General features: G+C 63.7%; 57 protein-coding genes (1 of these 57 running past the window's edge). 17 read left to right on the top strand and 40 right to left on the bottom strand.

Annotated elements, in window-relative coordinates; genetic code table 11:
- On the bottom strand, positions 1–189 hold the 5' portion of the coding sequence (locus ACIQUI_RS22025) for an efflux RND transporter periplasmic adaptor subunit (protein ID WP_403202697.1). The gene continues 912 nt to the left of window position 1, outside the view; 189 of the gene's 1,101 nt are visible here — the first part of the coding sequence; the start codon lies at positions 187–189; the stop codon falls past the left edge of the window.
- Between the two features lie 156 nt (positions 190–345).
- On the opposite strand from ACIQUI_RS22025, the gene ACIQUI_RS22020 reads away from it, so the two are divergent.
- Entirely contained in the window at positions 346–987 is a 642-nt protein-coding gene (locus ACIQUI_RS22020; RefSeq protein ID WP_403202695.1) for a TetR/AcrR family transcriptional regulator, read from the top strand.
- Positions 988–1,119: 132 nt separating this feature from the next.
- Here the strand turns inward: ACIQUI_RS22020 and ACIQUI_RS22015 are convergent, their stop codons facing one another.
- Positions 1,120–1,896: a class I SAM-dependent methyltransferase gene (locus ACIQUI_RS22015; RefSeq protein WP_403202693.1), complete on the bottom strand. Its 777-nt coding sequence runs from the start codon at positions 1,894–1,896 to the stop codon at positions 1,120–1,122.
- Positions 1,897–1,999: 103 nt separating this feature from the next.
- Here ACIQUI_RS22015 and ACIQUI_RS22010 point away from each other — a divergent pair, with 103 nt between their 5' ends.
- Positions 2,000–2,620, top strand: a complete 621-nt coding sequence (locus ACIQUI_RS22010) for an energy transducer TonB (RefSeq protein ID WP_403202691.1) — start codon at positions 2,000–2,002, stop codon at positions 2,618–2,620.
- A gap of 2 nt (positions 2,621–2,622) precedes the next feature.
- On the opposite strand, the gene ACIQUI_RS22005 is transcribed toward ACIQUI_RS22010, so the two are convergent.
- The 8 genes from ACIQUI_RS22005 to ppc all read right to left on the bottom strand — a co-directional run bounded on the left by ACIQUI_RS22005 (position 2,623) and on the right by ppc (position 9,962).
- Entirely contained in the window at positions 2,623–3,312 is a 690-nt protein-coding gene (locus tag ACIQUI_RS22005) for an extensin family protein (RefSeq protein ID WP_403202689.1), read from the bottom strand.
- Positions 3,312–4,142 (bottom strand): oxaloacetate decarboxylase, encoded by an 831-nt coding sequence (locus ACIQUI_RS22000; RefSeq protein WP_403202687.1) that lies wholly within the window; start codon positions 4,140–4,142, stop codon positions 3,312–3,314. The genes ACIQUI_RS22005 and ACIQUI_RS22000 overlap by 1 nt, the downstream gene beginning before the upstream one ends.
- Before the next feature lie 28 nt (positions 4,143–4,170).
- Positions 4,171–5,040, bottom strand: coding sequence for a DUF72 domain-containing protein (locus ACIQUI_RS21995; protein ID WP_403202685.1), 870 nt, complete (start codon positions 5,038–5,040; stop codon positions 4,171–4,173).
- Between the two features lie 3 nt (positions 5,041–5,043).
- The gene (locus tag ACIQUI_RS21990; RefSeq protein ID WP_403202683.1) at positions 5,044–5,334 is read right to left on the bottom strand and encodes a hypothetical protein; all 291 of its coding nucleotides are present in this window, start codon (positions 5,332–5,334) and stop codon (positions 5,044–5,046) included.
- A 131-nt stretch (positions 5,335–5,465) separates the two neighbouring features.
- Positions 5,466–6,140 (bottom strand): tRNA (adenosine(37)-N6)-threonylcarbamoyltransferase complex dimerization subunit type 1 TsaB, encoded by a 675-nt coding sequence (tsaB, locus tag ACIQUI_RS21985; RefSeq protein ID WP_403202681.1) that lies wholly within the window; start codon positions 6,138–6,140, stop codon positions 5,466–5,468.
- A gap of 286 nt (positions 6,141–6,426) precedes the next feature.
- On the bottom strand, positions 6,427–7,077 hold the full coding sequence (adk, locus tag ACIQUI_RS21980; RefSeq protein ID WP_012270800.1) for an adenylate kinase: 651 nt from the start codon (positions 7,075–7,077) through the stop codon (positions 6,427–6,429).
- A 10-nt stretch (positions 7,078–7,087) separates the two neighbouring features.
- On the bottom strand, positions 7,088–7,312 hold the full coding sequence (locus tag ACIQUI_RS21975; protein WP_391130270.1) for a hypothetical protein: 225 nt from the start codon (positions 7,310–7,312) through the stop codon (positions 7,088–7,090).
- A 22-nt stretch (positions 7,313–7,334) separates the two neighbouring features.
- Complete coding sequence (gene ppc, locus ACIQUI_RS21970) at positions 7,335–9,962, bottom strand: phosphoenolpyruvate carboxylase (RefSeq protein WP_403202678.1); 2,628 nt, start codon at positions 9,960–9,962, stop codon at positions 7,335–7,337.
- Positions 9,963–10,226: 264 nt separating this feature from the next.
- Here ppc and ACIQUI_RS21965 point away from each other — a divergent pair, with 264 nt between their 5' ends.
- From ACIQUI_RS21965 to ACIQUI_RS21945, 5 genes are all read left to right on the top strand, one after another.
- Positions 10,227–10,571 carry a pilin assembly protein gene (locus ACIQUI_RS21965; protein WP_403202676.1) on the top strand — a complete coding sequence of 115 codons (345 nt, stop codon included), beginning with the start codon at positions 10,227–10,229 and terminating at the stop codon, positions 10,569–10,571.
- A 276-nt stretch (positions 10,572–10,847) separates the two neighbouring features.
- On the top strand, positions 10,848–11,261 hold the full coding sequence (locus tag ACIQUI_RS21960; protein WP_016712966.1) for a DUF4398 domain-containing protein: 414 nt from the start codon (positions 10,848–10,850) through the stop codon (positions 11,259–11,261).
- Positions 11,262–11,311: 50 nt separating this feature from the next.
- Positions 11,312–12,103, top strand: a complete 792-nt coding sequence (locus ACIQUI_RS21955) for an OmpA family protein (protein WP_403202674.1) — start codon at positions 11,312–11,314, stop codon at positions 12,101–12,103.
- Positions 12,104–12,241: 138 nt separating this feature from the next.
- Positions 12,242–12,526 (top strand): type II toxin-antitoxin system Phd/YefM family antitoxin, encoded by a 285-nt coding sequence (locus ACIQUI_RS21950; RefSeq protein WP_403202672.1) that lies wholly within the window; start codon positions 12,242–12,244, stop codon positions 12,524–12,526.
- Positions 12,480–12,797, top strand: a complete 318-nt coding sequence (locus ACIQUI_RS21945) for a type II toxin-antitoxin system RelE/ParE family toxin (RefSeq protein ID WP_403202670.1) — start codon at positions 12,480–12,482, stop codon at positions 12,795–12,797. The genes ACIQUI_RS21950 and ACIQUI_RS21945 overlap by 47 nt, the downstream gene beginning before the upstream one ends.
- 144 nt (positions 12,798–12,941) lie before the next feature.
- Here the strand turns inward: ACIQUI_RS21945 and ACIQUI_RS21940 are convergent, their stop codons facing one another.
- The 15 genes from ACIQUI_RS21940 to ACIQUI_RS21870 form a co-directional block, all read right to left on the bottom strand.
- A complete protein-coding gene (locus ACIQUI_RS21940) occupies positions 12,942–13,268 on the bottom strand; it encodes a hypothetical protein (protein WP_125857655.1) in 327 nt (108 codons plus the stop codon).
- On the bottom strand, positions 13,265–14,188 hold the full coding sequence (locus ACIQUI_RS21935) for an alpha/beta hydrolase (protein WP_403202668.1): 924 nt from the start codon (positions 14,186–14,188) through the stop codon (positions 13,265–13,267). Before ACIQUI_RS21935 ends, ACIQUI_RS21940 begins: the two co-directional genes overlap by 4 nt.
- The gene (locus tag ACIQUI_RS21930; protein WP_403202666.1) at positions 14,160–15,437 is read right to left on the bottom strand and encodes a flavohemoglobin expression-modulating QEGLA motif protein; all 1,278 of its coding nucleotides are present in this window, start codon (positions 15,435–15,437) and stop codon (positions 14,160–14,162) included. The genes ACIQUI_RS21935 and ACIQUI_RS21930 overlap by 29 nt, the downstream gene beginning before the upstream one ends.
- Before the next feature lie 139 nt (positions 15,438–15,576).
- Positions 15,577–16,125, bottom strand: a complete 549-nt coding sequence (locus ACIQUI_RS21925; RefSeq protein ID WP_403202664.1) for a hypothetical protein — start codon at positions 16,123–16,125, stop codon at positions 15,577–15,579.
- A gap of 29 nt (positions 16,126–16,154) precedes the next feature.
- Positions 16,155–16,859: a TetR/AcrR family transcriptional regulator gene (locus ACIQUI_RS21920; protein ID WP_016712971.1), complete on the bottom strand. Its 705-nt coding sequence runs from the start codon at positions 16,857–16,859 to the stop codon at positions 16,155–16,157.
- A gap of 207 nt (positions 16,860–17,066) precedes the next feature.
- Complete coding sequence (gene lysS / locus ACIQUI_RS21915) at positions 17,067–18,569, bottom strand: lysine--tRNA ligase (protein ID WP_391130290.1); 1,503 nt, start codon at positions 18,567–18,569, stop codon at positions 17,067–17,069.
- A 93-nt stretch (positions 18,570–18,662) separates the two neighbouring features.
- A protein-coding gene (gene prfB / locus ACIQUI_RS21910) for a peptide chain release factor 2 (RefSeq protein WP_403202662.1) occupies positions 18,663–19,758 on the bottom strand; the annotation gives its coding sequence in 2 pieces (ribosomal slippage) (positions 18,663–19,685 and positions 19,687–19,758; 1,095 coding nt in all).
- A gap of 228 nt (positions 19,759–19,986) precedes the next feature.
- Positions 19,987–20,991, bottom strand: a complete 1,005-nt coding sequence (gene wspR, locus ACIQUI_RS21905) for a Wsp signal transduction system regulator diguanylate cyclase WspR (protein WP_403202660.1) — start codon at positions 20,989–20,991, stop codon at positions 19,987–19,989.
- Positions 20,992–21,042: 51 nt separating this feature from the next.
- A complete protein-coding gene (gene wspF, locus ACIQUI_RS21900) occupies positions 21,043–22,056 on the bottom strand; it encodes a Wsp signal transduction system protein-glutamate methylesterase WspF (RefSeq protein WP_403202659.1) in 1,014 nt (337 codons plus the stop codon).
- Positions 22,053–24,356, bottom strand: coding sequence for a hybrid sensor histidine kinase/response regulator (locus ACIQUI_RS21895; RefSeq protein ID WP_403202657.1), 2,304 nt, complete (start codon positions 24,354–24,356; stop codon positions 22,053–22,055). Before ACIQUI_RS21895 ends, wspF begins: the two co-directional genes overlap by 4 nt.
- The gene (locus tag ACIQUI_RS21890; RefSeq protein ID WP_403202655.1) at positions 24,353–25,018 is read right to left on the bottom strand and encodes a chemotaxis protein CheW; all 666 of its coding nucleotides are present in this window, start codon (positions 25,016–25,018) and stop codon (positions 24,353–24,355) included. The genes ACIQUI_RS21895 and ACIQUI_RS21890 overlap by 4 nt, the downstream gene beginning before the upstream one ends.
- Positions 25,015–26,289 (bottom strand): CheR family methyltransferase, encoded by a 1,275-nt coding sequence (locus ACIQUI_RS21885; RefSeq protein WP_403202653.1) that lies wholly within the window; start codon positions 26,287–26,289, stop codon positions 25,015–25,017. The genes ACIQUI_RS21890 and ACIQUI_RS21885 overlap by 4 nt, the downstream gene beginning before the upstream one ends.
- Positions 26,286–26,792 carry a chemotaxis protein CheW gene (locus tag ACIQUI_RS21880; RefSeq protein ID WP_403202652.1) on the bottom strand — a complete coding sequence of 169 codons (507 nt, stop codon included), beginning with the start codon at positions 26,790–26,792 and terminating at the stop codon, positions 26,286–26,288. The genes ACIQUI_RS21885 and ACIQUI_RS21880 overlap by 4 nt, the downstream gene beginning before the upstream one ends.
- A 5-nt stretch (positions 26,793–26,797) precedes the next feature.
- A complete protein-coding gene (locus ACIQUI_RS21875; protein WP_403202650.1) occupies positions 26,798–28,420 on the bottom strand; it encodes a methyl-accepting chemotaxis protein in 1,623 nt (540 codons plus the stop codon).
- 256 nt (positions 28,421–28,676) lie between these two features.
- Positions 28,677–29,360 (bottom strand): tellurite resistance TerB family protein, encoded by a 684-nt coding sequence (locus ACIQUI_RS21870; RefSeq protein ID WP_403202647.1) that lies wholly within the window; start codon positions 29,358–29,360, stop codon positions 28,677–28,679.
- A gap of 156 nt (positions 29,361–29,516) precedes the next feature.
- On the opposite strand from ACIQUI_RS21870, the gene ydcS reads away from it, so the two are divergent.
- The 5 genes from ydcS (at position 29,517) to ACIQUI_RS21845 (ending at position 34,999) form a co-directional block, all read left to right on the top strand.
- A complete protein-coding gene (gene ydcS / locus ACIQUI_RS21865; protein WP_403202645.1) occupies positions 29,517–30,668 on the top strand; it encodes a putative ABC transporter substrate-binding protein YdcS in 1,152 nt (383 codons plus the stop codon).
- Positions 30,669–30,816: 148 nt separating this feature from the next.
- A complete protein-coding gene (locus ACIQUI_RS21860) occupies positions 30,817–31,848 on the top strand; it encodes an ABC transporter ATP-binding protein (protein WP_403202643.1) in 1,032 nt (343 codons plus the stop codon).
- Between the two features lies 1 nt (position 31,849).
- Positions 31,850–32,761, top strand: coding sequence for an ABC transporter permease (locus ACIQUI_RS21855; protein ID WP_403202641.1), 912 nt, complete (start codon positions 31,850–31,852; stop codon positions 32,759–32,761).
- Positions 32,751–33,557, top strand: a complete 807-nt coding sequence (locus ACIQUI_RS21850; RefSeq protein ID WP_264361975.1) for an ABC transporter permease — start codon at positions 32,751–32,753, stop codon at positions 33,555–33,557. Before ACIQUI_RS21855 ends, ACIQUI_RS21850 begins: the two co-directional genes overlap by 11 nt.
- 17 nt (positions 33,558–33,574) lie before the next feature.
- Positions 33,575–34,999, top strand: coding sequence for a gamma-aminobutyraldehyde dehydrogenase (locus ACIQUI_RS21845; protein WP_403202638.1), 1,425 nt, complete (start codon positions 33,575–33,577; stop codon positions 34,997–34,999).
- Positions 35,000–35,125: 126 nt separating this feature from the next.
- Here ACIQUI_RS21845 and ACIQUI_RS21840 read toward each other — a convergent pair whose 3' ends face one another.
- The 3 genes from ACIQUI_RS21840 to ACIQUI_RS21830 form a co-directional block, all read right to left on the bottom strand.
- Complete coding sequence (locus tag ACIQUI_RS21840; protein WP_403202636.1) at positions 35,126–36,232, bottom strand: NADH:flavin oxidoreductase/NADH oxidase; 1,107 nt, start codon at positions 36,230–36,232, stop codon at positions 35,126–35,128.
- A gap of 464 nt (positions 36,233–36,696) precedes the next feature.
- Positions 36,697–38,406: a single-stranded-DNA-specific exonuclease RecJ gene (recJ, locus tag ACIQUI_RS21835; RefSeq protein WP_403202634.1), complete on the bottom strand. Its 1,710-nt coding sequence runs from the start codon at positions 38,404–38,406 to the stop codon at positions 36,697–36,699.
- An 8-nt stretch (positions 38,407–38,414) separates the two neighbouring features.
- The gene (locus ACIQUI_RS21830; RefSeq protein WP_144171436.1) at positions 38,415–38,957 is read right to left on the bottom strand and encodes a YaeQ family protein; all 543 of its coding nucleotides are present in this window, start codon (positions 38,955–38,957) and stop codon (positions 38,415–38,417) included.
- 131 nt (positions 38,958–39,088) lie between these two features.
- Between ACIQUI_RS21830 and ACIQUI_RS21825 the strand changes: the two genes are divergently transcribed.
- Together ACIQUI_RS21825 and ACIQUI_RS21820 are read left to right on the top strand one after the other, a co-directional pair.
- Positions 39,089–40,288, top strand: coding sequence for a CaiB/BaiF CoA transferase family protein (locus ACIQUI_RS21825; protein WP_403202632.1), 1,200 nt, complete (start codon positions 39,089–39,091; stop codon positions 40,286–40,288).
- A gap of 20 nt (positions 40,289–40,308) precedes the next feature.
- The gene (locus tag ACIQUI_RS21820) at positions 40,309–41,184 is read left to right on the top strand and encodes a TIGR02285 family protein (protein WP_403202630.1); all 876 of its coding nucleotides are present in this window, start codon (positions 40,309–40,311) and stop codon (positions 41,182–41,184) included.
- A 285-nt stretch (positions 41,185–41,469) separates the two neighbouring features.
- On the opposite strand, the gene ACIQUI_RS21815 is transcribed toward ACIQUI_RS21820, so the two are convergent.
- The 12 genes from ACIQUI_RS21815 to ffh all read right to left on the bottom strand — a co-directional run bounded on the left by ACIQUI_RS21815 (position 41,470) and on the right by ffh (position 51,370).
- On the bottom strand, positions 41,470–41,751 hold the full coding sequence (locus ACIQUI_RS21815) for a DUF3509 domain-containing protein (RefSeq protein ID WP_051096702.1): 282 nt from the start codon (positions 41,749–41,751) through the stop codon (positions 41,470–41,472).
- 79 nt (positions 41,752–41,830) lie between these two features.
- Positions 41,831–42,250 (bottom strand): histidine kinase, encoded by a 420-nt coding sequence (locus ACIQUI_RS21810; protein ID WP_403202628.1) that lies wholly within the window; start codon positions 42,248–42,250, stop codon positions 41,831–41,833.
- Positions 42,251–42,483: 233 nt separating this feature from the next.
- Complete coding sequence (gene thrC, locus ACIQUI_RS21805; protein ID WP_403202626.1) at positions 42,484–43,893, bottom strand: threonine synthase; 1,410 nt, start codon at positions 43,891–43,893, stop codon at positions 42,484–42,486.
- A 55-nt stretch (positions 43,894–43,948) separates the two neighbouring features.
- Entirely contained in the window at positions 43,949–45,253 is a 1,305-nt protein-coding gene (locus tag ACIQUI_RS21800; protein ID WP_060485691.1) for a homoserine dehydrogenase, read from the bottom strand.
- Positions 45,254–45,336: 83 nt separating this feature from the next.
- Positions 45,337–46,080 (bottom strand): thioredoxin fold domain-containing protein, encoded by a 744-nt coding sequence (locus ACIQUI_RS21795; protein ID WP_201207839.1) that lies wholly within the window; start codon positions 46,078–46,080, stop codon positions 45,337–45,339.
- 153 nt (positions 46,081–46,233) lie between these two features.
- Positions 46,234–47,130: a site-specific tyrosine recombinase XerD gene (gene xerD / locus ACIQUI_RS21790; protein WP_403202623.1), complete on the bottom strand. Its 897-nt coding sequence runs from the start codon at positions 47,128–47,130 to the stop codon at positions 46,234–46,236.
- Between the two features lie 172 nt (positions 47,131–47,302).
- Complete coding sequence (locus tag ACIQUI_RS21785) at positions 47,303–47,710, bottom strand: acyl-CoA thioesterase (protein WP_201207781.1); 408 nt, start codon at positions 47,708–47,710, stop codon at positions 47,303–47,305.
- Between the two features lie 93 nt (positions 47,711–47,803).
- The gene (rplS, locus tag ACIQUI_RS21780) at positions 47,804–48,154 is read right to left on the bottom strand and encodes a 50S ribosomal protein L19 (protein ID WP_003252148.1); all 351 of its coding nucleotides are present in this window, start codon (positions 48,152–48,154) and stop codon (positions 47,804–47,806) included.
- Between the two features lie 42 nt (positions 48,155–48,196).
- Complete coding sequence (trmD, locus tag ACIQUI_RS21775; protein WP_003252146.1) at positions 48,197–48,949, bottom strand: tRNA (guanosine(37)-N1)-methyltransferase TrmD; 753 nt, start codon at positions 48,947–48,949, stop codon at positions 48,197–48,199.
- Between the two features lie 3 nt (positions 48,950–48,952).
- Complete coding sequence (gene rimM / locus ACIQUI_RS21770) at positions 48,953–49,489, bottom strand: ribosome maturation factor RimM (protein WP_063543304.1); 537 nt, start codon at positions 49,487–49,489, stop codon at positions 48,953–48,955.
- Positions 49,490–49,494: 5 nt separating this feature from the next.
- Positions 49,495–49,746, bottom strand: a complete 252-nt coding sequence (gene rpsP, locus ACIQUI_RS21765; RefSeq protein WP_008094480.1) for a 30S ribosomal protein S16 — start codon at positions 49,744–49,746, stop codon at positions 49,495–49,497.
- Positions 49,747–49,993: 247 nt separating this feature from the next.
- Positions 49,994–51,370 carry a signal recognition particle protein gene (ffh, locus tag ACIQUI_RS21760; RefSeq protein WP_012270758.1) on the bottom strand — a complete coding sequence of 459 codons (1,377 nt, stop codon included), beginning with the start codon at positions 51,368–51,370 and terminating at the stop codon, positions 49,994–49,996.
- A gap of 300 nt (positions 51,371–51,670) precedes the next feature.
- Here ffh and ACIQUI_RS21755 point away from each other — a divergent pair, with 300 nt between their 5' ends.
- The 3 genes from ACIQUI_RS21755 (at position 51,671) to ACIQUI_RS21745 (ending at position 55,271) form a co-directional block, all read left to right on the top strand.
- On the top strand, positions 51,671–52,480 hold the full coding sequence (locus ACIQUI_RS21755) for an inner membrane protein YpjD (protein ID WP_403202620.1): 810 nt from the start codon (positions 51,671–51,673) through the stop codon (positions 52,478–52,480).
- 9 nt (positions 52,481–52,489) lie between these two features.
- Positions 52,490–53,695, top strand: a complete 1,206-nt coding sequence (locus ACIQUI_RS21750; RefSeq protein ID WP_403202618.1) for a transporter associated domain-containing protein — start codon at positions 52,490–52,492, stop codon at positions 53,693–53,695.
- A gap of 274 nt (positions 53,696–53,969) precedes the next feature.
- Positions 53,970–55,271: an MFS transporter gene (locus ACIQUI_RS21745; RefSeq protein WP_403202616.1), complete on the top strand. Its 1,302-nt coding sequence runs from the start codon at positions 53,970–53,972 to the stop codon at positions 55,269–55,271.
- The last annotated feature ends 174 nt before the right edge of the window (positions 55,272–55,445 follow it).

The following is a 55,445-nucleotide window of genomic DNA, read 5'->3' as shown; positions in this document are numbered from 1 at the left end:
GAAGGCAAGCTCCGGCTCGAAGCGCGCACGCACTTCGCCGGGGTAACTGTCGGCAGCGGCTGCGGCTGGCTGCGGCTGCACCACCAACGCCGGGCGCGGCGCTGCAGGCGGTGTGGTTTCCTGGCCGCATGCCGCCAACAACAACGCGGCAACGGCGGGCAGAGCGATGGACAAGGCATGGCGCAACATGATGAATCCTTTCGCGGAGGGCACTTCGAATATTTGTACTGGCGGGTATATTAAGTCAGCCGAGCAATGCCGGGAAGGGTGTGGCGGGTGGTTTTTGCAGGGGCATGGGTTGGGGCTGTGGTGCCCGACCCGTTAAGATGGTGATTCTTCAACCAGATGCAGACCACAATGTCCAACGACGCACCCATCGGCCCAGGCCGGCCAAAGGACCTGGCCAAGCGCGAGGCTATTCTTGAAGCGGCCAAGGCGCTGTTCCTCAGCCTTGGCTACGCCAACACCAGCATGGATGCGGTCGCTGCGGCGGCAGGTGTTTCAAAACTTACCGTGTACAGCCACTTCACCGACAAACAGACCCTGTTCTGTTCGGCGGTAATGGCCACCTGCCAGATCCAGCTGCCTGATTTGCTGTTCGAATACCCGGAAGGTGCACCGGTAGAAGAGGTGCTACTGACCATTGCCCGAGGTTTCCAGGCGCTGATCAGCAGTGACGAAGCGGTCAAGCTCAGCCGCCTGATCATGGCCCAGGGTAGCCTGGACCCGAGCTTTGGCGAGTACTTCTACGAGGCCGGGCCCAAGCGTGTGCTGGCGGGGATGGAAGCGCTGCTGCGCGGGGCGCACGAGCGCGGGCTGCTGCACATCGATAATCCGCTACGGGCGGCGGAGCACTTTTTCTGCCTGGTCAAGGGGGCGCCGGATTACCGCTTGTTGCTGGGGTGCGCAGGGCCGCTGGAGGGGGATGAGGCCGAGGCGCATGTGCGCGAGGTGGTGGGGGTGTTTGTCCGCGCGTTTCAACCCTGAGGCCTATGCGGGGCACTGTGGGAGCGGGCGTGCCCGCGAACACGGGCGCAGCCCGTGCCAGCCACCGCGTCGCCTGCTTCGCGGGCACGCCCGCTCCCACAATGACGGCATTGACCGACAGGTATAGGGAAATCAGGCCTTCAGCGCTTTCTTCGGGTAAATGTCATACCGGCTCGATTTGCCCTCTAAGCTGTGGCTCGGTTTGGGCCCATCAATGATCGGCGCCTTACGCGGCCGCTTCACCACCACCCGGTGGCTGGCCAGCGCCAGGGCAGCTTCGAGCAGTGCCGGCGCGTCGAGGTCATCACCCACTAAAGGCCGGAACACGCGCATTTCCTTTTTCACCAACGCGCTCTTGTCGCGGTGCGGGAACATCGGGTCGAGGTAGATTACCTGCGGCGCCTCGCCTTCCCAACTGCGCATGCGCTCGATGGCATTGCCGGTCAGCAGGCGCATACGCCCGACGATCGGCCCGACCTCGTCATCCGCCCGCGCCCGCGCCAGGCCATCCTCCAGCAACGCTGCAATCAACGGCTGGCGCTCGATCAGGGTCATCTGGCAGCCCAGGCTGGCCAACACGAACGCATCCTTGCCCAGCCCCGCCGTGGCATCCAGCATCTGTGGTCGCACGCCTTGGGCAATGCCTACGGCCTTGGCGATCATCTGCCCGTTGCCACCGCCAAACTGGCGCCGGTGCGCGGCCTGGCCTTCGACAAAGTCCACCCGCACCGGCCCCGGTGCCTGCGGGCCCAATTGCTGGATCTGCAAACCATCAACGCCCACCTGCACGGCAAACCCGGCGGCCTCGTCCTGCAACGGCAGCGCCAGGCGCTCGGCCCACGCAGCGGCCTGCGCCTCGAATTCCGCCGACAGCGCCTCGACCCGGATACCTGTGCCCTGCTCTTCCATCATCAACACCTAGAAATTGAACCCAGCCATTAAGGTATCGGCCATCACGGCCGATACAGGCAATATCCCGCTATTCTGCCAGAGCACAACGCGCGCGACTGCCATGTCAGATACTCTTCCCATCGGCTTGACCTACTTGTCGCCTGTCGGCAACTACAGTCAGCACAACACCCAGGCACTCGGGGGCGTCAGCCACCTGTGGCAGGATTTCTTTGCCCGGGCCATGGCCGAGCAGCAGGAAGAGCCCGTAGACAGCGTCAGCCAGTCGTTCGTGCAGTACGACCAGGACAGCGGCGAACCCATCGGCGGCGCCCGTGCGCTGGCCCTGATCGACGCCCAGCGCGCCTGCCCGGTGCAGGATAAAGTGGTAGCACCGCCCGAGCCATTGTTCCTGCCCAAGGCCGAGCTTGAAGCCAAGCTGCTGCCACCCGCCCCCGAGCCATTCAGCGCCCTCGAACTGATCGAGCAACAGCGGCAGCTCGATATCAGCAACAGCTGGATGCGCCCGGTGGTGATGAGCCAGGGTCAACCCATTGCCGAACCCGGCCCAGGTCCTACCCCTCGCTCGCTGTTCCTGCCTATCGCCGAGCTGGAGAGCAACCTGCTTGACCCAGCGCCTGAGCCATTCGACGCCACCACCTTGGCCAAGCAGCAGAACGACCTGGAATTCGATATCCACTGGGCACGCCCGGTAGTGCTGAACAACGTACGCGTTCACGCCTGAGGCTAACGGCAGACCTGCCAACGCCCCATGTCCAGGTGGAAGTGGTTGTGGTGCGCAGCGTTGTAGTCCGGCCCCAGTACCGTGCTGAAGCTCTCGCAGGCCGCCTGCTGCACTTGCCGCAGGAATTCCGCCTTCTGCCCACCTGCCTGCCAGTCACGCGCCAACACGATGCGCTGGCCGTCCTGCAGGCGAAAACCGCTGATATCCAACGCGTTGGCCGTGGCGTGCTGGCTCAGGCGGCCCTGCTTGCGGTGGTAGACATTGCGGCAGGCAAAGCTGCCCAAATGGTCGACCTGCGTCACCGGCTGCCCCAGTATCCGCTGCGCCACCGGCTGCAAGCCATGGGTCTCGAACAACGCGTAGGCCACCGCCAGCGGGCAACTGGCTAAAAAGCTGCTGCTGAGCCGCGCCTGACCGCCCTCGATACGCCATACGTTTTGCAGCGGGCAGTTGGCCGAAGCCGGGCTGTCGGCTTGCGCCCGGAAACGCAGTTGGCTGGTTTCCAGCGCCTGGCGGCACAGCGCCGGATCATCACGCAGGCGTGCAAGCTTGTACGGGCTCAGCAAGTTGGGCGGCTGCCGCACATCCAGCGGCGCCCAAGGGTTCCATGCGGCAGGTACGCGCCAGCCATAATGCCAGGCCAGGCCAGCCAACAGCAGCAGGCCGGCCAGCAATACCAGCAAAAGCCTCATCAGCGGCGGAACAGGTCGTTGAGCTGGGCGAACGGCAGGGCCTGTTCACCGTAGCCGAACGTGCCCTCATCGCGAATTTCCAGCGCGGCCCGGTGCAAGGCCCCCAACGCAGCACGGGCCAGCGACGAGCCGACGCTGATGCGGCGCACGCCCAGGTCCTGCAACTGGTTAACGCTCAGCGGCACCCCCGCCATGCCCATCAGCACATTGACCGGATGCGGCGCCACCGCCTGCACCACCGCACGCACTTCCTCGGCGGTACGCAGGCCCGGGGCGTAAAGCACATCGGCACCCGCTTCGGCGTAGGCCTGCAAGCGCTTGATGGTGTCGTCCAGGTCCATGCGCCCATGCAACAGGTTTTCCGCCCGGGCGCACAAGGTGAACGGGAAAGGCAGGCTACGGGCAGCCTGCACGGCGGCTCGAACACGCTCCACGGCCAGCCCCGAATCATAGATGGGCGACTCACTACGGCCACTGGCATCCTCGATGGAGCCCCCCACCAGGCCTGCTTCAGCGGCACGCAAAATGGTATTGGCACACGCCTCGGGCAGGTCACCAAAGCCGTTCTCAAGGTCCGCAGCCACCGGCAAGGCGGTGGCATCGACAATCTCCCCGGCATTGTCCAGGGTATCTTCCAGGGTCAAGGCACCTTCGGCATCCGGGCGGCCCAGGCTGAAGGCAAGGCCCGCACTGGTCGTGGCCAGCGCCTCGAAACCCAGGCTGGCCAGCAGCTTGGCAGAGCCCGCATCCCACGGGTTGGGGATGACGAACGCGCCATTACGTTCGTGCAATGCCTTGAAGGCTTGGGCTCGCAGGGTTTGCACATCCATGGTTCAACCTCCGGCAGTCAGGGAAAGGTCAGAGTAGCCCCAGTTGTTCGACCTCGGGCGCGCGTGGCAATTCCGGCAGCGCTGCCAGGCCCGGCAGACGTGCCATCAGCCGTTGATGAAAACGTTGCGCCAGCGCTGCGGCCAGGCGGTTGTCCGAGGTGTGCAGGAAGATGTATGGGCTACGGCCTTCTTCAATCCAGGCGGCAACCTTTTCGACCCAGGGGGTGAGGAAGGCCTCATTGGCCTCCAGCTCCGGGTGGCCGATGAAGCGCACCTGCGGGTGTTGGCTGAAGGCTGCGGGGCGTGGTGGCACCTTGGGCTTCTTGGATTGCGCGTGCAACACGGCAGGGTCGCGCGAGGTGCAACTGAACAGCGCACGCGGGTCAAGGCAGATGCGCTCCACTTCGCGCTCGTGCAACAGGCGGTTGAGCAGGCGCTCGTCTTCACCCTTGGCGAAAAAGGCCTGGTTGCGAACTTCCACGGCCACCGGCGCACCGATTTCATCAAGGAAATGGCACAACTCGCCTAACCGTGATGGGTCGAACTGGGGCGGCAGCTGCAACCAGTATGGCGATACCCGCTGGCCCAGCGGGGCCATCAGCCGGGTGAAATCGAAGGCAGCCTCAAGCTGGTCACGCAGATCGCCCTCGTGGCTGATGTCCCGGGGAAACTTGGCAGTGAAGCGGAAGTGCCCGGGCATCACCTGCGCCCATCGCGCAATGGTGCCAGGGGCGGGGCGTGCATAGAAGGTGGTGTTGCCCTCGACAGCGTTGAACACCTGGCTGTAGAGGCCAAGCATTGCATTGGTGTTGGCGTCAGCGGGGTACAGGTAGTCGCGCCAGGCGTTTTCGCTCCAGGACGGGCAACCGATGAAATAAGGCAGTGGTGATGGACTCATCCATCAAATGTACAGGTCGAGCCCCAGTACTTCCATGTCCCAATCGGTAAAGCCGGCAGTGCTCAGGTAGCTGGCCAGAGCGGTAGCCGTGCGGCGGTCTCGGGCGCGGGGGAAGATCATGTCCTGCTGGCGGGCTGGCAAGCCACCGCTACGACGGCGGGCGGTGGCTTCCACGGGTGCGGGCTGGCTGTCTTCGATCACTTCGGCGTCGTCGATGGCCTCGTCACGCGCCGCTGCCTTGCACGGTGTGCGCTTGACCGGGTAGGACTGTGATGAGAAACCGTCGATACGCATGGCATGAACACTCAGGACCAATGATGGCAATTTAGCAGCATCAGGGTTCCGTCGCTAATGCTTAAGTGATAACTGGACCACAGATCGCACAGAAGGTTTAAGCGTTACCGGCACTAACCGACGAACAGCATTCACTGCTTCTTGGGCGTAGCAACATTATCGCGCAGGTATACCGGTTGCGCCTGGTCGGCGACGATTGCCTCGCCACGCTTCCAGGCAAAGCTGGCCAGGCTGAGGATGTCCTGCGCATCGGGCAAGGCACCGGCATTGCTGGCTGCCACTTGCACGGCCAGGCGCTCGGCGCAGCCCCAACCAGTACCGGCGCCAAACCACTCGCCACTGCCGCCAACGGGCAGCGCCACCTGCTCGGGCGGCAGCACCGCCTCGTGCCCGACCAGGCGCATTTCGCCCGCCGTGGCCTGGTAGCAACCCCAATACACTTCATCCATGCGCGCATCGATGGCCGCAGCCACCTGCTGCACGCCCTGCGCGCGCAGCGCACCCTGGGCCAGCGCGGCCAGGTTGGATACCGGCAATACCGGGCGCTCCAGCGCAAAAGCCAGGCCCTGGACCACACCGATGGCGATGCGCACGCCGGTGAAGGCGCCTGGGCCACGGCCAAAGGCAATGGCATCCAGTTGGTTCAGCGCAACGCCCGACTCGGCAAGCAGCTGCTTGATCATCGGCAGCAGCTTCTGGGCGTGCTGGCGTGGGATCACCTCGTAATGGCTGGTTACCTTGCCGTCATGCAGCAGTGCGACGGAACAGGCTTCGGTGGCGGTATCCAGGGCCAGCAGGGTGGTCATCGAACGGGTATCCAGGTGCGAATGAAAAGAGCGGCAGTATAGAGCAGCAGCGGCGTTGTGTCCCGAAGGGGCGCTGTGTGGGCATGGATCATGTCCTGGCGGGCTGACGACTTCCTTGTGGGAGCGGGCGCGCCCGCGAACACCGGCGCAGCCGGTGCCAGCCACCGCGTTGGGTTCTTCGCGGGCACGCCCGCTCCCACAGGGAACGTGTCAAGGCAGCCAAGGTGCGTTTCAGAAACAACAACGGCCCGCAAGCGGGCCGTTGTCGAAGTGCGCCAGGTGCGGATCAGCTCAGGGCTGCCAGGACCTTGGCAGTGATGGCGTCGACCGAACCGACACCTTCGATGTGGCTGTACTTTGGCTTGCCGGCATTGGCGGCCGACAGCTTCTGGTAGAAGTCCACCAGCGGCTTGGTCTGGGTGTGGTAGACCGACAGGCGATGACGAACGGTTTCTTCCTTGTCGTCGTCGCGCTGGATCAGGTCTTCGCCAGTGACGTCGTCCTTGCCTTCCACTTTCGGCGGGTTGTACTGAATGTGGTAAGTACGGCCCGAGGCCAGGTGCACGCGGCGGCCAGCCATGCGGCCAACGATTTCTTCGTCATCCACGGCAATTTCGACCACGGCGTCGATGTCGACACCGGCAGCGACCATGGCCTCGGCTTGCGGGATGGTGCGTGGGAAACCGTCGAACAGGCAGCCGTTGGCGCAATCCGGCTGGGCGATGCGCTCCTTGACCAGGCTGATGATCAGCTCGTCGGAGACCAGCTGGCCGGCATCCATGACTTTCTTCAGTTCCAGGCCCAGCGGGGTACCGGCCTTGACGGCGGCACGCAGCATGTCACCGGTGGAGATCTGTGGAATACCGAACTTTTCGGTGATGAACTTTGCCTGAGTACCTTTACCGGCCCCGGGAGCTCCCAGCAGAATTACGCGCATCTCGTGCTCCTCAAATTTTTTTATGAAATTCAATGGATTCGGCAGCCAGGGCCAAGTCCGGAAAATCGGGTATGACCATAAATCGGTCAGAAGGCTGCTCAAGATACACAGCGCCCGGCAGCCAGACAAGCGTCCCAAAGTTGCAGGAATGCGCCACTTGAGGCTGACCGGGCAGGCGGTTGCGCCCGGCGCAACCACCCTCCCCTTGCCCCGGCATGGCCTGCACGGCACTCATCCAGGGCAACCTGTGTGCGCACTCAGCCGGTGTTGCGCAACCCGGCGGCAATACCCGCCACGGTCACCAGCAAGGCCTGCTCCAACGGGCTGTCCAGAGCGGCTTCGCGGCTGCGCGAGCGGGCCAGCAGCTCGGCCTGCAAGCGGTGCAGCGGGTCCAGGTAGGTGTTACGCAGGCTGATGAATTCCAGCGTCTCGGGGCTGTGCGCCAGTAGCACCGGCTGCCCGGTCAGGCGCAGCACCACCTGGCAGGACTGCGACAATAGGTCGCGCAGGTAGGCACCTAAAGGAAGCAAGTGCGGTTGCACCAGACGTTCGTCGTAGGCCTCGGCAATTTGCGCATCAGCTTTTGCCAGTACCATTTCCAGCATGTCGATCCGGGTGCGGAAGAACGGCCACTGCTCGCGCATCTGTGCCAGCAGTTCGCCTTGGCCACGGGCCAGGGCATTGTCAAGGGCCGTTTCCCAGCCTAGCCACGCCGGTAGCATCAGGCGCGTCTGGGTCCAGCCGAAGATCCACGGGATGGCCCGCAGGCTTTCGATCCCCCCCGCGCGGCGCTTGGCCGGGCGACTGCCCAAAGGCAGGCGCCCCAGCTCCTGTTCCGGCGTCGATTGGCGGAAGTATTCGACAAAGTCGGAATTTTCCCGCACCACGCCGCGGTAGGCCTTGACGCCATCGGCCGCCAGCTGGTCCATCACCTCGCGCCAGGCTGGCTGCGGGGGCGGTGGTGGCAGCAGCGTGGCCTCGAGGACGGCGGCCAGGTACAGGTTGAGGTTTTGCTCGGCGATGCCCGGCAAACCGAACTTGAAGCGAATCATCTCGCCCTGCTCGGTGGTGCGAAAACGCCCCGCCACCGATCCCGGCGGTTGCGACAGGATCGCCGCGTGGGCCGGACCGCCGCCGCGCCCTACGGTACCGCCACGGCCGTGGAACAACAGCAGTTCAACCTGGTGTTCGGCGCAGATGCGCACCAGGTTTTCCTGGGCGCGGTATTGTGCCCAGGCCGCCGCCGTGGTGCCGGCGTCCTTGGCCGAGTCGGAGTAGCCGATCATCACTTCCTGCGGGCCACGCAGGCCGGCGCGGTAGCCCGGCAGGCCGAGCAGGCGCTGCATCACCGGGCCCGCGTTGTCCAGGTCGGCCAGGGTTTCGAACAGCGGCACCACGCGCATGGGCCGGGTCAGGCCGGCCTCCTTGAGCAGCAGTTGCACGGCCAGCACGTCTGAAGCGGCACCGGCCATGGAAATGACATAGGAGCCCAGCGAGGCAGCCGGCGCGGCGGCAACTTCCCGGCAGGTGGCCAGCACCTCGGCGGTGTCCGCCTGCGGTTTGAAATGCGCGGGCAACAGCGGCCGGCGGTTCTTCAGCTCGGCCTGAAGGAACTCGATGCGGCGTTCTTCGTCCCAGTCGGCATAACGCCCCAACCCCAGGTAGTCGGTGATTTCGGTCAGTGCATCGCGGTGGCGGGCAGCGTCCTGACGCACGTCCAGCCGGCCCAGGAACAGGCCGAAGGTGACGGCGCGGCGCAGGCAGTCGAGCAGCGGGCCTTCGGCGATCACGCCCATGCCGCATTCATGCAGCGACTGGTAGCACAGCTCCAGCGGCGCGATCAGGTCGCGGTTATCTACCAGCACTTCAGCGCTGGCCGGTTGGCTGCTGGTCAGTGCCGAATGCGCCCAGGCGCGCGTCGCCCGCAGGCGGTCGCGTAGCTGCTTGAGCACGGCGCGGTAGGGTTCGACACTGTCGCCGACCCGTTCGCGCAGGGCATCGCTGGCCTGCTGCATGGACAGTTCCGCAGCCAGCGCATCGATGTCGCGCAGGAACAGGTCGGCGGCCATCCAGCGGGCCAGCAACAGGACTTCACGGGTGACGGCGGCAGTCACGTTGGGGTTGCCGTCGCGGTCACCGCCCATCCACGAGGCAAAGCGGATTGGCGCGGCTTCCAGCGGCAGGCGCAGCCCGGTGGCCTCCAGCAGGGCCTTGTCGACCTTGCGCAGGTGGCTGGGAATGGCATGCCACAGCGAATGCTCGATTACCGCAAAGCCCCACTTGGCTTCGTCTACCGGCGTGGGCCGGGTGCGGCGGATTTCTTCGGTGTGCCAGGCCTCGGCAATCAGCCGGCGCAGGCGATCGCGTACCTGCTGGCGCTCGGCTGGGGTCAGGTCACGATGGTCCTGCGCGGCCAGCTGCCCGGCGATGGCGTCGTACTTCTGGATCAGGGTGCGGCGGGCCACTTCGGTGGGGTGCGCGGTGAGTACCAGCTGGATGTCCAGCTTGGCCAGCTGCCGGGCCAGCGCATCGTTGCTGTGCCCCGCCTGCTTCAGGCGTGCCAGCAACTCGGGCAGTACACGGGCCTCGAAGGGTTCGGGCTGCCCCGTGTCGCGGCGGCGAATCAGCTGGTACTGCTCGGCCATGTTGGCCAGGTTGAGAAACTGGTTGAAGGCCCTGGCTACCGGGAGCAGGTCTTCTTCGGCCAGGTCCCCCAGGGTCGAACTCAGTTGCTCACCGGGGCCACGACGGTCGGCCTTGGCACTGTGGCGGATGTCTTCGATCTTCTGCAAGAACGCATCGCCATACTGCTCGCGAATGGTTTCCCCAAGCAGCTCACCCAGCACATGGACATCTTCACGCAAACGCACATCGATATCGGTCATTGGCCCTCTCCGTTGCATCCCTTTCCGGCTTACCGCGATCCCTGTGGGAGCGGGCACGCCCGCGAACACCGGCGCAGCCGGTGCCATTCACCGCGCTGGATTCTTCGCGGGCACGCCCGCTCCCACAGAGAGTGCGCGATACATGGCCCAAGAGTGCCCACAGCGGGGCAACGATGGCAAGCCGTGATCAGCCAAAGCAAACTAAAGTGAAAGCACAGCACTCCGATGCTATGCATGCCCTACGAGGCGTTTACAGAGGTCATCATGAAAATCCGTGAACTCGCCCAGCACTGGGAACAGAATGCCGCCGGTACCCTCAGCCGCACGGGCCATGTGTTGCACCTTGACCTGGAGTCCGAGGCACGCCTGGCCGCGCTGATCGACATGTACCCCAAGCGCACCGCCGAGGAGTTGCTCGGCGAGCTGGTAGCCGCCGCCCTTGAAGAGGTTGAGGCCAGCTTCCCCTATGTGCAGGGCCGCCAGGTCATCGCCACCGATGAAGAAGGCGACCCGCTGTACGAAGATGTAGGGCCTACTCCCCGCTTTCTGTCGCTCTCGCGCCAACATTTGCACAGCCTGAGCAACACCCCTGCCGACAGCGACAAGTAACCCCCGTGCCACCGTTCCGGGTCTGCTCAAGGCCCGGAATACCCCGCCCGCACGCAAAAGTTCCAGCCAATCCTCACTGACCGATTAGTCAGAAATAATTGCCCGTCTGGAGCATTTTTTTCTGAACCATTGGAAAAACGTTCGAGTCGGAGCCAATAGCCATCACGCTAAAACCCTGCACACCTATCCTCGTGCACCGTTCCACTGAAGCGCGCGGTTTTGTCAGGGAATATGCGATGGACTGCTACGGACATCGTCGTTATCAGGAGTGATCCAATGGAACTGACCACCATGAAAACCCGCACTAGCAAACTGTCATCCACTCATGTGCGCGGGTTCAAGCTGGCCGCGCTGGCGCTGGGCAGTAGCCTGGTCCTGGCCGGCTGTGCGGGCAACCCGCCCACCGAGCAGTATGCGGTGACCCAATCCGCCGTGAACGCCGCCGTTAGCGCTGGCGGCACCGAGTTTGCCGCCGTGGAAATGAAAGCGGCTCAGGACAAGTTCAAGCAGGCTGAAATCGCCATGCATGACAAAAAGTATGACGAAGCAAAACTGCTGGCCCAACAAGCCGAATGGGACGCACGCCTCGCCGAGCGCAAAGCCCAGGCGGCCAAGGCCCAGAAGGCCGTGCAGGATGCCCGCCAGGGCGTTCAGGACGTACGTGAGGAAGGCCTGCGCAGCGCTCAATGAGCCCTGCCCCGCCACCCTCGGCTTTTGCACACGATCAAAGGATGAACACTATGCGCAATTTCGTCATGATTCCCGCCCTGCTGGCCCTCAGCGTTGGCCTTGCTGCCTGCTCGCACGACCCTAACGCCAACCTGGAAGCGGCCCGCACCAACTTCTCCTCGCTGCAGAGCGACCCGCAATCGAGCAAGGTGGCGGCGCTGGAGACCAAGGACGCCCAGGACTGGCTGAACAAGGCTGACAAGGCCTACATGGACCGTGAAGACCAGAAGAAGGTCGACCAACTGGCCTACCTGACCAACCAGCGTGTCGAGGTGGCCAAGCAGACCATCGCCCTGCGCACCGCCGAAGGCGAGCTGAAAAATGCCGCCGCCCAGCGCGCCCAAGCCAAGCTGGACGCACGCGACGCCCAGATCGCCAAGCTGCAGGACAGCCTCAACGCCAAGCAGACCGACCGCGGTACGCTGGTCACCTTCGGTGACGTGCTGTTCGACTTCAACAAGGCCGAACTCAAGAGCAACGCCTACCCGAACATCACCAAGCTGGCTCAGTTCCTTCAGGAAAACCCTGAGCGCAAGGTGATTGTCGAGGGCTACACCGACAGCGTCGGCTCGGCCAACTACAACCAGAGCCTGTCCGAGCGCCGCGCGGGCTCGGTACGCATGGCGCTGGTGCGTGCCGGCGTAGACCCTGCACGCATCGTCGCCCAGGGTTATGGCAAGGAGTACCCGGTAGCAGACAACAGCAGCAATTCGGGCCGGGCGCAAAACCGCCGGGTGGAGGTGACCATCTCCAACGACAACCAGCCGGTGGCACCGCGCACGATGAGCCAGGTCAGCCAGTAAGACTGTTTGGCTGAACCCGGAACCCCGCCTTCATGGCGGGGTTTTTCTTGGGTTCAGATCGATAAAAGCACCTTTAAAAGCACTTTATGAAGTACTAGAATCTCACCAACTCCAGCCAAACTCATGGGTGATACAACTATGACCTACCCTGTTCTTGCCGATCTGGCAGCATCTATCACAGACCTGAAGAAAGACCCCATGGGCACCATCCGCGAAGCTGCCGGTGAAACCGTGGTCATCCTCAATCGCAACGAACCGGCTTTCTACGCGGTTCCACCCGAGCGCTACGAAGCGATGATGGAGCTGATCGACGACATGCAACTGGCTGAGCTTGTCCGCCAGCGGCGTGGTGGGCCCACTGTGAGCGTGGATATCGATGAACTCATCGCCGAAGCCGAAGGTAGCAAGCAGCTACGACCTTGAATTCGATGTGCGGGCAAGGAAAGAATTTAAAAAGCTCGATGGTGAGCTGCAGATTCAGTTTGCGAGAAAGCTCAAAGACCGATTGGCTCAGCCCAGGGTGGAGAAAGACAAACTTTCCGGAATGGCTGACTGTTACAAGATCAAGTTGAGGTCTGCTGGCTATCGACTGGTTTATCGCGTGGTAGATCAGCGCGTGGTAGTGATCGTCATAGCCGTGGGCAAGCGAGAGCGAAGCGTTGTTTATGACTCTGCCCGTTCGCGACTGGAATAGCCTGTCAGGTTTCCAGGGCCTGTGCCGGCCACTTCGCGGGCACGCCCGCTCCCACAGGGACGGGGCCAGTTTCGAACCAAGCGCTACTCCTGTGGGAGCGGGCGAGCCCGCGAAGAGGCCGGAGCAGGTTATGAAGATGCCGGCTCACTGCACCTGCTGCGGGGTTTCCTCACCCATGCAGCGCACCGCGCGCTTGCGGTTGTCCACCAGCACCCCGGTCAGGCCTTTTTGCTGGGTGTCGAACAGCACCAGCACACCATCCAGGCATTGCGCCACCTGCGGCGCCGGGTCCAGCGAAACCTTGTAGTCCTCGCCGGGTATGGTCTTGAGCATGGTGAAGTCCTGCAACAACAGGGCATCCTCGGGTTTGGCGAAATGCAGGTAACCGTAGTACCACAAAGCCCCCACCGTCACGATGATGCTGCCGACGCCGGTCAGGATCAGCGGGATGGCGTTGCGTTCTTCACTCATTGCTTGTTCTTCTCGTCAGGGAAATTGGGCACTTCGGCCAGGCGCCGAAGGCCGTTGAAATGGCTGGGGTCGTCAAGGAAACGCAGCATCACCTGGCGCCATGTGGGGTCGGCGAAGGTCTGCACGTGGCCACCGCGGGTCAGTTGCAGCACCCGCGGGGGTGGCGCGTGCTGGTAAAGGCGGATGCCGTTGTCCATCGGCACCAGGTTGTCATCGATGCTGTGGAAGAACAGCTTGGGCGGGCTGCTCAATTGCTCGATCGAACGGATTGCACTGTCGCCGTCCGGCACCAGCCACGACAGCGGCACCTGTAGCGGCCAGGTCATCCACGACGTGCTGAGGGCAAAACGCCCCACCGCACGGTAACTGGCCGGCACACCGTCGAACACCAGTGCGCTGAAGCGTTGCCGTTGCTCAGGGTGGGCCGCCAGGTAATGGATGGCCATGGCGCCCCCCAGGCTCTGCCCCAGCAGCACCAGCGGCTTGCCCTTGACCTCGGGCGCCTGGTCCAGCCAGGCCATGGCTGCCGCAATGTCCTCGTACACTTCTGGCAGGCTCGGCGTGCCCTGGGACAGGCCATAACCGCGGTAATCGATCATCAGCACCTGGTAGCCCTGCTCCGGCAGCCAATAGCTGCCGCCCAGGTGCCCTGGCAGGTTGCCACCATTGCCATGCAGGTGCAGCACCGTGCCTTTGACCTCGACGCCTGTCTTGGCCGGCAACCACCAGCCATGCAGGCGCAGGCCGTCCGATGTGACAAGCGTGACATCGCGGTAATCGAGTTTGGCCCGTTCGGGGGTGAACGCCTGGCCACGCTCGGGGTAGAACAGCAGGCTGCTGCAACCGCCCAGGGCCAGCAACACCAAGCCAAGCGCCAGCAGGCGGCAGTACTCAGAGAATGTTCGCGTAGTCGGCTTCAATACGGTCCAGGCTCAGGTGGTTGAGGAAGTTGGAGAAGCACATCCACGCCGACAGCGCGTTAAGGTCGCGAAACTGCTCGGGCAGGTACTTGGGCGGTTCGACCAGCCCTTCTTCGACCAGCTGGCGCAAGGTGCGCATGTCTTCCAGGGTGGTCTTGCCACAGAACAGCAACGGGATCTGTTCGAGCTTGCCCTTCTTCACGGCCAACTGAATGTAGTTGTAAACCATGATGAAGCCCTTGAGGTAGGACAAATCCTTGGTAAATGGCAGGCCATTGGGCACCGAGCCGCGGAACACCCGGCTGGCGTTGCTGTAGCTCTGCGCCATCTCGAAGCCTTGCTCGCGGAAGAAATTGAACACCTGGAGAAAATCGGCGCCCTCCTCGACCATGTGGATGGCGCGGGTCCGGTTGGTGAGCTTGCGCAGGCGGCTGGGGTAGGAGGCAAAGGCAATCACCTCCATGAGGATGGCCAGGCCTTCCTGGGTGACCGTCGACGAGGGCGGGCCCTTGGCCAGAAAGGTGCAGATCGGCTGGTTCTGGCCGTTCAGGGTAGTGCCCACATGCACCAGCCCCTCGTGCACCTCCAGGGCGCGCACGTCGCGCACGTTGAACATGGCGTCGGCGCGCACCTTGATGTAGTCGGCACCCGCCGCCGCATCGGCGACGATGCCGTCAGACTCGAACACACGAATGGTTTCCTCGGCCTCGCCGAACACCTTGTTCAGCCGGCGCTGGAGAATGTCCACGGCCTCTTTGGCCGTGAGGTTCTTCGGCTCGTCCTTGAGGTCGCCACGGCCGTCGATGTTGTCCAGGTAGGCGGAGAACATCATGCCGAGGTCGGCCAGGGTCGGGTCTCCGGCGTGAAAGGCATCCGAGGCCGCGCCATACAGTTCCTGGGAGATCAGGCCGAAGTCCTCGGTACCGCGCGCTTCCAGCATGCGCACCACCATGCGGTATTCACGGCACATGCGCTTCATGATCTGCCCGACCGGGTTGAACTGGCCGAGCTGGCGAATGATGTCGCGCTCGATGCCCTGGAATTCGGCCTTGACCGCGCCGGAGTCGAACGCCAGCGGGCGCGACTGGTAATACGCGCGGTCGACGGCTGGCGGCTCCTTGCCCTTGGCCTTGAGGAAGCCCTGGCGAATGTTGTCGTCCCACTTCACCGCGTCCAGCACCCGGATCGGGGTTTGCGCCGCGACAATGCGGTCGGACAGGGCGCGGATGGTTTGCTGGTATTCGTCCACCGGGGACTCCTTTCTAGTACAAGAAACCTGTGCCGGCCTGTTCGCGGGCTTGCCCGCTCCCACAGGGGCGGCGCCACATTCGAGAGCAGCGCCGTACCTGTGGGAGCGGGCAAGCCCGCGAACAGGCCGGCACAGGTAATTACTTGCCCGAGCGCTGGAATCGCGCCACTTCAACGAACAGATCGGAATTGGCCGGGTCGTCCAGGTAAGCCAGCACCCGCGCCGACGGGCTGTCGATCAGCACGCCGTCGCCGTTGTCTTCCGGCACCTCGGTGCTGCGCCCGGTCAGTTCCTTCTTGTCCACCGCCTGCTGCACCTGCTCGACATCCAGGTTGTACAGCACCAGTTCCTTGCCATCGACGATATCGAAGCCACCAATCAGGAAATTGCCACCCAGGCGCTTGGGCACCCCGGCCGAGAGGTACCAGCGGTTACCGTGGCGGGACACGGTGAACACATATTCCTCGGCCTTCTTGCCCTTGGCCGTGGCAACGGCCTTATAGGCATCCGCGCCGCTGCGGCTGATGGTCAGCTTCAGCGGCTCGCCCCAGGCATCCTTGCTGCTCCACTTGCCGAGCAGGGCCTTGGGCGCCGCCTGGTTGCTAGGCAGGGGCTCATGGAAGGTCACCAGACAACCGCCCAGCAGCAGGAATGACAGCGTCAACAGCACCACACGCCAGGCTTTCATCAGGTTCTCCTTGAAAAGTCGGTCTCGGCTCAGGCCGATGCCAGCACCAGCTGCAGGTATCGGGTAAGCATAGCGAGCATCTGCCCATCGGCTTGCGCGTTCGCATCCTTGAGCAGGCCCTGATATTCCATCTGCTCGATAATCGCCGTCAACATCTGGGCGTCCTGTTCCGGTTGCCGTGAGCCCACTACCTGCAGCAATTGCCGGGTGCCATGCAGCAAGATCTGCTCATGGGCGCGCACCAGTTCGGCCAGGCGCGGGCACAGCAACGCCTCCTGGCGGAAGGCCTGCTCGGCCATCAGGAAGTCGCGGCGGGTCAACAGTTGCCGCTGCACGTAGTCGGCGGTCATGCGCGCCACATCGTCGGCCAGCCTTGCCCGTGCCTGCGGGCTGCCGTCGCCCTGGGCCAGCAACTGGCGCAACACCACCTCGGTGTTGGCCCAGAGCTTGGCCATGTAAGCGGCGCTGCGCTCGACGTACTGGGCGAAGGTGTCGGTGAGCAGGTCTTCGATGTCCTTGAAGTAGTAGGTGGTGGCCGAAAGCGGCACACCGGCCTCGGCGGCCACGGCGCGGTGGCGCACACCCCGTACGCCATCGCGCACGACAATGCGCATGGCGGCGTCGAGAATCAGCTGGCGGCGCTGTTCGCTGCCTTGGCGGGCAGTCTTGCGGCCTTGGTATTGCACGCTTTCGGCGACGGCGGTAGCGATGCCGGCGGCGCCCTGGTCAGGCATGGCGGGTGTCACGGGGGGGGTACCTCATGGGCAGTGTCTCTTCAGTGCCGGCCTCTTCGCGGGCGCGCCCGCTCCCACAGGGACCGCACAATGTTCAGGTCCTGTGCAGTACCTGTGGGAGCGGGCGTGCCCGCGAGAGGCCAGTACAGACAACATAATGCTTCAGGCAAGAAAAAGCCGCCTCGAAAGGCGGCTTGTTCAGTTCACTCAGGCCTGCGGACGCATGTGCGGGAACAGGATCACGTCGCGGATCGACGGCGAGTTGGTCAGCAGCATCACCAGGCGGTCGATACCGATGCCTTCACCGGCGGTCGGCGGCATGCCGTACTCCAGCGCACGCACGAAATCGGCGTCGTAGTGCATGGCTTCGTCGTCACCCGCGTCCTTCTCGGCCACCTGGGCCAGGAAGCGCTCGGCCTGGTCTTCGGCATCGTTGAGCTCGGAGTAGGCGTTGGCGATTTCACGGCCACCGATGAACAGCTCGAAGCGGTCGGTAACGGCCGGGTTTTCGTCATTGCGACGGGCCAGCGGCGACACTTCGAACGGGTACTCGGTAATGAAGTGCGGCTGCTCCAGCTTGTGCTCGACCAGCTCTTCGAAAATCATCACCTGCAGCTTGCCCAGGCCTTCGTGGCCCAGCACCTTGGCACCGGCCTTCTTGGCGATGTCGCGGGCGCGGTCGACGTCTTGCAGGTCGGCAGCGGTCAGCTCGGGGTTGTACTTGAGGATCGAGTCGAACACCGACAGGCGCGCGAATGGCTCGCCAAAGTGGAACACCTTGTCGCCGTAAGGCACATCGGTGCTACCCAGCACCAGTTGCGCCAGCTCACGGAACAGTTCCTCGGTGAGGTCCATGTTGTCGTTGTAGTCGGCGTAGGCCTGGTAGAACTCGAGCATGGTGAATTCAGGGTTGTGACGGGTCGAGACGCCTTCGTTACGGAAGTTGCGGTTGATCTCGAACACTTTCTCAAACCCACCAACAACAAGCCGCTTGAGGTACAGCTCCGGCGCAATACGCAAGAACATGGCCATGTCCAGCGCATTGTGGTGAGTTTCGAACGGCTTGGCCGCTGCGCCACCCGGAATGGTCTGCAGCATCGGCGTCTCGACTTCGAGGAAGTCGCGCTCGATGAGGAACTTGCGGATGTGCGAGATCACCTGCGAACGCACACGGAAGGTGTGGCGGGTTTCTTCGTTGACCATCAGGTCGACGTAGCGCTGGCGGTAGCGCTGCTCGGTGTCGGTGAGGCCGTGGTGCTTGTCGGGCAGCGGGCGCAGCGACTTGGTCAGCAGGCGCACGTTGGTCATTTCGACGTAGAGGTCGCCCTTGCCGGAACGGGCCAGGGTGCCTTCGGCGCTGATGATGTCGCCCAGGTCCCAGGTCTTGACGGCGGCCAGGGTTTCTTCCGGCAGGGTTTTACGGTTGACGTAGACCTGGATGCGGCCGGTCATGTCCTGGATCACCATGAACGAGCCACGGTTGAGCATGATGCGGCCGGCAACCTTGACCGGGATCGCGGCTGCTTCCAGCTCTTCCTTGGTCTTGTCCGCGTACTGTTTCTGCAGGTCGTTGCAGTAGCTGTCGCGACGGAAGTCGTTGGGGAAGGCGTTGCCTTTGGCGCGCTCTGCGGCAAGTTTTTCCTTGCGCAGGGCGATCAGGGCGTTTTCTTCCTGTTGCAGGTCTTGCGATTCGGTCTTGAGGTCGCTCATGTCGTCATTCTTTCCATCAGGTATTCGTTGCCCCTTTCGGGCAGGGCACGCGATACCGGCGGGTAGCCAGGTATCGCGGCAGTGGTGTGCGGCTTACAGCCCTTGCTTGAGGCTCGCTTCCAGGTACTGGTCGAGGTCGCCGTCCAGCACCTTCTGGCAGTCGCTGCGCTCGACGCCGGTACGCAGGTCCTTGATGCGCGAGTCATCCAGCACGTACGAGCGGATCTGGTGGCCCCAGCCAATGTCCGACTTGCTGTCTTCCAGCGCCTGCGAGGCGGCGTTGCGCTTCTGCATTTCCAGTTCGTACAACTTGGCCCGCAGCATTTTCATGGCGGTGTCCTTGTTGGCGTGCTGGGAGCGTTCGTTCTGGCAGGCCACCACGGTATTGGTCGGCACGTGGGTGATACGTACGGCCGAGTCGGTGGTGTTTACGTGCTGACCACCGGCACCGGAGGAACGGTAGGTGTCGATGCGCAGGTCGGACGGGTTGATATCGATCTCGACCTTGTCGTCGATCTCGGGCGACACGAACACCGCCGAGAACGAGGTGTGACGACGGGCGCCGGAGTCGAACGGGCTTTTGCGCACCAGGCGGTGCACGCCGATTTCGGTACGCAGCCAGCCGAAGGCGTATTCGCCCTTGATGTGCACGGTAGCGCCCTTGATACCGGCGACTTCACCTTCGGACAGCTCGATGATGGTGGCGTCGAAACCGCGCTTGTCGGCCCAGCGCAGGTACATGCGCAGCAGGATGTTGGCCCAGTCCTGCGCTTCGGTACCACCGGAACCGGCCTGGATATCCAGGTAGGCGTTGTTCATGTCCATCTCGCCGCTGAACATGCGACGGAACTCAAGCTGGGCCAGGCTTTCTTCAAGGCCTTGCAGCTCGGTCACGACGTCGCTCACGGCGCCTTCGTCCTGTTCCTCGACGGCCATGTCGAGCAGGTCCTTGCAGTCGGACAGGCCATTGGACATCTTGTCCAGGGTGTCGACCACCTGCGCCAGCATGGCACGCTCACGGCCCAGGGCCTGGGCGTACTCGGGCTTGTTCCAGACGTTGGGGTCTTCCAGCTCGCGGTTGACTTCGATCAGGCGGTCATGCTTGTGATCGTAGTCAAAGATACCCCCGAATGGACTGGGAACGCTCGGTGAGGTCCTTGATGGTGTTCAGGATCGGTTGGATTTCCATGGGCGAGGCTCTCGTGCGAATTCGGTGAAAAGCCCGCGAGTATAACCGAGTCCGGTGCCCGGCGGCAGACCCGCCGGGCGGTAGCGTGTGAATAGAACATGCCGAAGTTGCGCAGACTTTGTGGGAGCGGGCGTGCCCGCGAACACCGGCAAAGCCGGTGCCATCCACCGCGTCGCCTTTTTCGCGGGCACGCCCGCTCCCACATGGGGCCATGCAGTGTTCTGGGGGTCAGGCGATCCCCACCTGGTTGCGCCCGTTGTTCTTGGCCTGGTACAGCCCCTTGTCTGCCGCCGAGATCAGTTGCCGGCAATGGCTGCCGACGGCCGGGGTCTGGGTGGCCAGGCCAATGCTCACGGTCAAGCGTGCATCGGCCACCGGGGCGGTATGCGGGATGCCCAGGCCCAGCACGGTCTGGCGCAGTTTTTCGGCCACCAGGCGTGCCCCGCCTGGCGAGGTGTTGGGCAACACCAGGGCAAACTCTTCGCCGCCATAGCGGGCCGGCAGGTCGGTCGGCCGCGAACACGAGCCACGGATCGCCTCGGCTACCTGGCGCAAGGCTTCGTCGCCGGCCAGGTGGCCGAAACTGTCGTTGTAGGCCTTGAAGTAATCCACATCGATCATCAGCAACGACAACTGCTGCTGCTCACGCATGGCCCGGCGCCATTCCAGCTCCAGGTACTCATCGAAATGGCGACGGTTGGACAGCCCGGTCAGCCCGTCGGAGTTCATCAGCCGCTGCAGCATGAGGTTGGAATCAAGCAACTGCTGCTGGCTGACGCGCAGGGCGCGGTAGGCCTCGTCGCGCTGCAACAAGGTGAGGTAGGAGCGCGAGTGGTAGCGAATGCGCGCCACAAGCTCGATGGTGTCCGGCAGCTTGACCAGGTAATCGTTGGCCCCGGCGGCAAACGCCGCGCTCTTGACCAGGGGGTCTTCCTTGGTCGACAGGACGATGATCGGGATATCCTGGGTGGCCGGGTTGTTGCGGTACTCGCGCACCAGGGTCAGGCCGTCCAGGCCCGGCATGATCAGGTCCTGGAGAATGACCGTGGGCTTGATGCGCATGGCCTGGGCCACCGCCTGGTGCGGGTCGGCACAGAAGTGGAAGTCGATGTTGTCTTCATTGGCCAGGCCGCGCCGCACCGCCTCGCCGATCATCGCCTGGTCATCGACCAGCAGCACCATCGCCGAGTTTTCGTTGGGGGTGGCGAAACCTTCGATCGGCAAATCATTCATACCTGTTCACCCGAACACGACCGACCAGGCGGCGTGATTCAATACAATTCGTCATTTTGCGAAAATTTCCGTCAAGCGCCCGGCTATGCGTTCCAGCGGGCGGATTTCCACTGCGGCATCGATGGCCGCAGCGGCCTTGGGCATGCCGTACACCGCACTGCTGGCCTGGTCCTGGGCGATGGTCAGAAAGCCCTGCTGACGCATCAACTTAAGGCCCTGGGCGCCGTCGCGGCCCATGCCGGTGAGCAGCACGCCCACCGCATCGCCATTCCAGTAACGCGCCACGCTCTCGAAGAATACGTCGATCGAGGGCCGGTAGATTTCGTTGACAGGTTCGGCAGTGTAGGCCAGTTGCCCGTTCTGTAGCAGCCGAATGTGGTGGTTGGTGCCAGCCAGCAGCACCTGCCCTGGCTGCGGCGGTTCGCCTTCACGGGCCAGGCGCACCGGCAGGCCCGCTGCACTGCTGAGCCATTCGGCCATGCCTGCGGCAAACACCTGATCCACATGCTGGACCAGCACGATGGCTGCCGGAAACGCCGCCGGTAGCCCTTTGAGCAGCACTTCGAGGGCTGCCGGGCCGCCTGCCGACGAGCCTATCGCCACCAGGCCACGGCGTTGCGAGGCTTCGCGCAGCGGCGTGGCCACCTGGCGTGCGGCTGGTGCACGTTGCTGGCCGATGAGCCAGCCGATATTGAGGATTTTACGCAACAGCGGCGCCGCCGCTTCGCGGGCATCGCCAGCCCCCAGTGCCGGGGTATCGACCACATCCAGGGCGCCGTGGCCCATGGCCTCGAACACCCGGTGCACATTCTGCTTGCGGTCGACCGTGACGATGACAATGGCGCACGGGGTTTCGGCCATGATCCGCCGGGTGGCCTCCACGCCATCCATCACTGGCATGATCAGGTCCATCAGGATCAGGTCCGGCAACTGCTCGCTGCAGCGCTGCACCGCCTCGGCGCCATTGCTGGCGACCCAGACCACCTGATGTGCAGGCTCGAAGGCGACTGCACGACGCAGCGCCTCCACGGCCATGGGCATGTCATTGACGATGGCGATCTTCATCCTTGAGCACCTCCGATCAGCTCGACCACTGCCTCCAGCAACGCATCGTCGTGGAAACTGGCTTTCGCCAAATAGTAGTCGGCGCCAGCATCCAGGCCACGCCGTCGGTCTTCCTCACGGTCCTTGTACGACACCACCATCACCGGCAGTGATTGCAGGCGCTGGTCGCGGCGCACCAGGGTGACCAGCTCGATGCCGTCCATGCGCGGCATGTCGATGTCGGTGATCAGCAGGTCGAAGTCCTCGCCGCGCAAGGCGTTCCAGCCGTCCATGCCATCCACCGCCACCGCCACGTCGTAACCACGGTTGCCCAGCAGCTTGCGCTGCAGTTCACGCACGGTCAGCGAGTCGTCGACCACCAGAATGCGCTTGCGCACCACGCCACGGGCACCGCCGCTACCACGCTCGATGCGTTCCAGGCTGCCGGTGCTGAGCAGTTTTTCCACCGAGCGCAGCAGGTCTTCGACGTCGACGATCAGCACCACCGAGCCGTCGTCGAGCAAGGCCCCGGACGAAATGTCCTGCACCTTGCCCAGGCGCGGGTCGAGCGGCATCACCACCAGTACCCGCTCACCCACCAACCGCTCTACAGCCACGCCGTACAGCTGCTCGCGCTCACGGATCACCACCACCCGCAGGCTGCTTTCTTCGCTTTGACCGGCTGGCCGGTTCAGCAGTTGGCTGGCCGCCACAAGGCCGATATGCCGGCCTTCGTGCCAGAAATGCTGGCGCCCTTCGATCTGCACGATCTGTTCGGCAGCAACTTCCAGCGTGCGTTCGATGTGAGCGAGCGGGAAGGCATAGGCTTCACCGCCCACCTCCACCACCTGGCTGCGCACCACCGACAAGGTTAGCGGCACCTGCAAATGGAAGCGGCAGCCCTGCCCCCCCAGCTGGGTCAGCTCGATGGAGCCGCGCAGCTCGCGAATCATGTGCTGTACGGCATCCAGCCCGACACCACGCCCGGACACCTCGGTAACCTTGTCGCGCAGGCTGAAGCCGGGCAGGAACAGGAACGTCAGCAGCTCTGCTTCGCTCATGCGCACCACCGTGTCGACGGGGGACAGGGCGCGCTCCACGATGCTGCTGCGCAAGCGTTCCAGGTCGATGCCGGCACCGTCGTCGATCAGTTCCAGGCTGAGCATGCCGGCCTGGTGTGAAGCGCGCAGGCGAATCTCCCCTTCTTCCGGCTTGCCCGCCAGCATGCGCCGCTCCGGCGGCTCGATACCGTGGTCGACAGCATTGCGCAACAGGTGGGTCAGCGGTGCTTCGAGTTTCTCCAGCACATCGCGGTCAACCTGCGTCTTCTCGCCGTCCACCACCAGCCGCACCGGCTTGCCCAGCGAGCGACCAAGGTCACGCACCATGCGGCTCTGGCCGGTCAGCACGTCAGCGAACGGGCGCATCCGGCAGGCCAGCGCGGTGTCATACAGCAGTTGCGCACGCTGGCTGGCCTGCCAGCCGAATTCGTCCAGGTCGGCGGCCTGTTGTTGCAGGATCTGCTGGGTTTCCACCAGCAGGCGCTGGGTTTGCGCCAGGGCTTCGAGCACCTCAGTGCTCTGGCCACTGTCCTCCAGTTGCAGGCGCAGGCCATCGAGCGCCTGCATGCCCTGGCCATGCATGCGCTTGAGGCGCTGCAAGGTGGCCAGGTAAGGCTTGAGCCGCTGGGTTTCCACCAGCGACTTGCTCGACAGGTCAAGCAGGCTGTTGAGGCGGTCGGCAGTGACCCGCAGTACCCGCTCGCTACCTTCTGTGGCGCGCTTGCCGGCCTTGCGGCGCGGGGCCGGGTCAGGCTCCGGGTCTGGCTCCAGCGGTTCGCTGGGTAGCGGCAGCGGGTCGGCGGGCAAGGTGGCCTGTGGCAGCGCTGGGAGCGCTTCTGCCGGCAGCGGCGCGGCCGGCATGGCTGCGCCGCCGGGGTCGAGCAGGCTGGCCATTTGCGCAAGGAATACGGGCAGGGACGCCTGCGCCGCAACATCGCCGGGTGTGGCAATGCGCATCAGCAGGTCGGTGCCTTGCAACAGCGCATCGATGTGCTCGGCACTCAGCCGCAAGCGGCCTTCCTGGGCGGCAACCAGGCAGTCTTCCATGACGTGGGCGACACTGACCCCGGCATCCACGCCAACGATGCGCGCCGCCCCCTTCAGCGAGTGGGCCGCGCGCATGCAGGCCTCAAGCTGGTCGGCCTGGGTAGGGTTGCGCTCCAGCGCCATCAGACCAGTGCTGAGCACCTGGGTCTGCGCCTCGGCCTCCAGGCTGAACAGTTCGAGCAGCGATGCGTCGCGCATTTGCTCTGGGGTCATGACAGGCTCCGCTGCACGGCAGACAGTAATTGTTGATCGTCCAGTACCCGCACGCTGCGGCCGCGCCATTGCAGGACGGCGGCGGTGAAACGCGAGGTGTCCTGGCCGCTGTCCAGCAGCAGCGGGTCGAGGCGATGAATGCCGTCGATTTCCTCGACCGCCATCACCACCGGCCCACCGTCGGCTGCCAGGATCAGCATGCGTGGCATCGACCGGCCGCTGCGCTGTTCGACGGGGCTGGCCTGCACACCCAGCAAGTCAGCCAGTGACAGGCACGGCACCAATGCTCCGCGCACGTTGGCAACGCCCTGCAACACCCGTGAGCGCTGGTGCGGCAACGAATGCACAGCCTGCAACGGGGCGATTTCCGCCAGGCTGGCGGTAGCCAGTGCCAGCCACTCTTCGCCCAGGCGGAACAACAACATGGAGCGGCCAGTGCTTTCGTCGACCGCCTGCGTCGACGCTGCCTGGTGCTCCTGCACCAGCGCGTAGCGATCGAGCAGGCGCGTGGCCGCAGCGGCATAGACTTCGCAGTTGCGGCAGTGGACATGACGCGCCAGCAACGGGCATTGCTTGTCGCCATGCACGCCGATGCGGTTCCAGCAGTCGTCGATGTGCGCGTCATCCTCGGCAAGCAGTTGCAGCGCGGATTCTCCCATCATCGTTCAGACTCCCGGCCAGCCCGGGCGGCACGTTCCTGCAGGCGCCTGGCGCCGGCCAGGTCGCCCTGTGCCGCCAGCAAGGCCGCAAGGTGCACCAGTGCTTCGGCGTGTTGCGGTTCCAGGTACAAGGCCTTGCGATAATGGCTCAGCGCCAGTTGGGCATCACCTTCGGTATCGCTGAGCAGCCCTAGCCAGTAGTACACCTGCGCCGCTGGCGCGAACTGGCCGAGGTAGCGCTGACACTCGGCACGGGCCAGCTCGCTGGCACCCGCGTTGGCATGCCGGGCAATGCTGGCCAGCAGCTCGCTTTCGCTGTCGCGCTTGGGTACAGGCGGCGGTGCAGGCTTTGCCGCCACAGGCGTTATGCGTGCAGGGCGCGGCGATGCCGCGCCTGGCGGCGCATAGCCCGGCGTGGCCAACGGCGGCACCATGCGCCGCGTTGGCGGGGCCGTAACCGTTGCCAGCGGGGCGCTGTCGCCCTCCTGACGCACGTATGCAAACGACTGGGAAATCCCCAGTGGCCGCATGCCCAACCGCGCCAGCAAGCTGCCTTCGGCCGGCCCGATAAACAGCACGCCCTGCGGATGCATCAGGCGCTTGAGCACTTCGAACACACGCTGCTGGGTTGGCACGTCGAAATAGATCAACAGGTTGCGGCAGAACACGAAATCGTAAAGGCCATCGCGACTGGCCAGCGCCGGGTCCAGCACATTGCCCACCTGCAGGCTGACTTGCTGCCGCACCCGTTCATGCAGGCGGTGGCCTTCGTCGAGGGCATCGAAGAACCGCTCGCGAAAGCCCAGGTCGCTGCCACGGAAGGCGTTGCGCCCATAAAGGGCCTGCCTCGCCTTGGCCACCGAGCTTGGGCTGATGTCCATGCCGTCGATCAGGAACGCACTGGGAGCGATACCGGCGTCGAGCAAGGCCATGGCCAGCGAATAAGGTTCCTCACCCGTCGAGCATGGCAAGCTGAGCAAGCGCAGCGGGCGCGCTCCGGCCAGCTCGACAAGGCGTTTTTGCGCCAGGTTGGCCAGGGCGGTAAAGGATTCGGGGTAACGGAAGAACCAGGTTTCCGGAACGATCACGGCCTCGATCAAGGCCTGTTGCTCATCCGCCGATTGCTGTAGGCGCAGCCAGTAGTCATCCAGGTCCATGGCATTTGCAGCCACGCAGCGCTGACGCAGCGCGCGCTCGACCATGGGCGCACCCACCGACTCCACATCCAGGCCGATGCGCTCACGCAGGAAGCGGTAAAAACGCTGTTCGTTCATGTCGGCATCCCTGTCGGATCATCCGCATAAAGCAGCTGGTGCACGGCGTCGGGTAGCAGGTCATTGACTGCGATGCGCTGCACCAGGCCCTGGTCGTCCTGGCGCACAGGGCCCAGGTAGGGCGCCTCGCCGCTGTCCACCCCGTAAGGCTGGAACTCGTCGGGGTGGCAACGCAGGGTTTCAGTGGCCTGTTCCAGGATCAGGCCCAGTTGCAAACCGCTGCGGTAGTGCACCAGCACCAGGCGGGTACTGGTGCGTTGCGCTGCGGGCTGGCCGAAACTCAGCGCCGCCAGGTCGATCACCGGCACCAGCAGGCCGCGGTGGGCGAGAATGCCCGCAACCCAGGCAGGGGCCTGGGCGATCGGTTTGAGCGGCTGGCGCGGCAGCACTTCGATAACCTCGTGCACGCTCAGGGCAAAGCGCTGCGCCTTGATGCGAAACTGCAGGTACAACGCCCCCTTGGCGTTCTCCGCCCGCGCGGCACGCGGTTGCAAGTTGTTCATCGCGGTCAGACTTTGAAACGCGACACGCCGCCACGCAGGCCGGCGGCCACCTGGCTCAGCTCGTCAATGGCAAAACTGGCCTGGCGCAGCGACTCGACGGTTTGAGTGCTGGCATCGCTGAGTTGCGCCAGCGCCTGGTTGATCTGCTCGGCGCCGGTAGCCTGGGCCTGCATGCCTTCGTTGACCATCAACACGCGTGGCGCCAGGGCCTGCACCTGGTGGATGATCTGGCTCAGTTGCTCACCGACCTGCTGCACCTCGAACATGCCGCGGCGCACCTCTTCAGAGAACTTGTCCATGCCCATTACGCCAGCCGATACCGCCGACTGGATCTCGCGCACCATCTGCTCGATGTCGTAGGTAGCCACGGCAGTTTGGTCGGCGAGGCGGCGCACTTCGGTGGCCACCACGGCAAAACCACGGCCATACTCGCCAGCTTTCTCGGCTTCGATAGCGGCGTTGAGCGACAGCAGGTTGGTCTGGTCGGCGACCTTGACGATGGTCACCACCATCTGGGTGATGTTGCTGGCTTTCTCGTTGAGGATACCGAGCTTGGCATTGACCAGGTCGGCCGCGCCCATCACCTGGTGCATGGTCTCTTCCATGCGCGCCAGCCCCTGCTGGCCGGAACCGGCCAGGCTGGACGCCTGGTCGGCGGCGGAGGTGACTTCGGTCATGGTGCGTACCAGGTCACGCGAGGTGGCGGCGATCTCCCGCGAGGTGGCGCCGATTTCCGTGGTGGTGGCGGCCGTTTCGGTAGCGGTGGCTTGTTGCTGCTTGGAGGTGGCGGCAATCTCGGTAACCGAGGTGGTCACCTGCACCGACGAGCGCTGGGCCTGGGCCACCAGGTTGGCCAGGGCCTCGGCCATTTCGTTGAAGCCGCTTTCGATAGCGCCGAACTCGTCCTTGCGGTCCAGGCTCAGGCGCATGCTCAGGTCCCCCGAGCGCAGTTTGTCGAGGGCGTGGACAATGCGCTGCATGGGTGCAGTGATGGCGCGCATCAGCAACAGGCCACAGATACCGGCTGCAATCATCGCCAGCAGCAGCGAGACCACCATGCTGCCCTTGGCCGTGCTCACGGCGCTGACGATTTCATTGGTGGCGGCGTCAGCAGAAGCCCGGTTGTTCTCGATCACTTCATTCAAATGCTTGCGCCCGTCCACCCAGGCCGGGGTGAGTACCTCGTTGATCAGCCGCTGGGCTTCGTCGTAATTGCGCTCGCGATACGCATCCAGCACCTGGGCTATCAGCTTCATGTAGTTCTCTTCGAGCTGGATGAAGGCGTCGAAGCGCGCCTGGTCGTCCTTCCCTTGAATGGTGGACTGGTAACTGGCCATGTGCTGTTTCAGCCGGTCTTCGAAGCTTTTGAACAGCTCCATGTCGGCCGAGGTGATTTCGCGGTGGTTGGACAGGCCCACCAGTTGCTGGCTGGTGACATAGCTGTCGACCCAGGCGCTGCGGATCATCGAGCTGTAGTAGACCCCGGGAATGCTGTCGGTCCCCACCGCCTCTTCGGCGGTTTCGATGGCCACCAACCGCGAGTAGGCGGCCACGATCATCAGCAACATGATGGCGATGATCACGGCAAAACTTGCCAGGATCCGTTGGCGCAAGGTCCAGTTCTTCACATTCAGCCCTCAGGAATTCACAACGAGCGGGAAAAATCGCCGAAGTATAGCCTAGAGGCCTTACAGATTTGCGGGTGATGTGAGGGTTGATCGGGCATCTGTGCTGATGGACAGGCCAATTGCTCAATGGCCATTGGGGCCGCTGTGCGGCCCATCGCCGGCAAGCCAGCTCCCACACCGATGGCGTTGGGCTCAAGCCATACGCGATCCCTGTGGGAGCCCGGCTTGCCGGCGATGGGCTGCAACGCAGCCCCGGTTATTGGCCAGCAGCCAACCGCACCTGGCTTTCCAGCTCCTGGCGCAAGCCCGGGTCCAGGCGCAGTTGGCGGGCCAGTTCGTCGAGATAGGCACGCTCCATGAAGTTTTCCTGGTCGACCATCATCACACTGGCCAGGTACATCTCCGCGGCCATTTCTGGCGTTTGTGCGGCGCGGGCCACTTCGGCCGGGTCCAGCGGCTTGTTCAGCTCGGCATGCAGCCAGTGCTGCAGTTCGCGGTCGTTGTCCAGGCGGGTGAATTCGCCCTCGATCAGCGCCCGCTCGCGCTCGTCTATGTGCCCGTCAGACTTGGCCGCCGCCACCAGCGCCCGCAGCACCGCCTGGCTGTGCTGCTCGGCCTGGGCCGGCGGCAGGCGGTCGACGGTTTGCGGTTCGGCTGCGCCCCCCCGCTGGCTGGCCTGCCAGTTGCCGTAGGCCTTGTAAGCCAGCACGCCCAGCGCGGCCAGGCCGCCGTAGGTCAGGGCCTTGCCGCCATACTTGCGGGCCTTCTTGCTGCCCAGCAACAAGCCCAGAGCGCCCCCACCCAACAAGCCACCTCCTGCACCGGACAACAGCCCGCCAAGCCCACCGGCAGCGCTGCCGGACTTGTTCGCGCCGCCCTGTTTTTCGAGCATTTGCTGGCCGGATTTGAGCAGTTGATCGAGCAAGCCGCGGGTGTTCATGCGTGTGTCTCCACGTAAGAAGATTCAATCGCCAGAGTAAGGCCTGCCCGGGCACAAGCCATGCCCGCATTTGCTTCCGGATGTTGCATTGGCTGGCAAAAAGCCAACTAGACTCGACCACTGCCGCGACCAAAATCTCCAAGAAGAGGGAACACCATGTCAGTGCACAAGACCGCATTGCTCGGCGCCGCCACTTGCGCCGTGCTGGCCAGCGCCAGCCTGCAGGCCGCCGAACCGCCCAAGGCCCTGGGGCCTGGCGAGGGGCGCCTGGATATCGTTGCCTGGCCTGGCTACATCGAGCGCGGTGAAAGCGACAAGGCCTACGACTGGGTCAGCGGTTTCGAGAAGGAAACCGGCTGCAAGGTCAGTGTGAAGACCGCCGCCACCTCGGACGAAATGGTCAGCCTGATGACCAAGGGCGGCTACGACCTGGTCACCGCCTCGGGCGATGCCTCGCTGCGGCTGATCGTGGGCAAGCGCGTACAGCCGATCAACACCGCGCTGATCCCCAACTGGAAGAACATCGACCCGCGCCTGCAGAACGGCGGCTGGTACGTGGTCGACAAGCAGGTCTACGGCACCCCTTACCAGTGGGGGCCGAACGTGCTGCTGTACAACACCAATACCTTCAAGCAGGCACCCACCAGCTGGGGCGTTGTCTTCGAGCCGCAGGACCTGCCCGACGGCAAGCCGAACAAGGGCCGCGTGCAGGCCTACGACGGGCCGATCTACATTGCCGACGCGGCGCTGTACCTGAGGTCGGCCAAGCCCGAGTTGGGCATCAAAGACCCCTACGAGCTGAACGAGGAGCAATACAAGGCCGTGCTTGAACTGCTGCGCCAACAGCAACCGCTGATCCACCGTTACTGGCATGACGCCACGGTGCAGATGAGCGATGTGAAGAACGAAGGCGTGGTGGCCTCCAGCTCCTGGGGTTACATGGTCAATGGCCTCAAGGCCGACAACCAGCCGGTGGCCTCGACCATTCCCAAGGAAGGCGCGACCGGCTGGGCCGACACCACCATGCTGCACAGCGAGGCCAAGCACCCCAACTGCGCCTACAAGTGGATGGACTGGTCGTTGCAGCCGAAGGTGCAGGGTGACGTGGCGGCCTGGTTCGGCTCGTTGCCGGCGGTGCCAGCGGCGTGCACCGGCAGCGAACTGCTGGGCGCCGAGGGTTGCAAGACCAACGGCTTCGACAACTTCGACAAGATTGCCTTCTGGAAAACGCCGCAGGCCCAGGGGGGCAAGTTCGTGCCGTATAGCCGCTGGACCCAGGACTACATTGCGATCATGGGTGGGCGCTAGAGGTTGCCTGAATGCCTGTGCCGGCCTCTTCGCGGGTAAACCCGCTCCCACAGGTACAGCGCTACCCTGACAGGCTGATCAACCTGTGGGAGCGGGTTTACCCGCGAAGAGGCCGGCACAGGAGAACATCGATGTCCGGAGCCCACGCATGCCCCTAGCCGTCCAGTTCACCCAGGTTTCCCGCGCCTTCGGCGAGGTCAAGGCCGTCGACCAGGTCAGCATTGATATCATCGATGGCGAGTTTTTCTCCATGCTCGGGCCTTCCGGCTCGGGCAAGACCACCTGCCTGCGCCTGATCGCCGGCTTCGAGCAACCCAGCAGCGGTTCGATCCGCATCCACGGCGTCGAAGCCGCCGGCGTGCCGCCCTACCAGCGTGACGTCAACACTGTGTTCCAGGACTACGCGCTGTTCCCGCACATGAACGTGCTGGACAACATCGCCTATGGCCTGAAGGTAAAAGGCGTGGCCAAGGCCGAACGCCACAGCCGCGCCGAAGAAGCCCTGGCCATGGTGGCCCTGGCCGGCTACGGCGCACGCAAGCCGGCGCAGCTGTCTGGCGGCCAGCGCCAGCGCGTGGCCCTGGCCCGGGCGCTGGTCAACCGGCCCCGGGTGCTGCTGCTGGACGAGCCGCTGGGCGCACTGGACCTGAAGCTACGCGAACAGATGCAAGGCGAGCTGAAAAAACTGCAACGCCAGTTGGGCATCACCTTCATCTTCGTCACCCACGACCAGACCGAGGCACTGTCGATGTCCGACCGGGTGGCGGTGTTCAACCGCGGCCGCATCGAGCAGGTCGACACCCCGCGCAACCTGTACATGAAGCCTGCCACCACCTTCGTTGCCGAGTTCGTTGGCACCTCCAACGTGGTGCGTGGCGAGCTGGCCTTGGCGCTCAATGGCAGCTCGGCGCCCTTCTCCATCCGCCCCGAGCACATCCGCCTGGGCGACCCGGTGGTAACCAGCCATGAGGTGCAGGTCAGTGGCGTGCTGCGCGATATCCAGTATCAAGGCAGTGCCACCCGCTATGAACTGCAACTGGACAGCGGCCAGCTGTTGGCGGTAAGCCAGGCCAACGACCGCTGGCAAGCACAGGCGCAGGCCTGGCAGCCCGGGCAACGGGTGCTGGCACACTGGCCCCGGGAGGCCATGACGGTGCTGCAGGAAACCGAGGCCCGCTGACATGAGCACACTGCGAAGCCTGTCCAACGTGCTGTACCGGCGCCCCAACCTGTACCTGGCACTGCTGTTGATTCCACCGCTGACCTGGTTCGGCGCAATCTACCTGGGCTCGTTGCTGAACTTGCTGTGGCAGGGCTTCTATACCTTCGACGACTTCACCATGGCGGTGACGCCGGACCTGACCCTGGGCAACTTCGCCGCGCTGTTCAACCCATCGAACTTCGACATCATCCTGCGCACGCTGGCCATGGCCGTGGCCGTGTCGCTGGCCAGCGCGGTGCTGGCGTTTCCCATCGCCTATTACATGGCGCGCTACACCAGCGGCAAGACCAAGGCGTTTTTCTACATCGCGGTAATGATGCCGATGTGGGCCAGCTACATCGTCAAGACCTATGCCTGGACCCTGCTGCTGGCCAAGGGCGGGGTGGCCCAGTGGTTCGTCCAGCAACTGCACCTGGATGCCCTGCTGCAAGCAGTGCTGGCCGTGCCGGGCGTGGGCGGCAGCACGCTGTCGACGTCGCACCTGGGGCGCTTCATGGTGTTCGTGTACATCTGGCTGCCGTTCATGATCCTGCCGATCCAGGCCTCGCTGGAACGCTTGCCACCTTCGCTGCTGCAGGCCTCGGCAGACCTCGGCGCACGGCCTGGGCAAACCTTCGTCCAGGTGATCTTGCCGCTGTCGATCCCGGGCATCGCTGCCGGCTCGATCTTCACGTTTTCGCTCACCCTGGGCGATTTCATCGTGCCGCAATTGATCGGCCCGCCCGGTTACTTCATCGGCAGCATGGTCTATGCCCAGCAAGGCGCCATCGGCAACATGCCAATGGCCGCCGCATTCACCCTGGTGCCAATCGTGCTGATTGCGCTGTACCTGTCCATCGTCAAGCGCCTGGGAGCCTTCGATGCACTCTGAAAAAGCATCAACAGGGCTGCGCCTGGCGGCCTGGGGCGGGCTGGTGTTCCTGCACTTCCCGATCCTGATCATCTTCCTGTACGCCTTCAATACCGAAGACGCGGCGTTCAGCTTCCCGCCCAAGGGCTTTACCCTGAAGTGGTTTGCCGTGGCCTTCGCCCGGCCCGATGTGCTGGAGGCCATCAAGCTGTCGTTGCAGGTGGCTTGCCTGGCCACATTGATCGCCCTGGTGCTCGGTACACTGGCGTCGGCAGCGCTGTACCGGCGCAGCTTTTTCGGCAAGGAGAGCATTTCGCTGATGCTGATCCTGCCCATCGCCCTGCCCGGCATCATTACCGGTATTGCCCTGCTTTCAGCGTTCAAGACCTTGGGTATCGAGCCCGGGGTGTTCACCATCGTGGTCGGCCACGCGACGTTCTGCGTGGTGATCGTCTACAACAACGTGATCGCCCGCCTGCGGCGTACTTCGCAAAGCCTCATCGAAGCCTCGATGGACCTGGGCGCCGATGGCTGGCAGACCTTCCGCTACATCATCCTGCCCAACCTCGGCTCAGCGCTGCTGGCCGGCGGCATGCTGGCCTTTGCCCTTTCGTTCGATGAAATCATCGTCACCACTTTCACTTCCGGCCACGAACGCACCCTGCCGATCTGGCTGCTCAACCAGCTCAGCCGCCCACGCGACGTGCCGGTGACCAACGTGGTCGCCATGCTGGTGATGCTGGTGACCATGCTGCCGATCCTTGGCGCCTATTACCTGACCCGTGGCGGCGAAAGCGTCGCGGGCAGTGGCAAATGACCCTGGAGGAGTCCCCGATGCAAACGCAGATGCTGATCAATGGCCACTTGGTCGCCGGCCAAGGCCCGACCTGGACCGTGCTCAACCCGGCGCTGGGCACTGCCCTGGCGCAGATCAACGAGGCCACCGAGGCTCAGGTGGACAGCGCCGTGCGCGCTGCCGACCAGGCCTTCGACAGCTGGTCGCAAACCAGCCCCAGGGAGCGCGCGCAGGCGCTGCTGGCGCTGGCCGATGCCATCGAAGCGCATGGCGATGAACTGGCCCGGCTGGAATCGCAGAACTGCGGCAAGCCGTTGAGTGCTGCGCTGAATGACGAAATCCCGGCCATTGCCGATGTGCTCCGCTTTTTTGCCGGTGCGGCACGCTGCCTGGGCGGTTCGGCGGCAGGTGAATACCTGCCGGGCCACACCTCGATGATCCGCCGCGACCCGCTGGGCGTTGTGGCCTCGATTGCGCCGTGGAACTACCCGTTGATGATGCTGGCGTGGAAGGTCGCCCCCGCCCTGGCCGCTGGCAATACCGTGGTCATCAAGCCTTCCGAACTGACCCCGTTGACTGCCTTGCGCCTTGGCGAACTGGCCCAGGACCTGTTGCCAGCGGGTGTGCTGAACATCCTGTTTGGCCGCGGCCAGACGGTCGGCAACCCGCTGGTCAGCCACCCCAAGGTGCGCATGGTGTCGCTGACCGGCTCGATCCCCACCGGGGCGCACATCATCAGCGCTACGGCCGACAGCGTGAAGCGCATGCACATGGAACTGGGCGGCAAGGCCCCGGTGCTGGTGTTCGACGATGCCGACATCGATGCTGCCATCGACGGGATCCGCACGTTCGGCTTCTATAATGCTGGCCAGGACTGCACCGCAGCCTGCCGCCTGTATGTGCAGGACGGCATCTACGAGCAATTCGTCGAACGGCTGGGTGCAGCGGTGGCCAGCCTCAAGCCGGGGTTGCAGGACGCCGAGGACACTGAACTGGGGCCATTGATCAGTGCCCAGCACCGCGACAAGGTCGCCGGCCTGGTGCAGCGGGCCATCGCCCAGCCGCACATTCGCCTGGTGACAGGCGGCAAGGCGATCGACGGCGAAGGCTTCTTCTTCGAGCCGACCGTGCTGGCCGATGCCCAGCAGGACGACGAGATCGTGCGCAACGAAGTGTTCGGCCCGGTGGTGTCGGTCACCCGCTTCACCGACGAAGCGCAGGCACTGGAATGGGCCAACGACTCCAACTACGGCCTGGCCTCATCGGTCTGGACCCGCGACACCGGCCGCGCCCACCGCCTGGCGGCGCGCTTGCAATATGGCTGCACCTGGGTGAATACCCACTTCATGCTGGTGAGCGAAATGCCCCATGGCGGGCAGAAGCATTCGGGGTATGGCAAGGACATGTCGATGTATGGGCTGGAGGATTACACCTGTGTGCGGCATGTGATGATCAAGCACTAACCCAAGGTTGAATCTACTGGCCTCTTCGCGGGCTTGCCCGCTCCCACAGGTACATCACAGCCCTTGAGGTCAGTGATGTACCTGTGGGAGCGGGCAAGCCCGCGAAGAGGCCAGTACAGGCAGACCTTAGTCGCGCAAATCCGACTCATGAATCGGGTTGGCCCGGCTGGTCGCGCGCTGGTATTGGGCTGGCCAGGTGGCCTTGTTGCCGCCCAGGTCGTCGTCAGCGTGTAGCGGCCAGTAAGGATCGCGCAGCAGTTCGCGAGCGAGGAAGATGATGTCGGCCTGGCCAGTACGCAGGATGTGCTCGGCCTGGGCGGGTTCGGTAATCATCCCCACGGTGCCGGTGGCGATTTCCGACTCCTTGCGCACGCGCTCGGCGAAGCGGGTCTGGTAGCCGGGGCCGGTGGGGATTTCGGCGTTGACCGAGGTGCCGCCGGAGGATACGTCGATCAGGTCGACACCCAGGCCGCGCAGGCGCCGGGCCAATTCGACAGTTTCATCCGGGTTCCAGCCATCTTCCACCCAATCGGTTGCCGATACCCGCACCAGCAGCGGCAGTTCGGCAGGCCAGACCTTGCGCACAGCCTCGACCACCTGCAAGGTCAGGCGGATGCGGTTTTCGAAGCAGCTGCCGTACTCGTCGCGGCGCTGGTTGCTCAGCGGCGAGAGGAATTGATGCAACAGATAGCCGTGGGCGGCGTGGATTTCGACCACCTTGAAACCGGCCTTCAAGGCGCGCTCGGTCGAGGCGACGAAGGCACCGATCACGTCCTGGATTTCACCCTGGGTCAGCTCATGTGGCGGCGTGTGTTGCGGATCGAAGGCGATTTTCGACGGGCCTACCGGCTGCCAGCCACCCTCCTCAAGTTTTACGCTGCCTTGCTTGCCCAGCCATGGGCGATAGGTGCTGGCCTTGCGCCCGGCGTGAGCCAGCTGGATGCCGGGCACGGCACCTTGGGCGGTGATGAAGCGGGTGATGCGTTGCAACGGGGCGATCTGCGCGTCGTCCCACAGGCCAAGGTCTTCGGCGGTGATTCGCCCATCGGCGGTGACCGCCACCGCTTCGGTGATCACCAGGCCCGCGCCGCCCACGGCGCGGCTGCCTAAATGAACAAGGTGCCAGTCGTTGGCCAGGCCATCGAGGGCGGAATACTGGCACATCGGCGACACGGCGATGCGGTTGGGCAGCGTCAGCTGACGCAGGGTGTAAGGCTCGAGCAGCAGGCTCATGAGGGCACCTCCCAAGGACTCCAATGGTGATCCGGCCCGAGCACTCAATTACACGTCCCTGGCCCGGGTCCGGTCAGTATTCAGACTAGACCAGAATGGTTGGGGGGAAGGTTCCATGGGATTTTGGGTGCGCGCGCGGGGTGATCGTCTTGAGAGCGATGTCGCCTATCAGATCGAGCGCCGCCCGCGCGGCGCTTCGCGGGGCAAGCCCGCTCCCACATTAGTTGCAACGTGGCCATGCCTGTAAGGCCATGGTTGTCAGCCTTGTTGACATGACTGGATTTCAAGGTGGGCATTGAAGCCGCCCCGCTTGCCGCAAGCCATACGCCAAGGCGGGCAACCATGGTCTTACAGGTTCGGCACGTTGCAACAAATGTGGGAGCGGGCTTGCCCCGCGAAGCGCCGCGCGGGCGGCGCTCGATTTCCGCCACGCTACAAAAATCGAGGCGAACCCCGCGCTGGGCTCAGCGCGGCTCCATGTGGGCAATCATCAACTGCACACTTTCATTCCCGCGAAACTCGTTCACATCCAGCTTGTACGCCAATTCCACCCAGCGCACGGTCGGGTTCGGCCACACTTCGCGGTCAATGCCGAAGGCAATGCCGTCCAACCGCACCGAACCACACTCGCTCTTGAGCACCACCTTCAGGTGCCGCTCGCCAACCACCCGCTGCTCCACCAGCTGAAACACGCCGTGAAACAACGGTTCAGGGAAATGCTGCCCCCACGGCCCGGCATTGCGCAGTGCCTTGGCCAGGTCAAGATGAAACTCCTCCACCGCCAGGCTGCCGTCGGACTGCAAACGGCCAGTCAGGTCGTCTTCGCACAACTGGCGTCGCACTTCTTCGTCGAACGCCTCGGCAAAGGCCGGGAAATTACCCGCCGGCAGCGACAGCCCCGCAGCCATGGCGTGGCCACCGAACTTGCTGATCAGCTCGGGATGGCGGGCCGCCACGGCATCCAGCGCGTCGCGGATATGAAAACCGGGTACCGAGCGCGCCGAACCTTTGAGCATGCCCTCGCCAGCATCTGCAAAAGCGATGGTTGGTCGGTGATAACGTTCTTTCAGGCGCGAAGCCAGAATACCGATCACCCCCTGGTGCCAATCGGCATCGAACAGGCACAGGCCATACGGCATCGATTCGACCGGCAGCTCCTTGAGCTGCGCCAGGGCTTCGCGCTGCATGCCCTGCTCGATGGATTTGCGGTCCTGGTTCAGGTCATCCAGCTGCTGGGCCATGTCCTGGGCCAGCGCGGCGTCTTCGCACAGCAGGCATTCGATGCCCAGGCTCATGTCGTCCAGGCGCCCGGCAGCATTCAAGCGCGGGCCGAGGATGAAACCGAGGTCGGTCGAGGTGATGCGCCGGTGATCGCGGCGGGCGACTTCAAGAATGGCCTTGAGCCCCGGCCGGGCACGGCCGGCGCGAATGCGCTCAAGGCCTTGATGCACCAGGATGCGGTTGTTGGCATCCAGCGGCACCACGTCGGCGACGCTGCCCAGCGCAACCAGGTCGAGCAGTTCACCGATGTTCGGCTGCGCTTGCGTCTCGTAGCGGCCCAGGCTGCGCAGGCGAGCGCGCAGGGCCATCAGCACGTAGAAGATCACCCCTACCCCGGCCAGCGACTTGCTGGGGAATTCGCAGCCCGGCTGATTGGGGTTGATGATGGCGTCGGCGTCGGGCAACTGCTGGCCTGGCAGGTGGTGGTCGGTGACCAGCACCTTGAGCCCGGCGGCCTTGGCTGCTGCCACACCCTCGACGCTGGAAATACCGTTGTCCACGGTAATCAGCAGTTGCGGCTGGCGTTGCAGCGCCACTTCGACGATTTCCGGGGTCAGGCCGTAGCCATATTCGAAGCGGTTGGGCACCAGATAATCGACGTGGGCCGCGCCCAGCAGGCGCAGGCCCAGCACGCCAACGGTGCTGGCGGTGGCGCCATCGGCATCGAAGTCACCAACGATGAGGATGCGCTGACGCTGGTCGAGCGCCTCGACCAACAGGTCGACACCAGCCTCGATGCCCTTGAGCTGCTGGTACGGCAGTAGCCGTGCCAGGCTTTTGTCCAGCTCGGCCTCGGTCTGTACACCACGCGCTGCGTACAGGCGGGTCAGCAAGGGTGGCAGGTTACCCAGGAATGGCAGGGTCGGCGGCAGGGGGCGAGGTTCGATACGCATGGGTTGCTTCAGCCACGCTCACCGAGCAGCCACTGCAGCTGCACTTCGTGCTGGCCGCGGTCGTCAGTCACGAATACCGTGCCCTCGCTGATCATCACGTCCCACTTGATGCTGCGCGGCATGTCGGTGGCCAGGGTTTCCAGCACCTCTTGCGGCACCGCTGCGATGCTCAGGTTCTTCAGGTTCTTGACCGCGCCCACCACCTTGCCTTCCCACACCCGCAGGCTGCCGTAGGCCAGCAGGCTGGTGCGCTCGGTACGGCGCGAGCACCAGGTCAGGCGGTCGGCATCGGGCTGGCCCACTTCAATCCAGTGCAGCACGCGGTCGTCCAGGCTCTTTTCCCACAGTGCCGGCTCATCGACATCCGACAGGCCACGGCCAAACGACAAGTTCTCGTTGTACCAGAGCGCATACGCCAGCAGCCGAACCGCCATGCGCTCTTCGGTTTCCGAAGGGTGACGCGCGATGGTCTGCTTGACGCTTTCGTAGACGTTGCGATCAAGGTCGGTGAGATTCAGTTCGAACTTGTAGGTGGTGGACGGCTGGGCCATGGTCGACGGGCTTCGTGCAAAAGAAAAGTGGCACAGTCTAACCCATCCGCACCTTCCATGCGCCGCAGCAGTACCCGGCGAAACCGACGTGTGATAAAACCACGGCTCTGCCCAACTGCCACGGATGCCCCATGTCGACGCCCAGCAAACCCCTCGCCGGCCTTAAAGTTGTCGAACTCGGCACCCTGATCGCCGGGCCGTTCGCTTCGCGGATCTGCGCCGAATTCGGTGCCGAGGTGGTCAAGGTCGAATCGCCCGATGGCGGCGACCCGCTGCGCAAGTGGCGCAAGCTGTACGAGGGCACCTCGCTGTGGTGGTTCGTGCAGGCTCGCAACAAGCAGTCGCTCACCCTCAACCTCAAGCACCCCGAAGGCCGCGAAGTGCTGAAGAAGCTGCTGGCCGACGCCGACATCCTGATCGAGAACTTCCGCCCGGGCGTGCTGGAAAAGCTCGGCCTGGGCTGGGACGTGCTGCATGCGCTGAACCCGCGTCTGGTCATGGTGCGCCTGTCCGGCTTTGGCCAGACCGGGCCGATGAAAGACCAGCCCGGCTTCGGCGCGGTAGGCGAGTCGATGGGCGGCCTGCGCTACATCACCGGCTTCGACGACCGCCCGCCAGTACGCACCGGGATTTCCATAGGTGACTCGATTGCCGCCCTGTGGGGGGTGATCGGCGCGCTGATGGCGTTGCGTCATCGCGAAGTCAATGGCGGCCAGGGCCAGGTGGTGGACGTGGCACTGTATGAGGCGATCTTCGCCATGATGGAAAGCATGGTGCCGGAGTTCGATGTGTTCGGCTTTATCCGCGAGCGCACCGGCAATATCATGCCAGGCATCACGCCCTCCTCCATCCATACCAGCGCCGATGGCAAGCATGTGCAGATCGGCGCCAATGGCGATGCGATCTTCAAGCGTTTCATGCAGGCCATTGACCGCGCCGACCTGGCGGATGACCCGAGCCTGGCCACCAACGATGGTCGTGACCTGCGCCGTGACGAGCTGTACGGGGTGATTGACCGCTGGGCCAACAGCTTGCCTCTGGAGCAGCTGATGCAGGTGCTGACCACGGCCGAAGTACCGGCCAGCCGTATCTACTCGGCCGAAGACATGTTCAACGACCCGCAGTACCTGGCGCGGGAAATGTTTCTGCAGGCCAGGCTGCCGGACGGCAAGCCGTTCAAGATGCCCGGCATCGTGCCCAAGCTGTCGGATACCCCCGGCTCCACCGAATGGGTCGGCCCGGCGTTGGGCGAGCACACCGAGGCACTGCTCACTCGCCTGGGCTACGACGCGGCGGCCGTCGCCAGCCTGCGCGCAGCAGGCACGGTCTGACCCTGGCGCGGCCCGGCTCCATGCGCGCTGCCCGCTACCTTCGCCACCTGGCTCTGCTGTGCGGGCTGTTGCCCGCATTGCTGCTGCAACCTGCCAGCGCCAAAGAGCGCCTGTTCTGGCTGGTGCGTGACTTGCCGCCGTTCACCATTTTCGAAGGCCCGGAAAAAGGCCAGGGGGTGGTCGACCAGCTGTTGCCGCTGTTGATCGGGCAGATGCCCGAATACGACCACACCATCTTGCGGGTCACCCGCGCTCGCGGTATCCAGATGCTGCAGGACCGCAACACCTTTACCTGCGACCCGACCCTGTTGTGGACACCGGAGCGTGCCGAGTTCGTGCGTTTCTCCCTGCCGTCGCTGGGTGTACTCAGCGGCGGCCTGGTGTTGCGCAAGGAAAACCAGGCGCTGGTGGCGCCCTACCTGGATGGCCAGCAAGTGGACCTGCATGGGCTGCTGGACAAGGCCTCGCTGAAGCTGGGGATTGTTGCCGAGCGCAGCTACGGCACGCAGATCGACAGCATCCTGCGCCAGTTGCCCGACAGCGCGCTTAGCCGCCACTACGGCAGTGACGCCACCGCCAACCTGCTGCAGATGCAACAACTGGGGCGCTTGCGCATGGTGCTCGGCTACTGGCCTGAAGTGCGCTACCTGATCCAGCAGCAAGGCGGTTCACTGGCTGACTACCAGTTTCATCCGGTGCAGGGCGTGGAGCGTTATCAGTTCTTGCATGTGGGGTGCTCGGACAGCGAACTGGGGCGTGCGGCGGTGGCGCACATCAACCAGTTGCTGCCGGCGCTGCGCCGCAATGTGCTGCCCGGGCTCTATGCTCACTGGCTGGACCCGGCATTGCGGGAAGATTACCTGGAAGAGAGCAAGCGCTTCTTTGAAGCGCGATAGCTACAACCTGCGCAGTCCTTTGTGGGAGCGGCCTTGCGTCGCGAAAGGGCCGCAGAGCGGCCCCGGCAATCTTCGCGGCGAAGCTGAAAATCCGGGGCCGCTTCGCGCCCCTTTCGCGACGCAAGGCCGCTCCCACATGCCGGTGCAGCTGGCAGAAAAAAGAAACCCCGAGCGCTGGGGAGGACGCCCGGGGCCAAGCGAAAGTCCTTGGGGACTTCCCGTGACAGCCTTGCCAGCACCGGAGCAAAGCACTGGCTGGCTGCCCTACTGTGTCTGATTAGCCACTCAGGCAAAGGTTCCCTGCGGTTGCTGACGCTGTTGCAGTGCCGCTATCACACAAGGCTGCAAACGGCCTTCGGCGATCTGCAAGTCTCGGTGCAGGCCATCCACCAGATCGATCAACAAGCGTTGCTCCTGCAACTGGCGCTCGCTGACGGTGCGGCGCAAGGTAATGCCGGCGAGGCGGTCATGAACGGTCAGTTGGCGGTTACCGCTGGCATCGGCGATGCCGAGGTGGGTCTGATAGGGGCTCAGGGCGTCGTTGAGCAGGCTGCAGATTCTTTCCATCCGGATCACTCGCTGCGTGGTGGGATCTAAAGGAACTGACCAACCGACGCAGCGGAAAGTTCGTCATGCCGCGCCTGGTTCAGTGAGCATGCGGGGCTGACATGACAGTTTGAATACGCCGCCCCGGGTGCACTTGCAGTGTTAGCAGGGCACGCTGCAAACGGGGCATCGACAGCGGCCAGGTAAGCTCGGCGAGCACCCAAAGCCCCCGGTTTCTTGCCTCTTGGGCCAGGTCATGGTGCCTTTGAGGGGGCTTTCCGACGAATAGCAACGCGCGTGAACGGTGCTGCCGAGCGAGCACGGCAAGACCTGCCCGGGTTGGCATGGCATGGTCGAGAATCAGCAGGTCGGGGCGACGTTCTGCGTCCAGGCAGGCGTTCAGGTCGGTAGCGTTTGCGCTAATGCGCACGTTGAACATGCCCTGGGCGTTGAGGGCCTGGTGCAGGAGGATCTGGTGGGATGGGCGAGCCTGGTGGATCAACACGTAGGGCTGGTGCATGAGCCGCTCCTGGTGGGAGGACCGGCTAAGTTAGGCGTTGCGTGGGTTGTGCCTGAATAAGACGTTTCTGATTGGACTGAGGGAAAAGTCTGAGATATTGGGGCCGCTTTGCGGCCCATCGCCGGCAAGCCAGCTCCCACAGGTACATCACAAGGCCCGAAGGCTGTGGAGTACCTGTGGGAGCTGGCTTGCCGGCGATGGGCTGCAAAGCAGCCCCCGGCTACAACTGGGTTTTACAGCGGCTTGCCGCGGTTGCCGTGCTGGCTGACAAAGTCCTGTACCGCTTTCAGGTCATTGGCCAGCACCGTGCAGCGCTCTTCACGGCTGAACAGGTCGCTGAGGTGCGCCGGCAGTTCCAGTGCCTTGCCCACACCGGCCTTCTCCACCGCTTCCGGGAACTTGACCGGGTGCGCGGTACCCAGCACCACCATCGGGGTGTCCAGGCTGCGGCGGCACTCGCGGGCGGCCTTGACGCCGATCGCGGTATGCGGGTCGAGCACTTCACCGGTTGCAGCAAACACTTCGGCAATGGTCTCGCAGGTTTGCTCGTCGCTCACCGCCAGCGAGTCGAACAGCTTGCGTGCTTCGGTCCAGCGGTCTTGCTCGACGCTGAAGCCGCCACCTTGCTTGAAGTTGGCCATCAAATCGGCAATGGCGCCACCGTTGCGGCCGTGCAGGTCGAACAGCAGGCGCTCGAAGTTGGACGAAACCATGATGTCCATCGACGGCGACAAGGTCGCGTGCAGGGTGTCCTTGACGTACTGGTTGCCGCTCATGAAGCGGTGCAGGATGTCGTTGCGGTTGGTGGCGACGATCAGCTGGCTGACCGGCAGGCCCATGTTGCGCGCCAGGTAACCGGCGAAGATGTCGCCGAAGTTGCCGGTCGGTACCGAGAACGCCACCGAGCGCGCCGGGCCACCCAACTGCAGGGCTGCGTGGAAGTAGTAGACGATCTGGGCCATGATGCGCGCCCAGTTGATCGAGTTGACTGCCACCAGGCGGGTGCCCTTGAGGAAGGACTGGTCGGCGAAGCTGGCCTTGACCATCTCCTGGCAGTCATCGAAGTTGCCTTCGATGGCGATGTTGTGAATGTTGTCGCCAAAGATGGTGGTCATCTGGCGACGCTGCACTTCCGAGACGCGCTGGTGCGGGTGCAGGATGAAGATGTCGACGTTGTCGCAACGGCGGCAGCCTTCGATGGCGGCAGAACCGGTATCACCACTGGTGGCGCCAACGATCACTACGCGCTCGTTGCGCTTGGCCAGCACGTGGTCGAGCAGGCGGCCGAGCAGTTGCAGGGCAAAGTCCTTGAACGCCAGGGTCGGGCCGTGGAACAGCTCCAGCACCCACTCGTTGCTGTTCAGCTGACGCAGCGGGGCAACCGCAGCATGGGCGAACTCGCCGTAGGTTTCTTCAAGGATCTTCTTGAAGTCGGCGTCGGCGATGCTGCCTTCGACGAACGGGCGCATCACCCGGAAGGCCAGCTCGTGGTAAGGCAGGCCAGCCCAGGAGGCGATTTCTTCCTGGGTGAAGCGAGGCAGGTTTTCAGGGACGTACAGGCCGCCGTCGCTGGCCAGGCCAGCCAGCAGCACATCTTCGAAATTCAGGGCCGGAGCCTGACCGCGGGTACTGATATAGCGCATGGGTGCAAACCTTCGATGCTGAGGCCCGGGCCGCGCCGGCGGCCCGGGCACAAAATTAATTGAGCTGTTCGACGCGGATGCGCACGACCTTGCCGACCACGTCCTGCAGGGCTTCCAGCGCGACGATGGCGTCGTTGATGCGCTGCTCGACCACACCGTGGGTCAGCAGGATCATCGGCACCAGGCCGTCCTGTTCCTCGGCCTCCTTCTGCATGATCGACTCGATGTTGATGCCGCGCTCCGACAGGATGCTGGCTACCTGAGCCAGCACGCCCGGGTGGTCCTTGGCCTGGATACGCAGGTAGTAGGCACTTTCGCAGGCCTCGATCGGCAGGATCGGGTGGGCCGACAGCGAGTCTGGCTGGAAGGCCAGGTGCGGCACGCGGTTTTCCGGGTCGGAGGTCATGGCGCGGACCACGTCGACCAGGTCACCGACCACCGACGAAGCGGTAGGCTCCATGCCGGCGCCCGCGCCGTAGTACAGGGTGGAACCTGCAGCGTCACCGTTGACCATCACGGCGTTCATCACACCGTTGACGTTGGCGATCAGGCGGTCGGCCGGGATCAGCGTCGGGTGCACACGCAGTTCGATGCCTTCAGCGGTGCGCCGGGCTACGCCCAGGTGCTTGATGCGGTAGCCCAGGGCCTCGGCATAGTTCACGTCAGCGGTGGTCAGCTGGGTGATGCCTTCGGTGTAAGCCTTGTCGAACTGCAGCGGGATGCCGAAGGCGATGGATGCCAGGATGGTCAGCTTGTGCGCGGCGTCAATGCCCTCGACGTCAAAGGTCGGGTCGGCTTCGGCATAACCCAGCGCCTGGGCTTCGGCCAGCACGTCCGGGAAGGCACGGCCCTTCTCGCGCATTTCGGTGAGGATGAAGTTGCCGGTGCCGTTGATGATGCCGGCCAGCCAGTTGATGCGGTTGGCCGACAGGCCCTCGCGAATGGCCTTGATTACCGGGATGCCGCCAGCCACGGCCGCTTCGAAGGCGACGATCACCCCCTTCTCGCGGGCCTTGGCGAAGATTTCGTTGCCGTGCACGGCAATCAGCGCCTTGTTGGCGGTGACCACGTGCTTGCCGTTTTCAATGGCCTTGAGCACCAGGTCGCGGGCGATGGTGTAGCCACCGATCAGCTCGATGACAATGTCGATCTCCGGGTTGCTCGCAACTTCGAACACGTCAGCGGTAATGGGGGTACCGGTAATCTGGCAGTTCGGGTTCTGCGAGCGCATGGCGATCTGTGCCACTTCAATACCGCGCCCGGCACGGCGGGCAATCTCCTCGGCGTTGCGCTGAAGTACATTGAAGGTTCCGCCACCGACGGTCCCCAACCCACAGATGCCTACTTTGACCGGTTTCACTGTGAACTCCCCATTGAACGGCCGACACTGTTGCCGACCGTGAAACATGCCGTCACCCCATGACGACGGCGTACTGAATTGGATTACTTGGCCAGTGCCAGCTTGGCAACTTGCGGTGCCGGCTGGTAGCCCGGAATGACCTGGCCGCTTTCAAGCACGATGGCCGGCGTGCCGTTGACACCGATCGACTGGCCCAGCTGGAACTGCTTGCCGACCGGGTTGGCGCACTTGGCGGCCTTGATTTCTTCGCCTTCGACCATCTTGTCCATCGCCCCACGGCGGTCGCTGGAGCACCACACCGCCTGCAACTGCTGGTCACCCGGTGAGCCGAGGCCCTGGCGCGGGAAGGCAACGTAGCGCACTTCGATACCGCGGCGGTTCAACTCGGGCACTTCGGCGTGCAGCTTGTGGCAATACGGGCAGGTGGTGTCGGTAAACACGGTGATGTGCGACTTGGTCTCGCCCTTGGCAGGATAAACCACCATCTCGGCGGCTGGAATGCCGTTGATGAGCTTGGCGATGCCTTGGCGCTCGGTTTTTTCGGTGAGGTTGACCGGCTTGCCGTCCTGGATCTGGAACAGGTAGCCCTGCATCACGAACTGGCCATCGGCGCTGGCGTACAGCACACGGCCGCCCTGCAGCTTGACTTCGTAGAGGCCGTTGAGCGGGCTGCTGGCCACGCTTTCCACAGGCACTTCCAGCTCAAGGTTCTGCAACGATTTACGGATGGCCTGTTCGGCACCGGCATTGCTATCGGTTGCCGCAGCAACGGCAAAGGTACTGGCCAGCGCCAAGGCGGCGGCGGCGAAAAACTGGGTCACGCGCATGGGAACTCCTGAAGGCGGACAGGGGCCGGAGGGCGCCACCTGCGAAAAATACGCGGTGGCCGTGCGGCCCTTGGTGCAAACCGCCCAAGCCTACCACATCACGCCACCGGTGAAGGGCCTTGCCAGGACCAGTCAGCGGAACATGAAAAACATTCATCCACGCGGATGGTGCTGGGCGTGCAGCTGCTGCAGGCGGGCCTTGGCGACGTGGGTGTAGATCTGCGTGGTCGACAAGTCGCTGTGGCCGAGCAACATCTGTACCACGCGCAGATCGGCGCCATGGTTGAGCAGGTGCGTGGCGAAGGCGTGGCGCAGGGTATGCGGCGACAGCGGCTTGTCGATACCGGCAACCCGGGCATGGTGCTTGATGCGGTGCCAGAAGGTCTGGCGGGTCATCTGTTCGCCGCGCTGGCTGGGGAACAGCACATCGCTGGGGCGGCCATTGAGCAGCTCGGCGCGACCATCACGCTGGTAGCGTTCCAGCCACACCACCGCCTCTTCACCCATGGGCACCAGGCGTTCCTTGCTGCCCTTGCCCATTACACGCAAGACACCTTGGCGCAGGTTGACCTGGTCGAGGGTCAGGCTGACCAGTTCGGTGACGCGCAGGCCACAGGCATACAACACCTCGAGCATGGCCCGGTCGCGCTGGCCGATGGCCTCGCCGAGGTCCGGGGCTTGCAGCAAGGCTTCGACGTCGGCTTCGGACAACGACTTAGGCAATGGCTTGCCCAGCTGCGGCATGTCGACCTGCAAGGTTGGGTCGATGGCCACCAGCTTTTCCCGCAGCAGGTAGCGGAAGAAGCCGCGCAGCCCGGAGAGGAAGCGCGCCGTGGAGCGTGGCTTGTAGCCCTGATCGAGGCGCCAGGCGAGGTGGTCGAGGATCAGGTCACGGCCGGCGTCGGGCAGGGAAACCGAATGCTCCTGAAGCCAGCCGTTGAACAGGGCCAGGTCGCTGCGGTAGGAGGCACGGGTGTTGTCAGACAGGCCTTTCTCAAGCCACAGGGTGTCGAGGAACTGGTCGATCAAGGGGTGGTCTAGGGCGGGCATTCGGGGCTGCTGGGTGTTGTTGGTGGGGCTAGTGTTTCACAGCAGCTCACAGGTTGTCTGTACTGGCCTATTCGCGGGCACGCCCGCTCCCACAGGGCTCTCCACAGAATCTGAATGCAGCGCTGTACCTGTGGGAGCGGGCGTGCCCGCGAAGAGGCCTGCACAGAAGAGCTCAGGCCTGGGGCAACACGGGCACGGGGCGCTTGTCCTCGTCGATGGCTACAAAGCTGAACACCCCGTGAATCGCCCGCTCGCGGCCGTCCAGGTACATGTTTTCGACAAACACATCCACCTGCACCTGCAAGCTGGTATTGCCAACCTTGACCACCGAACCCACCAGCTCGACGATCGAGCCCGCCGGGATCGGGTGCTTGAAGTCGATGCGGTCGGTGGACACGGTCACCAACGGCAGGCGGCAGAAGCGCGTGGCGGCGATGAACGACACTTCGTCCATCCAGGCCAGCGCGGTACCGCCGAACAGGGTGTTGTGGTGGTTGGTGGTGTTGGGGAACACCGCCTTGGTCACGCGGGTCACCGACAGCTCGGTGCGGCGCTGGATTTCCTGGTCTCGGGTAGTCATGGCATTCACATTTTCAGGGTTTCAAAACGCAAAAAGCAGCCCGAAGGCTGCTTTTTTCTCGCTAGGCGGCCTCGGCCACCGGGCAAACTGTACTCAGGACAGTTTTTCCTTGATGCGAGCGGCTTTGCCGGACAGGTCGCGCAGGTAGTACAGCTTGGCTTTACGCACGTCACCACGACGTTTCACGGCCAGGCTGTCGATTTGCGGGCTGTAGGTCTGGAAGGTACGCTCTACGCCAACGCCGCTGGAGATCTTGCGCACGGTGAAAGCGCTGTTCAGACCGCGGTTACGCTTGGCGATAACAACGCCTTCGAACGCCTGCAGACGGGAACGCTCGCCTTCCTTCACTTTAACCTGAACGACAACGGTGTCGCCTGGTGCGAAGGTCGGGATTTCCTTGCTCATCTGCTCGGCTTCGAGCTGCTGGATGATCTTGTTGGTCATGCTGTGCTCCTAAGATGGATACGCGATCCACCATCGATACGTTTAACTATCGTCCCGCTCGCGGAGGTATTCCTCGAGCAGCTTCTTCTCTTCTCCAGAAAGCGAGCGACTTTCCAGAAGATCGGCGCGTCGTTCGAAGGTCCTACCAAGGGACTGCTTCATCCTCCAACGCCGGATATGTGCATGGTTGCCACTTAGCAACACGTCGGGAACACGCTGATCCGCATACACCTCAGGTCGGGTGTAGTGCGGGCAATCCAGCAGACCGTCGGTGAAGGAATCTTCTTCCGCCGAGTCCACATGCCCTAAAGCTCCGGGCAGCAGCCGTGTAACCGCATCGATCAGTACCATGGCCGGCAGCTCGCCACCGGAAAGCACATAGTCGCCAATCGACCACTCCTCATCGACATGAGCCTCGATAAAGCGCTCGTCGATGCCTTCATAACGACCGGCGATCAGGATCAACGATTCCTGTTCGGCCAGGCCTTTGACCGCCTGCTGAGTCAGCTTGCGGCCTTGTGGCGAAAGGTAGATCACCTTCGCCGCTGCTCCGGTCGCTTGCCTGGCGCTAACCAGGGCGTCTTCCAGAGGCTTGATTTTCATCACCATGCCCGGACCACCGCCAAACGGCCGATCATCCACCGTGTGGTGACGATCTGTGGTGTAGTCCCGCGGGTTCCAGCAAGTCACCTGAAGCAACCCCTGTTTCACCGCGCGGCTGGTAATGCCGTACTCCGTGATGGCCGAGAACATCTCAGGGAACAACGTGATGACGTCTACGCGAAGGTTACCCATCGTTTAGAAGTCCGCGTCCCATTCAACCCGCATCACGCCTGCTTCCAGGTCGATTGCCAGCACACATTGCTCCGTATAGGGCAACAGACGCTCGCGATCATCCAGGCTGCCTGCGCAGGGCTTGACCACCATTACATCGTTCGCACCGGTCTCCAACAGGTGATCGACCTTGCCGAACAGCTGTTCGTCCTGGTTGATGACCTTCAGGCCTTGCAACTGGTACCAGTAGTACTCGTCGGCAGCCAGGTTGGGCAAAAGGCTCCGCGCAATGCAGATTTCGTAACCGCTCAGAAGACGGGCTTCATCGCGATCGTCGAGGCCTTTCAGCTTTACGACCAGGCCCTTTTGGGAGCCACGACCGTTGACCAGCTCGACCTGCTTTACCTTGCCTTCGTGCCGAAGCGTCCAGCGCGGATAATCCAACAGGTTTTCAATCGGATCGGTAAAGGAATACACCTTCACCTCGCCGCGAACGCCGTGAACCGAAAAAATCTTGCCGACAACGATGAGGTCATCAGCCTTTTCTGGCGTCGCGTTCATACTGTTCAGGCAGCGGCCTTGGCAGCGTCCTTCAGCAGCTGAGCAACGCGCTCAGACGGCTGTGCGCCCTGGCTCAGCCAGTAGGTGACGCGCTCTTGGTTGACCGACAGCTTGACTTCGGCGCCCGATGCGATCGGGTTGAAGAAGCCAACGCGCTCAACGAAACGGCCGTCACGGGCGTTACGCGAGTTGGTCACGGTCAGGTGGTAGAATGGGCGCTTTTTCGAGCCGCCACGGGCCAGACGAATGGTTACCATGTGAACATCGTTCCTATAGTCGGTGTTGCAGTTTGTACTGCAAATCTGAATGCCAAATAGGCACACGGGTGCCCAAAAGGCCGCATATTCTCGGGGAATACACGGACATTTGCAAATGACTTTTTCGGCAAGGCACTGCCCCACCGTCCAGATTTGCCGGTTGCGCCGCGAAATCCGCGGCCGTTGCCCCGCCGAAGCGGGCGTTCTGGGCGCCTGGCCGATAAACGGCAGGCGCCCGGAATAAGGGTTACAGCTTCGGCATGCCGCCGCCAGGCAGCATACCGCCAAGGCCGCGCATCATCTTGGCCATGCCGCCTTTGGCAGAAAACTTCTTCATCATCTTCTGCATCTGCTTGTGCTGCTTGATCAGCCGGCCGATGTCCTGCACCTGAGTGCCGGAACCCAGGGCGATGCGGCGCTTGCGCGAACCACTGATCAGGTCAGGGTCGCGGCGCTCGGCCGGGGTCATGGAGTTGATGATCGCCTCCATCTGCTTGAACTGCTTCTCGGCCGCGCCCTGGGCGTTGCCCATCTGCGACAGGTTGACCCCGCCGATGCTCGGCAGCTTGTCCATCAGGCCGCCCAGGCCGCCCATGTTCTTCATTTGTTGCAGCTGGTCGCGGAAGTCTTCAAGGTCGAAGCCCTTGCCCTTCTTCAGCTTCTTGGCCAGCTTGTCGGCCTTGGCCTTGTCGATGGTCTGCTCGGCCTGCTCGATCAGGCTGAGCACGTCGCCCATGCCGAGAATGCGCGAGGCGACGCGGTCAGGGTGGAACGGCTCGAGGGCCTCGGTCTTTTCACCCATACCGATGAACTTGATCGGCTTGCCGGTAATGGCACGCACCGACAGTGCAGCACCGCCACGGGCATCACCATCGACCTTGGTCAGCACCACGCCGGTCAGCGGCAGGGCCTCGCCAAACGCCTTGGCGGTGTTGGCAGCGTCCTGGCCGGTCATGGCGTCGACCACGAACAGGGTCTCGATCGGCTTGACTGCAGCGTGCAGCGCCTTGATCTCGTCCATCATGTCGGCGTCGATGTGCAAACGGCCGGCGGTGTCGACGATGACCACGTCGATGAATTTCAGCTTGGCTTCGCGGATGGCCGCTTCGGCAATGGCCACCGGCTTCTGGCTGATGTCGGACGGGAAGAAGGTGACGCCGATGTCGTTGGCCAGGGTTTCCAGCTGCTTGATCGCCGCCGGGCGGTAAACGTCGGCGGAGACCACCATCACGCTCTTTTTCTTGCGCTCTTTAAGGAAGCGCGCCAGCTTGCCGGCGGTGGTGGTCTTACCCGCGCCCTGCAGGCCGGCCATCAGCACCACGGCAGGTGGCGCGGCGTTCAGCGCGAGGTCTTCGTTGGCCGCACCCATCAGGCTTTCCAGCTCGGCCTGAACGATCTTCACGAACGCCTGACCCGGGGTCAGGCTGCGCGACACTTCGGTGCCAACCGCGCGTTCCTTGACGCTGTTGACGAAATCCTTGACCACCGGCAGGGCAACGTCGGCCTCGAGCAGGGCCATGCGCACTTCGCGCAGCGTGTCCTTGATGTTGTCTTCGGTCAGCTTGGCCTTGCCGGTGACATGGCGCAGCGTCTGTGACAGGCGGTCGGTCAGGTTTTCGAACATGGTGATCCTTTCAGGCCCAGTAAAAGCCGAGGTTTGTCAGGCGCCCGCGAGGAAATGCACACCCGCCGGGCACAGCAAGGCGGCGATTATAGCGAAGTGCAGCGGCTGCGCACACCTTGGGAGATATTCGGTGCCTGCTCCGGCCTCTTCGCGGGCGCGCCCGCTCCCACAGAGGGAGCCTGCGTTGTACCTGTGGGAGCGGGCATGCCCGCGAATGCCCTGACACAAGCCTTCAGTCTTCCTAGACCAGCGGGATCTATGCCAAACTCCGTCTCTTTAAAGGCTCGCCAACCAGGACTTATGGTCTCCTCACCCAGCCTCATCCCCAACCTGATCGCCGCCGGCCTTTATATAGCTGCGGCCATCTACCAGGGCTCGCACCTGGCCCAGGGCCGTAAGGCCGACAAACGCCTGCTTGGCCTGCTGGGCGCTTTCGCGGTACTGGCCCAGGCCGGCGCGCTGTTCTTCCAGCTGATCACCCCGCTGGGCCTGAGCCTGGACTTCTTCAGCGCCGCCAGCCTGATCGCCGTAGCGGTCATCGCCCTGACCCTGATCGCCTGCCTGCGCATACCGGTGGAAAACCTGCTCGTGCTGCTGTTCCCACTGGGTGCGGTCACTGCGCTGCTGGCGCAGTTCGCGCCACCCGGCACAGTGCCGCTGATCAACGAACAACCGGGCATCCTTGCGCATATCCTGCTGTCGATCCTGGCCTACGGGCTGTTCACCATCGCGGTGTTCCAGTCGCTGTTGCTGCTGCTGCAGGACCGCCAACTGAAGAACAAGCACCCGTCCGGGCTGATCCGCAACTTCCCACCGCTGCAAACCATGGAAAGCCTGCTGTTCGGCTTCCTCTGGGCCGGCTGGTGCCTGCTGTCGCTGTCATTGATCTCGGGCTGGCTGTTCCTCGACAACCTGTTTGCCCAGCACCTGGTACACAAGACCTTGCTGGCATGCGTGGCCTGGGTGGTGTTCAGCGTGTTGCTGTGGGGCCGCACGCGCCTGGGTTGGCGTGGCCACAAGGCCATCCGCTGGACGCTGGCCGGTTTCTGCCTGCTGATGCTGGCCTATTTCGGCAGCAAGCTGGTTCGCGAATTCATCTTGCATATCTGACGGCCGCCCATGGACACCCTGCCGTACGCACCGCTATTCGGCACCCTGGCACTGGCCCTTATGTGGTCGGCGCTGTTCACTGCCGTGGATACCGCCCGCCTGCTGCTCAATGGTTCCCTGCGCACCAACGAGGAAGGCCAGCCCGTGCTCCCTGCGCAGGCACTGGTGCTGTGCGCCAGCCTGGGCAAGCTGCTGGTGCTGGGCCTCGCCTGCCTGGTGGGCCAGCGCCATAGTGGCGAACATGGTTTCTGGCTGGCGGGGCTGGCCGCCACCTGCACCTTGCTGGTATTTGCCGAGTACCTGCCGCGCCGCCTGGCCCGCCGCAACCCGCAGGCACTCGTCAGCCTTGGCGCCAGCCTGCTCAAAGTGCCCCTCGCCCTGCTACAGCCGCTGGGCTGCCTGCTGGACGGCGTTGCCAAGCTACTGCTGCGCCCGTTCCGCGTGCAACCTACGGCCGTAGCCCTGCACCCGCAGGAAGCCGATGACTTCGACGAAGACGACCAGCACGAAGCCCCCCGCCACGGCCTGCTCGACGGCCTGCAGTCGCTGGACAAAGTCACCGTCAATGACATCCTGGTGCCGCGCAACGAAGTGGACGGCATCAACCTGGACGAACCGATCGAACGCATCATCGAACAGTTGATCGTCAGCCGTCACACTCGCCTGCCGGTGTATCACAACGACATCAACCAGGTCGAAGCCATCCTCAATACCAAGCTGATCAGCCATCTCTTGCCCAAGGCCGAACTGACCCTGGATGCCTTGCACAGCGCCTGTTACGAACCCTATTTCGTGCCGGAAAGCACGCCCCTGCAGTTGCAGTTGCTGAACTTCCACAAGCAGCAACGCCGCATGGGCGTAGTGGTGGACGAGTACGGCGAGGTGCAGGGCATCGTCACCCTTGAAGACATCCTCGAAGAGATCGTTGGCGAGTTCGAGGACGAACAAAGCCTGGAAAACCCCCACGTGCACCCGCAGCCTGATGGCACCTTCGTCATCGATGGCACCGCCTCGCTGCGCGAAATCAACCGTACACTGGGCTGGCACCTGCCCTGCGACGGCGGGCCGAAAACCCTTAACGGGCTGGTGACCGAAGCGCTGGAGAGCATCCCGGAAAGCGCCGTTTGCCTGAAGATCGGCCGCTATCGCCTGGAAATCCTCGAAACAGAGGACAATTGTGCCAGCAAGGTACTGGTGTGGACCGTGACCCGATAGATATACTCGACTCACGCTTACCCAGCCCCGCCGTCCCGCCTGCTACCCGCACCCGGCGCAAAACGGCCAGTCCGCTCCACTGACACGCCCTGCGGTCCTGCTTCAACACCCTGAACAGTGCCTGCCCCGCCCCTATCCCCCTTGGGCTATCGTCAGTCGGGCGCACACAACAACAAAACGCTCCGGCGTCCGCGCAACAGTGCCTGCCCTTTGCTGAGCACGCCGTCGCGGGCCATGCCCATGGAGCTGGACCAGACTGTTAGGGACCTACTTAATGACAACCAGCAGCACCTATGCCGAAGCGCCTTCCGCACCGGTCAACTCGCCTGCGCGGGTAGCCACCGCCAGCTTCATCGGCACCGCCATCGAGTTCTATGATTTCTACGTCTACGCCACCGCCGCTGCCCTGGTGATTGGCCCGGTGTTCTTCCCGTCCGGCTCGGGTACCGCGCAAATGCTGGCGGCCTTCCTCACCTTCGGCATCGCCTTCCTCGCCCGCCCGCTGGGCTCGGCGCTGTTCGGCCACTTTGGCGACCGCATCGGCCGCAAGTCGACCCTGGTTGCCTCGCTGTTGCTGATGGGCGTCTCCACCACGGCCATCGGCGTGCTGCCGGGTTATGACAGCATTGGCGTGTGGGCACCGATCATTCTCTGCCTGCTGCGTTTTGGCCAAGGCCTGGGCTTGGGCGGCGAATGGGGTGGCGCAGCGTTGCTGGCCACCGAGAACGCCCCGGAGGGCAAGCGTGCCTGGTTCGGCATGTTCCCGCAGCTGGGCCCATCGATCGGCTTTTTGGCCGCCAACGGCTTGTTCCTGACCCTGGCGCTGACCCTGAGCGACGAGCAGTTCCGCGACTGGGGCTGGCGCATTCCGTTCCTGCTCAGCGCTGCACTGGTGCTGGTCGGCCTGTACGTGCGGCTGAAACTTGAAGAAAGCCCGGTGTTCGCCAAGGCAGTTGCTCGCCAGGAACGGGTGAAGATGCCGGTGGTGGACCTGTTCGCCAAGCACTGGCGCCCTACCCTGCTGGGCGCTGCGGCGATGGTGGTGTGCTACGCGCTGTTCTATATCTCGACGGTGTTCTCGCTGAGCTACGGCGTGACCACGCTGGGCTACAGCCGCGAGACATTCCTTGGCCTGCTGTGCTTTGCAGTGGTGTTCATGGCCCTGGCGACGCCGCTGTCGGCCTGGCTCAGCGACCGCTACGGGCGCAAACCGGTGCTGATCGTCGGCGGCCTGCTGGCGGTGGCTTCGGGCTTTACCATGGAGCCGCTGCTGACTTCGGGGTCGACCACTGGCGTGGCGCTGTTCCTGGCCATCGAGCTGTTCCTGATGGGCGTGACCTTTGCGCCGATGGGTGCACTGCTGCCTGAGCTGTTCCCGACTCACGTGCGTTATACCGGGGCTTCGGCGGCGTATAACCTGGGCGGCATCGTCGGCGCATCGGCGGCACCGTTCTTTGCCCAGAAGCTGGTGAGCATGGGCGGGTTGAGCTGGGTGGGGGGTTATGTGTCGGCGGCGGCGGTGATCAGTTTGATTGCTGTGCTGTGCCTGAAAGAGACCCGCAATACCGAGCTTTGATCCATTGGGGCTGCTTTGCAGCCCTTTCGCGACACAAGGCCGCTCCTACAGGGACCGCGCAAGCCGAGGCTGATGCGATTCCCTGTAGATACCGTCTTGACCCTCACCCCGCAAGAGGGATTTTGGGGTCAAACGGTATCCCCGACTTCACCACCCCGTAAACCAGGTGCAGCA

Source organism: Pseudomonas sp. NPDC090592 (assembly GCF_044769185.1).
Classification (GTDB): Bacteria; Pseudomonadota; Gammaproteobacteria; order Pseudomonadales; family Pseudomonadaceae; genus Aquipseudomonas.
The sequence above is the reverse complement of the archived record's forward strand: the minus strand, read 5'-3'. Positions and strand labels throughout refer to the sequence as shown.

Coding starts and splice junctions, on each gene's coding strand:
- ACIQUI_RS21785 (WP_201207781.1), bottom strand. CDS start 47,710: ATGACTACCCGAGACCAGGAAATCCAGCGCCGCACCGAGCTGTCGGTG.
- ACIQUI_RS21855 (WP_403202641.1), top strand. CDS start 31,850: ATGAGCACACTGCGAAGCCTGTCCAACGTGCTGTACCGGCGCCCCAAC.
- ACIQUI_RS21795 (WP_201207839.1), bottom strand. CDS start 46,080: ATGCGCGTGACCCAGTTTTTCGCCGCCGCCGCCTTGGCGCTGGCCAGT.
- ACIQUI_RS21895 (WP_403202657.1), bottom strand. CDS start 24,356: ATGACCCCAGAGCAAATGCGCGACGCATCGCTGCTCGAACTGTTCAGC.
- ACIQUI_RS21890 (WP_403202655.1), bottom strand. CDS start 25,018: ATGATGGGAGAATCCGCGCTGCAACTGCTTGCCGAGGATGACGCGCAC.
- ffh (WP_012270758.1), bottom strand. CDS start 51,370: ATGTTCGAAAACCTGACCGACCGCCTGTCACAGACGCTGCGCCATGTC.
- ydcS (WP_403202645.1), top strand. CDS start 29,517: ATGTCAGTGCACAAGACCGCATTGCTCGGCGCCGCCACTTGCGCCGTG.
- ACIQUI_RS21815 (WP_051096702.1), bottom strand. CDS start 41,751: ATGGAAAGAATCTGCAGCCTGCTCAACGACGCCCTGAGCCCCTATCAG.
- ACIQUI_RS21750 (WP_403202618.1), top strand. CDS start 52,490: ATGGACACCCTGCCGTACGCACCGCTATTCGGCACCCTGGCACTGGCC.
- ACIQUI_RS21990 (WP_403202683.1), bottom strand. CDS start 5,334: ATGCGTATCGACGGTTTCTCATCACAGTCCTACCCGGTCAAGCGCACA.
- ACIQUI_RS21845 (WP_403202638.1), top strand. CDS start 33,575: ATGCAAACGCAGATGCTGATCAATGGCCACTTGGTCGCCGGCCAAGGC.
- ACIQUI_RS21995 (WP_403202685.1), bottom strand. CDS start 5,040: ATGAGTCCATCACCACTGCCTTATTTCATCGGTTGCCCGTCCTGGAGC.
- thrC (WP_403202626.1), bottom strand. CDS start 43,893: ATGCGCTATATCAGTACCCGCGGTCAGGCTCCGGCCCTGAATTTCGAA.
- ACIQUI_RS21825 (WP_403202632.1), top strand. CDS start 39,089: ATGTCGACGCCCAGCAAACCCCTCGCCGGCCTTAAAGTTGTCGAACTC.
- ACIQUI_RS21755 (WP_403202620.1), top strand. CDS start 51,671: ATGGTCTCCTCACCCAGCCTCATCCCCAACCTGATCGCCGCCGGCCTT.
- lysS (WP_391130290.1), bottom strand. CDS start 18,569: ATGAGCGACCTCAAGACCGAATCGCAAGACCTGCAACAGGAAGAAAAC.
- ACIQUI_RS21885 (WP_403202653.1), bottom strand. CDS start 26,289: ATGAACGAACAGCGTTTTTACCGCTTCCTGCGTGAGCGCATCGGCCTG.
- ACIQUI_RS21820 (WP_403202630.1), top strand. CDS start 40,309: ATGCGCGCTGCCCGCTACCTTCGCCACCTGGCTCTGCTGTGCGGGCTG.
- ACIQUI_RS22000 (WP_403202687.1), bottom strand. CDS start 4,142: ATGGATGTGCAAACCCTGCGAGCCCAAGCCTTCAAGGCATTGCACGAA.
- trmD (WP_003252146.1), bottom strand. CDS start 48,949: ATGGGTAACCTTCGCGTAGACGTCATCACGTTGTTCCCTGAGATGTTC.
- ACIQUI_RS21955 (WP_403202674.1), top strand. CDS start 11,312: ATGCGCAATTTCGTCATGATTCCCGCCCTGCTGGCCCTCAGCGTTGGC.
- ACIQUI_RS21960 (WP_016712966.1), top strand. CDS start 10,848: ATGGAACTGACCACCATGAAAACCCGCACTAGCAAACTGTCATCCACT.
- rimM (WP_063543304.1), bottom strand. CDS start 49,489: ATGAACGCGACGCCAGAAAAGGCTGATGACCTCATCGTTGTCGGCAAG.
- ACIQUI_RS22020 (WP_403202695.1), top strand. CDS start 346: ATGCAGACCACAATGTCCAACGACGCACCCATCGGCCCAGGCCGGCCA.
- recJ (WP_403202634.1), bottom strand. CDS start 38,406: ATGCGTATCGAACCTCGCCCCCTGCCGCCGACCCTGCCATTCCTGGGT.
- ppc (WP_403202678.1), bottom strand. CDS start 9,962: ATGACCGATATCGATGTGCGTTTGCGTGAAGATGTCCATGTGCTGGGT.
- adk (WP_012270800.1), bottom strand. CDS start 7,077: ATGCGCGTAATTCTGCTGGGAGCTCCCGGGGCCGGTAAAGGTACTCAG.
- ACIQUI_RS22015 (WP_403202693.1), bottom strand. CDS start 1,896: ATGGAAGAGCAGGGCACAGGTATCCGGGTCGAGGCGCTGTCGGCGGAA.
- ACIQUI_RS21975 (WP_391130270.1), bottom strand. CDS start 7,312: ATGAGTGCCGTGCAGGCCATGCCGGGGCAAGGGGAGGGTGGTTGCGCC.
- ACIQUI_RS21850 (WP_264361975.1), top strand. CDS start 32,751: ATGCACTCTGAAAAAGCATCAACAGGGCTGCGCCTGGCGGCCTGGGGC.
- ACIQUI_RS21925 (WP_403202664.1), bottom strand. CDS start 16,125: ATGAAAGCCTGGCGTGTGGTGCTGTTGACGCTGTCATTCCTGCTGCTG.
- ACIQUI_RS21745 (WP_403202616.1), top strand. CDS start 53,970: ATGACAACCAGCAGCACCTATGCCGAAGCGCCTTCCGCACCGGTCAAC.
- wspR (WP_403202660.1), bottom strand. CDS start 20,991: ATGAATGATTTGCCGATCGAAGGTTTCGCCACCCCCAACGAAAACTCG.
- ACIQUI_RS21945 (WP_403202670.1), top strand. CDS start 12,480: ATGAACTCATCGCCGAAGCCGAAGGTAGCAAGCAGCTACGACCTTGAA.
- ACIQUI_RS21810 (WP_403202628.1), bottom strand. CDS start 42,250: ATGCACCAGCCCTACGTGTTGATCCACCAGGCTCGCCCATCCCACCAG.
- ACIQUI_RS21920 (WP_016712971.1), bottom strand. CDS start 16,859: ATGCCTGACCAGGGCGCCGCCGGCATCGCTACCGCCGTCGCCGAAAGC.
- ACIQUI_RS21870 (WP_403202647.1), bottom strand. CDS start 29,360: ATGAACACCCGCGGCTTGCTCGATCAACTGCTCAAATCCGGCCAGCAA.
- xerD (WP_403202623.1), bottom strand. CDS start 47,130: ATGCCCGCCCTAGACCACCCCTTGATCGACCAGTTCCTCGACACCCTG.
- ACIQUI_RS21830 (WP_144171436.1), bottom strand. CDS start 38,957: ATGGCCCAGCCGTCCACCACCTACAAGTTCGAACTGAATCTCACCGAC.
- ACIQUI_RS21840 (WP_403202636.1), bottom strand. CDS start 36,232: ATGAGCCTGCTGCTCGAGCCTTACACCCTGCGTCAGCTGACGCTGCCC.
- rpsP (WP_008094480.1), bottom strand. CDS start 49,746: ATGGTAACCATTCGTCTGGCCCGTGGCGGCTCGAAAAAGCGCCCATTC.
- ACIQUI_RS22005 (WP_403202689.1), bottom strand. CDS start 3,312: ATGAGGCTTTTGCTGGTATTGCTGGCCGGCCTGCTGCTGTTGGCTGGC.
- wspF (WP_403202659.1), bottom strand. CDS start 22,056: ATGAAGATCGCCATCGTCAATGACATGCCCATGGCCGTGGAGGCGCTG.
- ACIQUI_RS21940 (WP_125857655.1), bottom strand. CDS start 13,268: ATGAGTGAAGAACGCAACGCCATCCCGCTGATCCTGACCGGCGTCGGC.
- ACIQUI_RS21950 (WP_403202672.1), top strand. CDS start 12,242: ATGACCTACCCTGTTCTTGCCGATCTGGCAGCATCTATCACAGACCTG.
- ACIQUI_RS21880 (WP_403202652.1), bottom strand. CDS start 26,792: ATGAACAACTTGCAACCGCGTGCCGCGCGGGCGGAGAACGCCAAGGGG.
- rplS (WP_003252148.1), bottom strand. CDS start 48,154: ATGACCAACAAGATCATCCAGCAGCTCGAAGCCGAGCAGATGAGCAAG.
- ACIQUI_RS21965 (WP_403202676.1), top strand. CDS start 10,227: ATGAAAATCCGTGAACTCGCCCAGCACTGGGAACAGAATGCCGCCGGT.
- ACIQUI_RS22010 (WP_403202691.1), top strand. CDS start 2,000: ATGTCAGATACTCTTCCCATCGGCTTGACCTACTTGTCGCCTGTCGGC.
- ACIQUI_RS21860 (WP_403202643.1), top strand. CDS start 30,817: ATGCCCCTAGCCGTCCAGTTCACCCAGGTTTCCCGCGCCTTCGGCGAG.
- tsaB (WP_403202681.1), bottom strand. CDS start 6,140: ATGACCACCCTGCTGGCCCTGGATACCGCCACCGAAGCCTGTTCCGTC.